The following is a 46,579-nucleotide window of genomic DNA, read 5'->3' on the forward strand; positions in this document are numbered from 1 at the left end:
CAAGCCGACGAATCCCCTAGAAGACACCACGGTCAGTCAGAGGGTGAGTCAGACCGGCCGGGTGACCCGCTCCCACATCATCACTGTCAGAGGGCGGTGCGGGTTCGGGTCACCGCGTCGGTGGCGGTGGCCAGGACCTGGTCCGGGGGCGCGGCGAGGGTCAGATCGGCGGCTACCACGCGGAGCTGGTCGGGCAGGGCCAGGTCGCTGGGGAGGCGGGGCACGTCGCGGCGCGGCTCACCGGCCGCGTCGGCGGCCAGGTTGGCGATCTCCTGGACCAGCTTGTGCACCAGGTCGGCCCGGGACACGTTCCCGCCGTCCGCCTTGGCCGACCAGCGCGGCTGCTGCCAGTGCCCGACCTGTCGGACCAGCAGGGTCACCGCCCGGTCCAGTTCCGCTGCGCTCATCGCCGCCGAGTCTACGGCGACACCCGGCCGGAGCATGTTCAGCCGGCGTCAGCGTCGTACGTAGCTGAGCAGGCGGAGGATCTGCCAGTACAGGAAGATCAGCCCGACCAGCAGACCGAAGGCGCAGTACCACGCGTAGCGGCGGGGCAGCCGGTTCGCGGCCGACCGCTCGACCAGGTCGAAGTCGAGGATGAAGCTGAGCGCACCCGCGATGATCGCCACCACCGAGAACAGGTACGGCAACCAGCCCACCCGGTCACTGAGGCTGTAGACCACCACCCCCTGCCGCCCGGTGAACAGGTACGCGAACAGGTTGACCAGGCCGATCGCCACGATCCCGACGAGCATGCCGATGACCAGCCGGGCCAGGCGCGGGGTGGCGCGGACCAGCCGGGCCCGGTAGAGCACGGCCATGCCGAGGAAGACGCCGAACGTGCCGACCACCGCCTGCGCCACGATGCCCGGATAGACCAGTTCGAAGGCGCGGCTGGCCACCCCGAGAAGCAGCCCTTGCAGAACGGCGTACCCGACGATGACCGGCGGGCTGGTGATCTGCTTCAGCGAGATGACGAGCACCAGGGCCAGGCTGGCCAGCGCGCTCCCGGCGAGCGCGGCGGAGATCCACGCGGCCTGCGGCACCACCACCCAGGACACCGCCGCCGTGACACCGGTGACCAGCAGCAGACCCACGGTCCGGCTGACCACGTCGGCCACCGTCATCGTGTCGGCGGTACCGACCCCGAGCACCTGCCGCTCGGCGCGGCCGACGTCGTCCAGCCGGTCCAGCACCGGGTTGGCACTGCGCACCGTGACCACCTCCCGCCCACGTACCCGGATCCCACTCTGCCCCGGGCGGCCCGGCGGGGACGGGGAAACGGCGACGCCCGCCGCCGCGGATGCGGCAGGCGGGCGTCGTCGGGGAGGGCGTGATGTCAGTCGTCGCCCTGGAAGTAGCTGAGCAGCCGCAGGATCTCGATGTAGAGCCAGACCAGGCCGACCACGATGCCGAAGGCGGCGGTCCAGGAGTAGCGCTGCGGGAGGCCCATCCGGACCCCCTCCTCGATGTCGGCGAAGTTGAGCACGAAGCTCAGCGACGCCACCACGATGCAGACCAGGCTGAAGCCGATCGCGAGCGGGCTGCCGTCACGCAGGCCGGTGTTGACGCCGAACAGCGCCAGCACCAGGTTGACCAGCATCACGCCGAACAGGCCGGCCATGATCGCCACCATGATCCGGGCGAACTTCGGCGTGGCCCGGATGATCCGCGCCTTGTAGATCATCGCCATCAGGAAGAAGACGCCGAACGTGGCCACGACCGCCTGGAGCACGATGCCGTCGTAGAGCGACTCGAACGCCTTGCTGACCATGCCGACGAAGACGCCCTCGATGACCGAGTACGCCACGACGAGCGCCGGGTTGGCCATCCGCGAGAACGAGATGATCAGGCCGAGCACCAGGCCGACGACCGCGGCGCCGATCCACGCGACGCCGACGAGCGAGTCCGGCACGAGTACCCAGGCCGCCGCGGCCGAGGCGCCGAGGATGGCGAGCATGAGGACCGTCTTGACGACCACGTCGTCGAGGGTCATCGGGGTCACGGTGGGCGGGGCCACCGGCTGGCCGTAGCCGCCCGGGTAGGGCTGGGCGTAGGGCTGCTGGGGGTACTGCTGCTGCGGGTACTGCTGGGGGTATCCGGGCTGACCGTACGGCCCGGGCTGGGCGTACCCGGCCGCCCGCTCACGCTCTGCCGCCTGGCCGAGCCGGGCGAGCACCGGGTTCGAGGTCTTCACTTCTCAGGCCTCCCTCAGGGGGTCGATCGCACGAAAGACGTGCTACTCCAGGGTAGACGTGGGCGCAATCGCGCGCGCTACGGCTAGCTGTGGGAAAGCTGAGAGTTGACGTGCCCGGGGCGGGGGTCGAACCCGCACGCCTTGCGGCAGCCGCTTTTAAGGCGGCCGTGTCTGCCGTTCCACCACCCGGGCGGGTGACACCGGCGCGTCGACACGCGGCGGTGCAGATCTCACCGTAGCGGCTCGGCCGCGACGCGGCGTACCCCGGCGGGTGCGGCCGTTATGGTCGAGGCCGTGACCAGCGCCGCCCGCCCGGCCCTCCGGCCCGATCACCGCCGGGCGGCCGGTCCGGCGGGGGTCGCGCGGCGGGTGACGGCCGCCGTCCGCCGGCACCGCGCGGACCTGCTCGTGGGGCTGGCGTTCGTCGCGCTCGCCGCCTGGCTCACCCACGGCCTCTGGCCGGCGCCGGGCACGCGCGCACTCGCCCTCAACCCGGCGGACCAGACGCTGTACGAGTGGTTCCTGGCGCTGGACGCGCGTGCCCTGCGCGGCGAGCTGAGCCTGGTCACCGGCCGGTTGAACGCGCCGGACGGGGTCAACCTGATGGCGAACACCTCGGTCGTGGCGCTCGGCGTGCTGCTCGCCCCGGTCACGCTGGCGTTCGGGGCGCCTGTCACGTTCGCGCTGCTCGTCGCCGTGAACATGGCCGGTACGGCGCTCGCCTGGTACCTGCTGTTCACCCGCGTCCTGCGGGCCCGCCGGCTCGCTGCCGCGCTCGGCGCGGCGCTCTGCGGCTTCGGGCCGGGCATGGTCTCGCAGAGCAACGGCCACCTGCACATGACCGCGCAGTGGCTGGTCCCGGTGCTGGTCTGGCTCGTGGTCCGGCTGCTGCGCGCCGCCGACCCGGCCGGTCGCCCGGACGGTCCGAACCGCCGCCGCATGGCCTCCTCCGCGGCCGGGCTCGCCGCGGTCGTCACCGTGCAGGTCTTCGTCGGCGAGGAGGTGCTGTTCCTCGCCGCGCTCACCCTGGCGGTGACCGCCGTCGCGTACGGGCTGGCCGACCGGGATCTGCTGCGCCGGGCCGGCTCCGGGTTCGCCGGTGGTCTGCTCGTCGCCGCCGGGCTGGCGCTGCCGGTGCTGGCGTATCCGCTGTGGGTGCAGTTCGCCGGCCCGCAGGGCGTCGCGGACGGCATGTTCCCGCCCGCCTACTTCTCCGCCGACCTGATCGGCTGGACCCGCCTGTCCGCGCTGACGGTGTTCGGCAGCCCGGAGGCGGTACGGCTCACCACCGGCCCGGCCGAGTTCACCACGTTCCTGGGCTGGCCGTTGCTGCTGGTCGCCGCCGCCTGCGCGGTCTGGCTGGGGCGGCGGGCCCCGGTGGTGGCGCTCGTGGCCGGGGCGCTGACGATGGCCGCGCTCGCGCTCGGCCCGGAGGTGGTGGCGGGCGGCGAGCGGACCGGGATTCCCGGCCCGTACGCGCTGCTGGCCGAGCTGCCGGTGGTGGACGGCGCGCTGCCGATGCGTTTCGCGCTGGCGGTGCTGCCGCTCGCCGGCACCGTGCTCACCCTCGCCGTGCACCGGGCACTCGGCGAATCCGGGCGGGCCCGCCGGGTCGTCCCGTTCGCGGTCGGCGCGGCGCTGCTCAGTGTCCTTCCCACGCCGCTGCCCACGATGGACCGGCCGCCGCTGCCCGAGTTCGTCACCGGCGGCCACTGGCGGAAGTGCGTACACCCCGGCGGGGTGCTGGTGCCGGTGCCCACCGCCACCCCGCAGGATCCCTGGCCGATGCGCTGGGCCACCGCCACCGGCGTCGCGTTCGCCATGCCGGAGGGCTTCTTCATCGGCCCGTACGGCCCGCACGGCTCGGCCACCATGGGCACCTGGCAGCGTCCCACCTCGGCGCTGCTCGCCGACGTGGCCCGCCGGGGCGTGGTGCCCGCGATCGGTGACCGGCAACGCCGCCAGGCCGCGCGGGACGTCGAGTTCTGGCACGCCTCGTGCGTCGCGGTGACGGACGACACGCCGCACGCGGAGATGCTGCGCCGAAGCGTGGAGCAGCTGTTCGGGCGGCCGGGTACGCGGCTCGCCGACGCCTGGACCTGGCGCTTCTGAACCCGGACACGGCGAAGGGCCCCTCCCGTACGGAAAGGGCCCTTACCCGAAACGCGTCAGACGCGCGCGGCGACCGGCGGGGCGGACGCCTCGGCGAACTCCTCGCGCGGGTCGTGCAGCTGGCCCAGCGCGACCACCTCACGCTTGAGGAAGAACGCCAGCGTCCAGTCGACCACCACGCGCACCTTGCGGTTGAACGAGGGGATCCGCGACATGTGGTACGTCCGGTGCATGAACCACGCCGGCCAGCCGGTCATCTTGATGCCGTAGACCTGCGCCACGCCCTTGTGCAGGCCGAGGCTCGCCACGCTGCCGGCGTGCTTGTGCTTGTAGTCGACCGGCTCGCGCCCGCGGATCACGTTCGCGATGTTGTCGGCCATCCGCGCCGCCTGCCGCACCGCGTGCTGGGCGCTCGGGGAGCAGAAGTTGCCCGGCTCCTTGGTCAGGTCCGGTACGGCGGCGCAGTCACCGGCGCTCCACGCGCCCTCGACCACCCGGTCGCCGTCCACGATCTGCAGCGTCGGCCGGCAGGTGACCCGGCGGCGCTCGTCACGCGGGAAGTCCGTCGCGTCCAGCATCGGCGACGGCTTCACACCGGCGGTCCAGACGATGGTGTCGGACGGGAAGCTGTCGCCGTCGGAGAGCTTCACCACACCGTCGACGCAGGACTCCAGCCGGGTGTCCAGGCGGATGTCCATGTCCCGCTTCATCAGCTGCTGCACCGTGTAGGCGCCCATGTCCCGGTCGACCTCGGGCAGCACCCGCTGGGTCGCCTCGACGAGCACCCAGCGCATGTCCTCCGGCTTCAGCTCCGGGTAGTAGCGCAGCGCGTCCCGGGCCATGTCCTCCATCTCGGCGAGCGCCTCGATGCCGGCGTAGCCGCCGCCCACGAAGACGAACGTCAGCGCACGGCTGCGGACCGCCGGGTCGGTGGTGGAGGCCGCCACGTCGAGCCGGTCCAGCACGTGGTTGCGCAGGAAGATGGCCTCGCCGATGGTCTTGAACCCGATGCCGTTCTCGTGCAGGCCGGGGATCGGCAGGGTGCGGGAGACCGAGCCGGGGGCGACGACCACGTGGTCGTACTGGATCTCCCGGGCCGGGCCGCTGATCGGCTGCACCACGGCGGTCATGCGGTCGTGGTCGATCCGGGTGACGGTGCCCGCCACCACGGTGCACTTGCGCAACTCCCGCCGCAGCGGCACCACGGCGTGCCGAGGGGAGATGTTGCCCGCCGATGCCTCCGGGAGGAACGGCTGGTACGTCATGTGCGGCTGCGGGTCGACGACGATGACCTCCGCCTCACGCCTGCTCAGCTTCTTGGACAGGCGCAGAGCGGCGTACAGGCCCACGTGACCGGCACCCACGACAAGGATCCGCTTCGGGTTCACGTCATCTATCTTTCCCCGGGTGCTTCGGGTAATCCCGCGCGAGACCCCCTTCTGTGACGGAGCACAACCGGTGTGACCTGCGCAACGTCCCCGGAACGCTGGGTCATCTGCGCCGGAGCAGCCAGCCCAGCAAGCCGCTCAGTCCCACCGCCACCAGCAGTCCCGCCACTGTCGCGGCCTGGGAGCCGTCCGTGCCGCCCACTCCCCCGAGCCACGCCAGCACCACGCCGAGCACGGCGCTGGCGAGCACCACGCCGCCCACCCGGCCCAGCCACCGCAGCACCACGTCCGGATCGATCAGCCCGTCGTAGGGCAGCAGCGCGGCCAGCGCGCAGAGCGAGTGCGCCAGGTAGAGCAGCGTCGCCACGGCGAGCAGCCGCCACAGCGCCGGTGGCCGGTCGAAGCCGAGCGTGGCCAGCAGCCAGCCGCCGACTGTCACCAGCGCGGTGAACGTCGGCCAGATCCGGCGCGGCCCGGCCGCCGGGAGCACCGCGGCCACCGTCATGGCCAGCAGCGAGCGCGGGGTGAGGGCCTGCACCGGGTACGCGAGCAGGAAGCCGGCCAGCACGGTGAGGAAGATGCCGCCGCGTACGAGCAGCGGCAGCGGACTGACCCGGGCGGCCGCGTACCGCAGCGCCCGCACCCGCTCGACCAGGGCGTCCGTCACTGAGCCGGCCTTTCGTTCGCGACTGCGGGACTCCGCTTCGCTGCGTTCCTCGCGCTCACCGCAGTCCCGCCTTCGGGGCGGTCGCCAGCCGGGCCACGTCGCGCAGCACCTCGTCCAGGCTGCCCGCGCCCGCCCAGCGCACCACCGGCACGCCGTGCTCGCGGAGCTGGCCGATCATCGTGTCCCGGTCCAGCCGCCACAGCCGGTACGCCACCTCGGCCCAGCCCCGTTCCTTCGGCATCGGCAGCTCGGCCGGCAGCGTGTCCACCGCCACCACGAACCGGCCACCCCGGGCCAGCCGGGCCAGCATCTGCGCGGACCGCTCGTCGAGCAGCGGCGTGAGGACCACCACGAGCGCGTCCGAGGAGAGCACCTGCGGGCCGAAGACCTGGTCGTACGGCTCGTGCGGGGACGTGGTGGCCTGCACGTCGAGCAGCCACTCCAGCACGGTGAGGTACTGCCGCCGCCCGGTGGCCGGACGCAGTCGGCGGGCGGCCGGGCCGTACTCCAGCATCGACACCCGGTCACCGCGGTGCAGGTAGTGCTCGGCGATCGCGGCGGCGGCCCGCACGGTGGTGTCCAGCACCGACGCGGTGCCGTTCACGCCACCGGAACGCCCGGCCTCGGCCAGCACGTCCAGCAGCACCACCACCTCGGCGTCCCGGTCCGAGAGCGTGGCGGCGACGTGCAGTTGGCGGGCCCGCAGCGACACCCGCCAGTCGATCCGGCGCAGCCGGTCGCCGGGTGCGAACACGCGTACCCCGGCCAGTTCGCCGCCCTCGCCCGGCCGCCGCGACCGGTGCCCGCCGACCAGCCCGGCGGCCCGGGGCATCGCCTCGACCGCGTCGAACGGCTCGGTACGCGGATAGACCCGCGCCCGGATCGGGTCGGTGATCACCGCGCGGGAGACCAGCAGCCCGTCGGCGGCGGCGACCCGCACCCCGGCCGGGCCGATCGGGTGCCGCCCCCACCGCAGGGCGGTGCCGGTCAGCTCCAGGTCGACGGCGCTGCCCCGCGGCACGGAGGTGACGAACGGGCGGTCCGCCCCGCCGGAGCGGCTCACGTCCAGCCCGGTGCCGCCGAAGCCGACCTGCTCCACCCGAAGCCAGCGTGACATCCGGGTCCGGACCACAGCCAGGTCGTACCCGATCAGGTCGGGGTTGGCCACGGCGACGGTGGCGGCCAGCGGCGCGCCCTCGACCAGGTGGGTGTCCCCCACGCCGAGTTCCAGCTCGGGCAGCCCGGCGGGGCGGCGACGCAGCGCGTACGCGGTCCCGAGCGCGAACGGCGTGGCGAGCACCACCAGGTCGATGCGGCCGAGCAGGACTGCCGCCACGAGCAGTACGCCGGTGAGCAGCACGGCCCGGCCGAGCGCCCAGGTGGGCGCCCAGCCGCTCGCCGCGTCGGCCCGGTCCATCAGCGTCCGGCGGCGTAGCTGGGCAGCGCGCCGCTGGCCGGGGCGGGCGTCGACTCCAGCACCTCGCCGACCACGAACGACGGGTCGACGCGGCGCAGCCACATCTCCGGCCGCAGCGTGATCCGGTGCGCCAGCGCGGGCGCCGCCACCGCCTTGACGTCCTCCGGCACCACGTAGTCCCGGTTGGCGAGCACCGCCCGGACGCGGGACAGCAGCAGCAGCGCCAGCGAGCCGCGCGGGGACGCGCCGACGAGCACCGACGGGTGCTCCCGGGTGGCGGCGGTCAGCGCCACGATGTAGCGGCCGACCGAGTCCTCGACCACCACGTCCTCCAGCGCTGCCTGCATGGCGCGCAGCGTGGCGGCGTCCACCACCGGCTTGATCTCCGCCTCCTCGCGGCGGCGGGCGATCCGGCGGCGCAGCACGTCCCACTCCTCGTCGTGGCTGGGGTAGCCGAACGAGACCCGCAGCAGGAACCGGTCGAGCTGCGCCTCCGGCAGCGGGTACGTGCCCTCGTACTCGATGGGGTTTGCGGTGGCGAGCACGTGGAACGGCTCGTCGAGGCGGTAGGTCACGCCCTCCACCGAGACCTGCTTCTCCTGCATCGCCTCCAGCAGCGCCGACTGCGTCTTCGGCGGCGTCCGGTTGATCTCGTCGGCGAGCAGCAGGTTGGTGAACACCGGCCCGGCCCGGAAGGCGAAGTCGCCGCTGCTCTGGTCGTAGAGGAACGAGCCGGTCACGTCGGCGGGCAGCAGGTCCGGGGTGAACTGGAGGCGCCGGAAGTCCAGCCCGAGCGCCTGCGCGAAACAGCGCGCGGTCAGCGTCTTGCCCAGGCCGGGCAGATCCTCCAGCAGCACGTGACCACCGGCGAGGATGCCGGCCAGCACCAGCTCCAGCGCGTCCCGCTTGCCGACCACGACGGTGCCGACCGCCTCCAGCACGGCCCGGGCGAGCCGGCCCACCTCGGCGGGAGCCATGCTCCGGTCCACGTCGTTCATCAGATCTTCTCCAGTTCGGCGACGATCGCCGCGAGGTCGCGCGGCGACGGAGTGCGGCGGACGGGGGTGGCGAGGAACGTCCACAGTGGCTCGCCCAGCAGGGCTCGGGCGCGGGCCGGGTCGGACTCACGGGTGACGCCGTGCCGTTGACGCAGCCGTTCGTCGGCCAGCTCGCCGAGGCGCGGCAGGATGCGTTCGGTGAACCGCTCCCGGTTGTCGGCGGACCAGTCCAGCGGGCGCTCCCAGCCGTTGATCGCGGTACGCAGCGCGTCCCGGGCGGACCAGTTCCAGGTGCCGGGCTCCTCGCCGGCGGGCGCCCGGGCACCCGCGCGGGGCGGCGGCGGGGGTGAGAGCGCGGTGGTGACCCGGCGTACGGCGAGCACGGCGAGCACCCCGGCCACGATGATCCAGATCGGCACCTTCAGGCCGACCGCGCGCAGCCCGACCACGATCACCACGACGACGGCCGCGGTGACCGCGGCGGTCCGCAGCAGCGCGCGCGCCCGGCCGCCACCGGACGGACGCTCGGCCTCCCCGGCGGGCTCCTCGCCGAACGACATCAGGTCGTCGATGCTGGTGCTCACGACGCCTCCCCCGCCAGGCTGGTCAACTCGCCGCGCAACCGGCGCAGCGCGGCGCGGGCCTGGTCCCGGGTGTGCTCGTCGACCGGGTGCGTGGCGTAGCGGGCCTCCCGGTAGACGTGCGCGAAACCGTCGAGCACGTCGGCACTGGCGATCGCCGGGATCCCGGCCGCCGGGTCGCCGCGCAGCAGCCGGCCGACCAGGTCGGTCGGGGTGTCACCGGTGTGCCGGGGCACACCCGCGTCCTCGGCGGCCTCCTCCAGGCGTACCCAGCAGGCGATCACAGCGGTCCGCGGGTCGGTGGAGCGGTCGTCCAGTTCGACGAGTCCGGCGTCGAGCGCGGCCACCACCTCACGGGCGGTCCCCTCCGCGGTACGCCGCGAGCGCCGCACCGGCACCGCGCGAGTCGTGCGCCGCAGCGCGCCCCGGAGCACGTTCCACAGGACGTACCCGACGGCGCCCAGCACCGCCGCGAACAGCAACGCCACGGCGGTGGTGGCCAGCCAGTCGGGCACACCGCCCGACGTGGACTCGCCCACGTCGCGGGGTTCGACCGGGATCGACGGCACCGCCTCGGGCGAGGGGTAGTCCGGCACGTACGGGATGGTGTCGGCGGCGGGCGGGATCCGGCTGGCCCCGATGGCGGAGTGACCGGCGGCGAACGCGGCGAGCGCGAGCAGCACCGTCACCGCGGCGACCGGCCACCACCTGCGCAGTACGCCGAAATCCATCCCACCGCCTCAGGTGTTCCTCAGTCCACCCCGGCCAGGTCCTTCGCCCGGGTGAACACGTCGTCCAGCATCGCCGGTGTGAGCCGGCCGGTGAACGTGTTCTGCTGGCTGACGTGATAGCAGCCCAGCAACGCCGGCACCGACTCGCCGGACCAGTGTGCCCCATGGCCGAACACCGGTCGCGGAGTGGGCGGTCGCTGGCCGTACACCTGGCGTAGCACCGGCCACCACGCGGCCCACGCGAACGCGCCGAGCGCGACCACGACGCGCAGCGTGGGCCGGATCAACCCGACCTCGCGGTGCAGCCACGGCGCGCAGGTGTCCCGCTCGTCCGGGGTGGGTTTGTTGTCCGGCGGCGCGCACCGCACGGCGGCGAAGATGCGGGTGTCGCGCAGCGTCAGGCCGTCGTCGGCGGACACGCTCGTCGGCTGGTTGGCCAGCCCGGCGCGGTGCAGCGCGGCGAACAGCACGTCACCGGACCGGTCCCCGGTGAAGATCCGGCCGGTGCGGTTGCCGCCGTGCGCGGCCGGCGCCAGGCCGAGGATCGCGATCCGGGCGTCCGCCGGCCCGAGGCCGGGCACCGGCCGTCCCCAGTAGTCCTGGTCGCGGAAGGCCGCCCGCTTGACCCGGGCGACCTCCTCCCGCCACGTCACTAGGCGTGGGCAGGCGAAGCAGTCGCTGACCGCGCCGTCGAGGTCGGCCAGGTCGGCCGCCCGCGCGGCGCGGGCGACCACGTCCTGCGGGGTACGCGACTCAGCCAAGCTTCGCCCGGAACAGTTCCAGCGTGCGGGCCCAGGCGGTGGCGGCCGCCCGCTGGTCGAAGTGCTCCGGCCGGTCCTCGTTGAAGAAGGCGTGCGCGGTGCCGGGGTAGTCGAACGTCTGGCAGGTGCCACCGGCGGACTCGATGGACCGGCGTACGCTCTGCACCCCGTCGGCGGCGGACAGGCCGTCCGCCTCGGAGCAGTGGATGAGCGCTGCCTTCCCGGCGTAGTCGGCCCAGTCGGTGGCCATGCCCTCCCAGGGCAGGCGCGGGTAGAACCCGGCGGTCGCGACGATGCGCTCGGAGAACGTGGCGGACCACAGGGCCAGGCTGGCGCCCGCGCAGAACCCGGCGCAGCCCACCTTGCCGGCGACCTCGGACCGGCTCGCCAGGTATTCGGCTGCGGCGGCGATGTCGCTGGCCGCCTCGTCCATCTGGGAGCTGTTCAGCATCAGTCGCGGCTCGGTCGGCTTCACGGCCGGGCCGCCGTGCCGGAAGTCGGGCGCGAGGGCGACGAAGCCGGCCTCGGCGAAGCGATCCACCACGGCCCGGACGTGGGGCACCAGTCCCCACCAGTCCTGGATGACGATGACCGCCGGGCTGGCCGCACCGCCGGAGGGTATCGCGAGATACCCCTCGCTCGTCCCCCCGTTGCCGGTGAAGCTCACCATCTCGCCCATGGGCCCGTCCTCCTAGCGGTCAGTCATCATTGGCTGGTCGCCCAGTTGGCTGCTACGTGCCGGTAGCGTGCCACGCCGTCACCGGCGCGGGGAAGACGGAACAACAGTGGCATTCACCTCCTGTCGAACCGCCGGACAGGCACACACGCCGGGTATAGCGATTGCTAAACTAGCCGCGTGGTGGCTGGAGACTGGGACGTCTACCTGGTCGACGAGGTGCGGCAGTGGCTCGACACTCTCGACGGGTCCACCCATGCGCGGGTGGTACAGGCGATCGACCTCCTGGCCGAGCACGGACCAGGACTCGGACGGCCCCTCGTCGAGCATCCTCCTGGTCGCCGGCGACAAGTCCGGCCGATGGAAGACGTGGTATCAGGAGGCCATTCCCGTCGCCGAGCACCGCTACGAGCTCTACCTCAAGGACCGGGCACGAGAGGAGGGAAAGGCATGAGCGACTACTCCCGGTGGCAGGACATCCGCGCCGACCACGTCGCCCGGGCCGGCGGGGAAGAGGCAGTCGATGCGGGTAAGCAGGAACTCCTCGCCGAGGTCGTCGGCCATCGCCTCGCGGAGGTACGGCGAGCGCGCGGCTTGACCCAGCAGCAGGTCGCCGACCGGATGGGCGTCACCAAGGGACGGGTCTCCCAGATCGAGCAGGGGAAGATCTCCGGCCAGGACGTGGTGGCCCGGTTCGCCGCCGCCCTGGGTGGCCGACTCCATCAGGCGATCTACTTCGACGACGGTGACATCGCCGCCATCGCCTGACAGCGGCTCCGCGCGAGATCTTGGAAGATTGCGGCCCTTATGAGGGCCGTTTCCTTCCAAGATCTCGCGCGGTCGAGCGCACTCAGGGGGTTGACGTGGGTTCCGGGGAAGCGCTGGGGGTGGACGGGGCGGGCGGCGGGGCCGCGGATGGGGTGATGCTGTCGGTGGGCGCGGGTGCGGGTGGGGCGATCGACGGCGAGACCGGCGGGCCGAACGGCGCCAACTCCGGGCAGTACGGGTAGGTGTTACGCATCTCCGGCACCGCGCCCGTGTCGGCCATGCAGCTCGGCCAGCCGAGCGTGATCGGCACGCCGTTCTGGTCGAAGAGCCGTGCGTCGCGGATCAGCCGCCCCTGCTGGTCGTAGACGAAGACGTCCTCGATCCGCTCGTACCGGTGGTCCACCGACGTCTGCTCGTAACTGCCGTAGCTGTCGGTGTCGGCGCGCTCGTCCACCTGAGCCAGCACGGCGAAGGAGAACAACAGCAGCGCGGCGGTGCCGATCTGGTGCAGTTGCCGCCGCCACCCGGTGATCCCGGCCGAGCGACGGCCCCACCACATGGACGCGACGATCGCGCCGATGAGCAGCAGCATCCCCATCGAGCTGTTGCCGTCCAGCCGGGGCACCAGGCCGGACCGGCCGTCCACCATCCACGCCACGATCAGCGCGGCCAGCCAGCCGCGCACCAGCCACCAGGCCGGGCGCAGCGGACGGAGGAAGTCGCTCACCGTCTCGTGCCCGAGCACCGGGCCGAGCTGGCGGTCGAGCAGACGCAGCTGGGTGGCCGCCTCCCGCCGGGCCTCGGCGAGGCGGTGGAAACGCGCCGGCCGCCGGCTCGGCAGGGCACCGGCGGCGGCGCGCAGCTCGGCCGCGTACGCCTCGGGGGTGCCCAGCCGGTCCACGAGCGCGCCGTCGCCCTCGGCTGCCACCTCGGCGAGGTGTTCCGGCAGGTCCTCGGTCAGCTCGTCGCGGACCGCCGGCGGCAGGTCGGCGAGCGCCGCGCGTACCCGGTCGACGTAGTCCGTGATCTCCTGCCCCATGACGGTCATGCCGCCATCCCCCGATCGTCGAGCAGTGCGTCCATGGTGGTGGCGAACGAGCGCCAGGTCTTGCCGGAGCGGGTGAGCTGATCACGCCCGGCCGCGTTCAGCGAGTAGTACTTGCGGTGCGGCCCGGATTCGCTCGGCACCACGTACGTGGTGAGCAGGCCTGCCGCGAACAGCCGGCGCAGCGTGCCGTAGACCGAGGCGTCGCCGACCTCGGTCAGGCCGGCCTCGCGCAGCCGCCGCAGGATGTCGTAGCCGTATCCGTCCTCGTCCTTGAGCACGGCGAGCACCGCCAGGTCGAGCACGCCCTTGAGGAGCTGCGTGGTATCCACGCTCAGCACACTAGTGCGCAATGCGCACTACCGTCAACGACACAACACCTACCGGCGAGCGGTCCACCCGATGAAACGGTCGAACAGGTCGGCCGGGTTCGGGTTGGCGGCCATCAGGTCGGCGGTGGCGTCGAACAGGCAGCCCGCCATGTGGATGGACAGGGCGACGCGGTCGCGCCGGTAGTCCAGCAGCAGCAACAGGCGGGCCGGCGGGCACGGCCAGGGGGCCGCGCACACCCGGCACAACCACAGGGGCCGCATCGGTACGTGCGGCCGCACGACACGGCGACTGCGATCGGGTACGGGAGAACAGTTCCTCACGGTCATCCCCCGATCGTGCTCGCGCTGTTATCGATCGTCAACCCCTATCGCTGTTACCGATCGCGAGACAATCGCTGCTACCTACCGTCAAGGGGTGGTCGAGTTCGTGGGAATCGCTGAGATCCGAGACATGCTCGGCGGCGTCTCGCGTGCCCGCGCGTCAGTGGTCGCTTCGCGACGCGACTTCCCCGCGCCCTATCAGGTGCTCCGGATGGGCCAGATCTGGCGGAAGTCCGACGTCGAGAAGTGGATCAGGGAACACCGCCCCGACCTGGCGACGGACTAACCCCGCCCGTCCCGTTGACCAAGGACTTTGCGCACCCGGAGGCGTCCGGATCTGACACAAACTCCTTGATCACCGCCGATGGGGCGGGCGAGAAGATGAGGGCTAGGCCAGGCTCCAGGCGATGCCGTCGAGGATGTCGTGCTCGGAGGCGACCACCGACGGCATCCCGGCCCGCTCCATGATCACTCGCAGCACCAGCGCGCCCGCGCCGATCACGTCGGCCCGCCCCGGGTGCATCACCGGGTACGCCAGCCGCTGCTCGCTGCTCTTGCCGAGCAGGTCGGCGGTCACCTCGGCCACCTGCTCGTACGAGACGCGGGCGTGGTGGATGCGGCTCGGGTCGTACTCCTGGAGCCCTTCGGCCAGGGCGACCACAGTGGTGACCGAACCGGCGAGCCCGACCAGCGTGGCGGCCTCGCGGCCGGGGACGGCGGCGAGCGCGCGGTCGACGGCCGCGGCGATGTCGGCCTCGGCGGCGGCGATCTGCGCCGCTGTCGGCGGGTCGTCGTGCAGGTGCCGTTCGGTCATCCGGACGCAGCCGATGTCCACCGAGATCGCGCCGCGCACGCCGTCGGCGCGGGTGCCGACGACGAACTCGGTCGAGCCGCCGCCGATGTCGACCACCAGGTACGGCGGCTCGGCGTCGCCGGGCAGGCCGCGCACCGCGCCGGTGAACGACAGGCGCGCCTCCTCGTCGCCGGTCACCACCTCGGGCGGTACGCCGAGCGTGCGCTCGACCATCGCGCGGAAGTCGGCGGCGTTGGAGGCGTCACGGGAGGCCGAGGTGGCGCACATGCGTACCCGGTCGGCGCCGGACTTCTCGATCTCCGCCGCGTAGTCGGCGAGCGCGACCCGGGTCCGCTCGATGGCCTCCGGGGCGAGCATGCCGGTCTGGTCGACGCCCTGCCCCAGCCGCACGATCTCCATCCGCCGCGAGACGTCCACCAGTGGCGCCGCCTCCCCGGCCGACGCCTCGGGCAGGTCGGCGATCAGCAGTCGGATCGAGTTGGTCCCGCAGTCGATGGCGGCCACACGCGCACTCACGGCGCCCACCCTACGGCAGCCCGCCCCCACCCCGGCTCAGAGGCGCAGCAGCATTCGGGTGTTGCCCAAGGTGTTGGGCTTGACCCGTTCCAGGTCCAGGAACTCCGCGACACCCTCGTCGTACGAGCGCAGGAGTTGCTCGTACACCGGTTGCGGGACGGGTGCGCCGTCGATCTCGCGGAAACCGAACGAGCCGAAGAAGCCGGTCTCGAACGTGAGCACGAAGATCCGGGCGATGCCCAGCTCCCGCGCCGCGTCGATCAGCCCGCCGACGATCCGATGCCCGATCTTGTGGCCCCGGCAGGACGGGTCGACCGCCACCGTCCGGATCTCGGCCAGGTCCTCCCACATGACGTGCAGCGCGCCGCAGCCGACCACCGTGCCGTCCGAGGTCACCGCGACCCGGAACTCCTGCACGTCCTCGTACAGCGTCACAGTCGCCTTGCTGAGTAGCCGCCGGTCGTCGGTGTAGGTGTCCACCAGCCGGCGGATGCCACGCACGTCGGTGGTGCGGGCCCGGCGCACAGTGATCTCGTCGGCGCTCATCTCACTCCGCCGGCGGCACGTCCACGCAGGGGCCGGCCGCCCACCACTTCTCCACCAGCGCCAGCGTCTCGTCGCCGAACGGGTTTACCCCCGGCCCGGCGGCGAGCGCGTGCCCGAGGTGCACGTGCAGGCACTTCACCCTCCCCGGCATGCCGCCGGCCGAGATGCCGGCGATCTCCGGCACCTCGCCGATCGCCTCCCGGCGGGTCAGGTAGTCCTCGTGCGCCGCCCGGTACCGCGCCGCCAACTCCGGATCCTCGGCGAGCCGCTCGGCCATCTCCTTCATCAGCCCGGCCGACTCCAGCCGGCTGCACGCCGCGGTGGCGCGCGGGCAGGTCAGGTAGTACAGCGTCGGGAACGGCGTGCCGTCGGCCAGCCGGGGTGTCGTCTCCACCACGTCGGGCAGACCACACGGACACCTGTGGGCCACCGCGCGGGTGCCGCGCGGCGGGCGTCCGAGCTGCGCGGCCACCGCGGCCAGGTCGGCCTCGGTGGCCGGCTGGCGTTCCGGCGGGGGTACGGAGTCCGCCGCCGGCTCCTGCGGTGGTACGACGCTCAAGGAAGTGCCTTTCGAATCAAAGCTCACTTGTCGGGGCGGTCGGCGTTGGCCGCCCGCACGCTCGACCACAGGGTGTCGTACCAGGGCTCGGGCGGCTTCGGCGCCCCCGGCTTCGCGCCCTTGCCGGCGTCCTTCGCGGCGCCCTCCGGGTCGGAGAGCACCACGAGCAGCGTCTCGCCCGGCTTGCCCATGAAGAACCGCTCCCGGGCCTGCGTCTTGACGTACTCCGGGTCCTGCCACTTGGCCGCCTCGGCGGTGAGCCGGTCGATCTCGGCCCGCTGGGCGGCCTGCGCCGCCTCCATCCGCTCGATGTCGGCCTGCTGGTCCAGGTAGACCCGGACCGGATAGGTGTACGCCAGGGCGAGCGCGATCAGCACCGCGAACAGCACTGTGGCGCGCCCGGTGAAGCGCCGGGGTTGGGGTGCGGTGAGCCGCTTGACCGGACCACCGGCGGCGGTACGCCGGGCCGCGGCGGGGCGGCTCGCGGAGCGTACGCCGTCGGTGGCACGGGACGCGCCGGGTGACCGGCCGGCGGCGCGCGCCTCCGCGCGGACGCCGTTGTCGCGTGCCGTGGACCGGACCCGGGCGCCGCCCGTCCGGCCGGGCTGACCCGGCCGACGGGCGGGCCGCTGGCCACCCGGTGTGCGGCGCTGCTGCATCGTCACACCCCTCCCCCGGAGCGCTCGCTCAGGCCGAACGGTAGCGCGGGAACGCGCCGGCACCGGCGTACCGCGCCGCGTCGGCCAGCTCCTCCTCGATCCGCAGGAGCTGGTTGTACTTGGCCACCCGGTCCGAGCGGGCCGGCGCGCCGGTCTTGATCTGCCCGCAGCCGGTGGCGACGGCCAGGTCGGCGATGGTGGTGTCCTCGGTCTCGCCGGAACGGTGGCTCATCATGCACTTGAAGCCGGCCCGGTGGGCCAGGTCGACGGCGTCGAGCGTCTCGGTGAGCGAGCCGATCTGGTTGACCTTCACCAGCACCGCGTTTGCGGCCTGCTCGGCGATGCCCCGGGCGATGCGCTGCGGGTTGGTCACGAACAGGTCGTCGCCGACGATCTGGATGCGGTCGCCGAGCGCGGCGGTTAGCGTGGCCCAGCCGCTCCAGTCGTCCTCGGCCAGCGGGTCCTCGATCGACACGATCGGGTAGTCGCCGGCGAGCTTGGTGTAGTAGTTGCTCATCTCCTCGGCGCTCTTGGCGCTGCCCTCGAACGTGTAGGTGCCGTTGTCGAAGAACTCGGTGGCGGCCACGTCGAGCGCGAAGACGATGTCGGTGCCCAGCCGGTAGCCGGCCTTCTCCACGGCCTCGGCGATCAGGTCCAGCGCGGCGGCGTTGGTGGGCAGGTTCGGGGCGAAGCCGCCCTCGTCGCCCAGGCCGGTCGACAGGTCCTTCTTCTTCAGCACCGACTTCAGCGCGTGGTAGACCTCGGCGCCCGAGCGCAGCGCGTCCCGGAACGTCGGCGCGCCGATCGGCGCGATCATGAACTCCTGGATGTCGACGTTCGAGTCGGCGTGCGCGCCACCGTTGAGGATGTTCATCATCGGCACCGGGAGCAGGTGCGCGTTCGGGCCGCCCAGGTAGCGGAACAGGCTCAGCTCGGCGCTGCCGGCGGCGGCCTTCGCCACGGCCAGGGAGACGCCGAGGATGGCGTTCGCGCCCAGCTCGCCCTTGTTGTCCGAGCCGTCGATGTCGATCATCTTCTGGTCGATCAGCCGCTGCTCGCTGGCCTCGTAGCCGATGAGCTGGTCGACGATGCGGTCCTCGATGTTGGCGACCGCCTTCTCGACACCCTTGCCCAGGTAGCGATCCTTGTCACCGTCGCGCAGCTCGACCGCCTCGAAGGCGCCGGTGGAGGCGCCGGACGGCACCGCGGCGCGGGCGATCGTGCCGTCGTCGAGCCCGACCTCGACCTCGACCGTCGGGTTGCCCCGCGAGTCCAGGATCTCCCGGGCGACGATTCCCTCGATGGTTGCCACTGAGTCGCTCCTCGTTTGTGTGGTTCCGGTCCGTATGGGCCGCGACGGTGCGGCTGAGGCAGGTGTTGAACGCAGCGTATCGGTCCCCGCCCTGCCGTACCCCGCTCGGGGCGGCCCCCGAGGCGCTTGCTGAGACGGACATTCCCGGATTACCGGTCGTCAACCGGCAACCGGTTTGCGAGACGTTGCGTCGATCGACAAGGCTGGGCATCATGCCTGCCGCCTCGACGACTCTCCGCGTGCTCGCCGCCTCGGTCATCGCGTCGCTCTCGGTCACCGGCTGTCAGGCCCTGGACGACGCGAACGTCGCACTCGGTCGCGCCGACCTGGTCAACGACCTCGCCGCGCGGATGGACCGGGCGCTGGAGCAGACCTGGGCCGCCGACTACCAGCTCGACGGCGGCCGGACCGCCTCGATCGCGCAGACCAAGAAGCCGCTGCGGTCCACGTACACCTGGCCCGGTGGCAAGATCACCGTGACCCAGGAGTCGGTGACCCGGTGCGCCAGCACCGCCGCCCGTACCTCCTGCACCGTCTCGCCACCGGTGCTCACCGCCGGCAAGCCGTCGGTGATCGTCTACGACGAGGCGCGCAAGCAGGGCCTGGTCACGCCACCCGCGGTGATCCGGCTGCTCACCGACGCGGCGCTGGCGCCGGAGGCGGTCATCGAGCAGAGCGACACCACGCTCGCCGGCCACCACGCCACCTGCGTCGACGTCACCCACGACGGGGAACGCTTCACCGCCTGCGTGACGAACGAGGGCGTCCTCGGCAGCTTCTCCGGCACGCTCGACGGCAAGCCCGCCGAGGTGACGCTGAGCCGCTACACCGAGAGCGTCGAGGCCGCCGCGTTCGCGGTTCCGGCCGGCGCCGGTGTGGTGGACCGCCGCCCGTCCACGTCGTGACCACGCCCGGGTTCCGGCCCGCGGCGGATCACGGGCGGCCGCCGCGACCGGACGACCTGGCGCTGCCGGTGGCCGGCCGGAAGCTGCTGACCGGCCCGGACGAGCAGCCACTGCGCATCGGCGGACTGCCCGGCGACCTCGCCTGGATCCCGGTCGGCACGCTCGACGGCGTCCCGGCGTGGGCGGCCGAGGTGACCGATCCGGAGTCGCTGCCCGGCCGGTGGCGCGGCTGGCGCGGCCTCGCCGCCGAACTGCCCGCACCCCGGGCGGATCTCGCCGGGCGGGCGCTCGCCGTGGTCACCTGGCGGCGTACCCACAGGTGGTGCGGGGCGTGCCGGGCCGAGCTGACCGACGTGCCGGGCGAGACCGCGCGGCGCTGCCCGGACTGCGGGCTCACCTCGTTCCTGCCCCTGTCCGTCGCGGTGCTGACCGCGATCACCCGCCCCGGCGAACTGCTGCTGGTCCGCCACACGCAGGGGCCGAGCGAGTTGTGGGCGCTCGTCGCCGGGTTCGTCGAGGCGGGCGAGTCGCTGGAGGCGGCGGTACACCGCGAGGTCGCCGAGGAGGTCGGCCTGACGCTGCGGCGACCGGTCTACGTGGACAGCCAGCCGTGGGCGCTGTCCGGGCCCGGCACGCTGCTCGCCGGGTTCACCGCCGAGGTGACCGACCCGGCCGCCGAACCCGTCGTCGACGGCACCGAGCTGACCGAGGCGCGCTGGTTCCCGGTGGATGCGCTGCCCGCCGAGCTGCCGCCCGCGTACTCCCTGTCGCGCTGGCTGATCGACGCGGTCGCCGCCCGGCGGTGACCGCAGGCGGGTCGCCACCGGCGGTGAGCCTCACACCCCCAGCAGCGTGCGCAGGTGGCGCGGCGGCGGGCAGTCGTGCGCCAGCATCGCGTCGTGCCAGTCGCGCAGCGGCACACCGTCCGGCCGGGCGGCGGCGATGTCGGCCATCTCGCTGTAACCGACGAAGTACGTGGAGAGCTGCGTCGAGGTGAGCAGCGCCCGCCGCCACTTGCCGGCCGCCTCGCCCTCCTCCTGGAAACCGCGCCCGGTCATCAGCGCCATCGCCTCCGACTCGGGCAGGTCGTCGCAGTGCACGAGCTGGTCCAGCAGCGCGTTGATGGTCATCCGGAGCTGCATCTTGAGCTGCTGCAACCGCACCGGCAGCCCGCCGAAGCCGAGCCCGGCCATCAGCTCCTCCGCGTAGACCGCCCAGCCCTCGACGAACACACCCGACTCGGTGAGCGCGCGTACCCGGGTCGGACCGTCGTAGCGGCGGGCGTGCGCGAGCTGGAGGAAGTGACCGGGCATCGCCTCGTGCACGGTCAGGTTGCGGATCATGTGGTCGTTGTACTCGCGGTAGAACGACTCGACCCGCTGCGCCGGCCAGTCCGACGGGGTGGGCGAGATGCAGTAGAACGTCGGTACGTCGGCCGTCTCCAGCGGGCCCGGCGAGTCGCAGTAGGCCACCGCCACGCCGCGCGCGAACTCCGGCATCTCCTGGATCACGCACGGGTCGCCGACCATGCTGACCAGGTCGTGGTGGCGGACGAAGTCACTCGCCTCGTCGAGCGTGACCGAGGCGAGATCGACGATCGTGGCGTCGTCCGGATGCTCGGCGGCGAGCAGGTCCAGCGCCCGGCGTACCGTCTCGTCGTCGGCCGGACCACCGACCAGCTCGACCGACGCCGCGCGGATCTCCTCGGTGACCCGGTCGAGGTTCGCCCAGGCGCGGCGCTGCACCTCGGCGGCGCTCAGCTCGGTGTCGAGCGTGTGCCACAGCCGCGCCTCCCACCGCCGCCGGCCCAGCCGCGGGTCACGCCCCGGGCCGGCGTCGGCGGCCAGGCCCTGCCGCAGCCAGGCGACGAACTCCTCCAGCGCGGCGATCGCCTCGGTGGCCGCCGGGCCGACCCGGTCGCGCATCGCCGGCGCCTCCGCCAGCAGGCCGGGTACCTCGTCGCGGATCAGCGCCGCCGTACCGGCGAACTGCCCGACCGCCGTCTCCGCGTGGACCCGCGGCATGTCCCGCAACGTCGCGCGCGCCGTCGACAGCGCGTCGGGTACGGCCGACAGACGCCCGGCGAGACTGGTCAGGCGCTCCTCGGCCGGGGCGAAGGGACGGGCCAGCAGGGCGTGCAGCAGCGGCCCCGGATTGTGGCGCAGCGGATCCCACTCGTGGCCGCGGATCTCGGTGGCCTCGAACAGACCCCGGTCGACGAGGCTGGTGAGCAGCGCGTGGTCGACGCTCTCCGCCGGGTCGAGCGCGTCCGGGTCGATCTCGGCGAGCGCGTCGGCCGCGTCCTTGAGCATCGCCTGGTCCGCGGCAAGGGCGTCGGCGGAGAGGTCGGGCAGCCGATCGTCGTAGCGGTGGTCTCCGACGGAGGTGGCCAGCCCGGGCCGGCTCTCCAGCAACGCCTCCACGATCCGCTCTGCCAGCGGCACGAACGACTCCATCCCCCGACCCTACCGATCACCCCGCCCACCCTCCCGCCTCACCGCCCCCGTTGATCAAGGAGTTCGGTCCCCGCAAGAGCCCCGCGACCCAAACCCCGTTGATCACCGCCGCAGGTCCGCCCGGAAGGCCGGCGCTTGGGTGCCGGCCGCGTGCGCGCCTCACCCCGAGGCCCGCGTAGATCTTGGACGGAAACGGCCCCCATAGGGGCACTTTCGTACCAAGATCTACGGCGATCCCGGGATGCAGACGGCGAATCTCGACTGCCGGGAGAGCCGCGGCCAAGCAAGGCCGACCAGTCGACTCGGCGATCTTGCACTTTGCGCCCGGGCAGATGGGGCATTTACGGCACAGCCTGGGCCGAAAGTGCAAGATCGCCGTGAGAGGGGAGGGGGGAGGGGGCGTCAGGCGGGGTTGGTGGGGGTGGGGCGTTCGGCGGCTCTGACTGCTTCGGCGTACGCCAAGGTGGCCCGCCGCAGGGCGGCCTCGGGGTCGATACCGGCCTGACGGGCCGCGGCGACTGTGGCCAGCAGGCTCGCGCCGAGCCGGGCCTCCGGGTCCACCTGCGACTCGGCCAGCGGGGGCGGTACGGCGAGGCCGACCCGGCCGGCCCGGTCCAGGATCTTCGCGGCCAGCGACAGCGCGGGCTGGCTCAGCGCGATGCCGTCGAGCACCGACTCACGGGTCTTCTCGGCCCGCTTGATCCGCTCCCAGTTCGCCTCGATCTCCTCGATCGAACCGGCCGGCTCACCGGAGAACACGTGCGGGTTGCGTCGCACCATCTTGTCGACCAGGGTGCCCGCGACGTCGTCGACGGTCCAGCTCTCGCCCTCCGGCAGGTTCTCCGCCAGCCGGGCGTGCAGCAGCACCTGAAGCAGCACGTCGCCCAGTTCCTCGCGGAGCGCGTCGGTGTCGTCGGCGCTGATCGCGTCGTACGCCTCGTAGCACTCCTCCAGCAGGAAACCGGCCAGGCTGCGGTGGGTCTGCGCCCGCTTCCACGGGTCGCCACCAGGGGAGGCCAGCCGGTCCATCACCTCGACCGCGTCGAGCAGCCGGGCGCCGGGCGGATCCCACGAGCCGTACATCAGCTCCAGCTCGGCCAGCCCGGGCTCGCGGGCAAGCCGCAGCCCCAGCTCACGGGCCAGCGCCTCGTCGCCGGCCGGGCCGGCCAGCCACACCGCCCCGCCGTGCGCGGCGACGGCGTCGAGCAGGGCCTGGGTCGCACCCTCGGTCACCACGCTCACCTCGGCGCCGGCCGTCCGGACCGCGCGGGTCAGCTCGCTCTCCGCACCGGCGAGGACCGGCGCGGAGCGTACGGCGTCCCAGGCGGCCGAGGTCAGCAGGCCGGCGGGCAGCCGTGGTGAGGTGACGAGCAGGACGATCCGCGCGGTCATGCGGCTCCGGGAGCCGGGGAGCCGGAGGCCGGCGCCTCGGGCGTGGAGATGTCGGTGACCGGGCCGTCCTTGCCGACGTACGGCAGGGAGTAGAAGACGAACGACTGGCCGGTGTTCACGAGCGACGGCACGCCGGTCACGCCGAACCGGGGGTTGACGCGGACATCCGACTTGTCGGCCTGCTCCTGCAGCGCGCTGCTGAGCGCGGTGGCGGTGCGGACGAAGCCGGCCTCGCCGAACGCCTGCCGGACCTGGTCGACGCTCAGGCCCGGCTGGATCGCCCCGGTCTTCTCAAGGGCGTGGTAGACGGCCATCAGGGACTCGTCGCTGAGGTCGGCCGGGGGCAGGCTCTGCTGGAGCGTGCCGGAGAGGTCGACCCACTCGCCCCACAGCTTCGTGTACTCGGTGGTCGCCGGCATGCGGAGCGCCTGCTGGATCTGCTCCGGGGAGATCTGGTCGGTGACCTGGAGGCCCTTCTCGGCCGCCACACGCTTGCCCAGGTCGATCGCGACCAGCAGGTTCAGCACGTCCTGCCGGGTCACCGAGGACCGCAGCTCCGCCGGCGACGGCGTCTGCGGGGCCTGGCTACGGACGGCGTCCGCGTACTGCCGCTGCGCGTCCTCGTAGATCGCGTCGACCCGGTCGACGGAGTAGCGGGTGTCGCCGACGTACGCGGCGACGTCCGGGGCGGAGCGGCCACAGGCGGCGAGGGAGAGCGCGGCGAGGGCCGCGACGCTGACAGCGACGAGGGAACGGCGAGCACGCATGAGGGTCACTCTCTCACGCCGAGTACCGGCCTGTGACTCCGCCCACCTCATCGCGCACCCGCCCCGGACCGGGCGACACCGGCGAACTCCTCGGGCTTGCCGAGGACGTCGGCCAGGAGCTGACCGCACCACTCCAGCAGCGCCTGGTCGCGCAACGGCTCGCCGCCGATCCGCCGGGTGCTCGGCCGGGGCACGCTGACCTGGTCGAGCGCCTGCTTGTAGACCGAGTCCGGGTGGTAACGCTTGAGCCGCATCTGCTTCGAGTCGGGCAGCGGCAGCGGGCCGAACCGGATGTGCTTGCCCTGCATCGACACGTCGGTGAGCCCGTAGCGGCGGGCCAGCAGCCGGAACCGCGCCACCGCGACCAGGTTCTGCACCGGCGCGGGCGGCTCGCCGTACCGGTCGGTCATCTCGGCCACGACCTCGCGCAGACGTTCGGAGTCGCGGGCCTCGGCGAGCTTGCGGTACATCTCCAGACGCAGTCGCTCCACCGCGACGTAGTCGTGCGGCAGGTGCGCGTCGATCGGCAGGTCGACCTTGACCTCGGCCTCCTCCTCCGTGCTCTCGCCCTTGAAGGCGGAGACCGCCTCGCCGACCATCCGGACGTACAGGTCGAAGCCGACGCCCTCGATGTGGCCGGACTGCTCGCCGCCGAGCAGGTTGCCGGCGCCGCGGATCTCCAGGTCCTTCATCGCCACGTACATGCCCGCGCCGAGTTCGGTGTGCTGGGCGATGGTCGCCAGACGCTCGTGGGCGTTCTCGGTGAGCGGCTTCTCCGGTGGGTAGAGGAAGTACGCGTACGCCCGCTCCCGGCCCCGGCCGACCCGGCCGCGGATCTGGTGCAGCTGGGCCAGGCCGAGCAGGTCGGCCCGCTCGACGATGAGCGTGTTGGCGTTCGGGATGTCGATGCCGGACTCGACGATCGTGGTGCAGACCAGGACGTCGAACTCCTTCTCCCAGAAGCCGACCATCACCTTCTCCAGCGCCTCCTCGCCCATCTGGCCGTGCGCCACCGCGACCCGGGCCTCCGGCACCAACTCCCGGAGCTTGCGGGCCGTCTTCTCGATCGACTCGACCCGGTTGTGCAGGTAGAAGACCTGACCGTCGCGCAGCAGCTCACGGTGGATGGAGGCGGCCACCTGCCGGTCGTCGTACGCCCCGACGAACGTGAGGACCGGGTGCCGCTCCTCCGGCGGGGTGGCGATGGTGGACATCTCCCGGATGCCGGTGATCGCCATCTCCAGCGTGCGCGGGATCGGGGTGGCCGACATGGCGAGCACGTCGACCGAGGCGCGCAGCGTCTTCAGGTGCTCCTTGTGCTCGACGCCGAACCGCTGCTCCTCGTCGATGATCACCAGCCCGAGCTGCTTGAACCGGGTGGACGCCTGCAGCAGCCGGTGGGTGCCGATGACGATGTCGACGGTGCCGGCGGCGACCATCTCCAGCGTCTGCTCGGTCTCCTTCGGCGTCTGGAACCGGGACAGCTGCCGGATCGACACCGGGAACTGGCTCATCCGCTCGGCGAACGTGTTGTAGTGCTGCTGCACCAGCAGCGTGGTCGGCACCAGCACCGCCACCTGCTTGCCGTCCTGCACCGCCTTGAACGCCGCCCGTACCGCGATCTCGGTCTTGCCGTAGCCGACGTCGCCGCAGATCAGCCGGTCCATCGGGACGGTCTGTTCCATGTCCCGCTTGACCTCCTCGATGGCGGCCAGCTGGTCGGGCGTCTCCTGCCAGGGGAACGCGTCCTCCAGCTCCCGCTGCCACGGGGTGTCGGGGCCGAAGTTGTGCCCCTTGGACGCCTTGCGCGCGGCGTACAGCTGGATGAGCTGCGCGGCGATCTCACGGACCGCCTTGCGCGCCCGCGCCTTGGACTTCTGCCAGTCCGAGCCGCCCATCTTGTGCAGCGTGGGCTGCTCACCGCCGACGTAACGGGAGAGCTGGTCGAGCTGGTCGGTCGGCACGAACAGGCGGTCGCCGGGCTGGCCGCGCTTGCTCGGCGCGTACTCGATGACCAGGTATTCGCGGCTGGCGCCGTTGACGGTGCGCTGCACCAGCTCGACGTACCGGCCGATGCCGTGCTGCTCGTGCACCACGAAGTCGCCGGCCTTCAGCTCCAGCGGGTCGATGGTGTTACGCCGCCGGCTGGGCATCTTCCGCATGTCGCGGGTGGAGGTGCCCCGGCCGCCGGTGACGTCGTTGCCGGTGAGCAGGACGAACTTCGACGCCTCGTCGACGAACCCGGCGGTCAGGCAGCCGCACGACACGAGCAGCTCGCCCGGCGCGGGCGCGGCGGGCACCTCCTCGGTGAGCCGGGCGCCGAGACCGGCGTCGCGGAGCACCTCGACGGCCCGCTGGGCGGGGCCGTGCCCCTCGAAGACGAGCGCGATCGACCAGCCCTCGCCGGCCCAGCGCTTGAGGTCGTCTACCACCCGGGCGGTCTCGCCGTGGTAGAGCGGCGCCGGCTGGGCGGCCAGGCTCACCGCGATGGCGTCGTCGGGGGTGACGTCGACCTCGGCGGGCTCGTCCTCCCAGGGCTGCCGGGCCGGTGCCGCGTCTGTCTCGACCAGGCCGAACGGCGCGAGCGTCCACCAGGGCTGGCGCAGGGCGCGGGCTGCCGTGCGTACCTCGGCCAGGGTCTTGAAGGCGGCGGCGCCGAGGTCGACCGGGGCCTGGCCGCCGACGGCGGCCGCGGCCCAGCTGGCCTGGAGGAACTCCTCCGAGGTACGGACCAGGTCGTGCGCGCGGGTGCGGATGCGCTCGGGGTCGCAGAGGAGTACGTGGGTGCCGGCCGGCATGCAGTCGACGAGCAGTTCCAGCGCGTCGGCGCCGATCAGCGCGGGAGCGAGCGACTCCATGCCCTCGACCGGGATGCCCTCGGCCAGCTTGTCCAGGATCTCGGCCAGCTCGGGGTGCTCGGCGGCGAGCGCGGCGGCCCGCTCCCGCACCGCCGGGGTCAGCAGCAGCTCCCGGCACGGCGGCGCCCAGAGCTGCGCGACGCCCTCGATGGTGCGCTGGTCGGCGACCGCGAAGGTGCGGATCTCCTCCACCTCGTCGCCCCAGAACTCGACCCGGGACGGGTGCTCGTCGGTGGGCGGGAAGACGTCCAGGATGCCGCCGCGGACGGCGAACTCGCCGCGCTTGGTGACCAGGTCGACCCGGGCGTACGCCATGTCGGTGAGCCGGCGGGCCACCTCCTCCAGGTCGGCCTCGTCCCCGGCGGCGAGCTGGACGGGCTCCAGGTCGCCGAGGCCCTTGAGCTGCGGCTGGAGCAGTGACCGGACCGGCGCGACGACGACCCGCAGCGGCCCGGTGCGGCCGTGCGCGTCGGCGGCGTCCGGGTGGGCGAGGCGGCGCAGCACGGCGAGGCGCCGCCCGACCGTGTCGGATCGGGGCGACAGGCGCTCGTGCGGCAGCGTCTCCCAGGACGGGAAGACCGCCACCTGCTCCGGCGGCAGCAGGCTGCCCAGCGCGGAGGCCAGGTCGTCGGCCTCGCGGGTGGTGGCGGTGACCGCTAGTACGGGGCGGCCCGCGCCGCCGGCCGGCTCGTCGGCGGCGACCGCTGCCACAGCGAACGGGCGCAGCGCGGCCGGGGCGGTGAGGTCGAGCCCGTCGACCTGCGCGGCACCGGAGCGCGCCAGGTCACGCGCCCGGGCCAGCCCCGGGTCGGCCAGGGCGGCGGAGAAGAGTCCGGTGAGCATCAGTGATCACTTCCAGCGGATCGACACACGACGACGACCCCGCGTCCAGCCGGACGGGGGGTGCACCGTTCGAGCCTATCCCTCTCCACCGACGATCCGGGTCCGCCCGATCTTCGATCTTGACCGGCGGCGACCGGGCGTGGTGCGGTGGGCGGATGGTCGAGTATCGGACGGTCTTCGACGCCGAGGTGCTTTTCTCCAACGGCGGTGGTCTGCGCACCGACGGGTTCCGGCTGGACGTGCCGCACCCGGACGTCACCGACGACGAGGTGGCCGCGCTGCTGGTCCGGCACCTGGGGCTGCTCATGGTCGGCGAGGTACGGATCACCGACCGGACCGTCGTCGAGGAGCCGCACAAGGGCGGGCGTGGGGTGGCCGCACCGGCCGGCGGCGGGCGGAAGCTCGTCGAACTGAGTCACGTGGTCACCGACGGCATGGTCACGCTGCCCGGCTGGCCCGCCCCGAAGGTCACCGACTGGCTGACCCGGGAGGAGTCCCGTGGCCGGTACGCGCCCGGTGTCGAGTTCCACGTCGCGCGGATCGACATGATCGCCAACACCGGCACGTACGTGGACACGCCGTCGCACCGCTTCGCCGACGGCCCGGACCTGACCGGAATGCCGCTGGACCGCCTCGCCGACCTGCCCGGCCTGGTGGTACGCGTGCCGGCCGGCACCCGGGCGGTGGACCGGCTGATGCTCGCCCCGTACGACGTGGCCGGGTGCGCGGTGCTGCTGCACACCGGCTGGGACGCGCACTTCGGCACCGACGCGTACGCCGCTCCGGAGGCGCCCTACCTGACCGGTGACGGCGCGCAGTGGCTGGCCGAGGCGGGCGCGGCGCTCGTCGGCATCGACTCGATCAACATCGACGACATGACTCCGGCGGCAGCGGGTCAGCGCCCGGCGCACACCGGTCTGCTGGCCGCCGGCATCCCGATCGTGGAGCACCTGACCGGCCTGGACGCCCTGCCGCCGACCGGCTTCCGGTTCACCGCCGCACCGCCGCGGGTGGCCGGGATGGGCACGTTCCCGGTCCGCGCCTTCGCGATCGTCTGATCCTCGCGTGCAAGATCCACTCCACTTCCCCGAAATGGCGGGGTTCAACGCCCTCCAATGCCGCCACCTCGGCGAAACGGAGTGGATCTTGCCTGCGTCGCCCACGCCGCCAACCGAGGGGTGAGGGCGGCGGGTGAAGGCGGGTCAGTAGCGCACGGCGATGCGGCGCTCCACCGCGTCCACCCGGATCTCGCCGCCGTACGGGATGATCACCTGCGGGTCGGTGTGGCCCAGGTCGACGTCGAAGACCACCACCGGGTCGCCGGCGTAGGGCGCGAGTGCCGACAGGATCGCCGCCCGCTGGTCGGCGGCCCAGGCCAGCCGCTGCGCGACCGTGTGCGGCCGGTCGAAGTCCCACGCCTTGGGGCGGCCCACCACGATCGCCGGTACGGCGGCGAGCAGACCCCGCTCGCCCATGTTGCGCACGATCCGGAAGACCTCCTGCGCGGGCGGCATCTCCTCCGACGTCTCCAGCACCAGTACCGAGCCGGCCAGGTCGGCCGCGCGCGGAACGCGGTCGGTCGCCATCAGCCAGTGCAGGATCTCCAGATTGCCGCCCCACGTCCGGCCCTGCACCACCCGGGCCGGGCCGTGCCAGCGCCAGCCCTCGGACGGGTACATCGGCGGTTCCTCGGCCAGCGTGGCCGGGTCGCGCCAGTCGCGCGGCTCGTCGCCCCACTCAGTCGCGGCGGTCAGCTCGTACCAGCCGGTGGTGAACAGCGCGGCGCGCAGCGAGTCGAGCGTGAGCGGGTGCGGCTTTCCGGAGCGCCCGAGGTGCACCAGCACCGAGCCGCCGTGGTAGCCGACGACACCCAGCCGGTACAGGTGGTTGAGCACGTTGGTGTTGTCCGAGTAGCCGAAGTACGGCTTCGGGTTCGCCCGCAACACCTCGTCGTCCAGGTACGGGGTGACGGTGATCAGGTCGTCCCCGCCGACCGTCGCCAGCACGGCGGTGATCGTCGGGTCGGCGAACGCGGCGGTCAGGTCACGCGCCCGGTCACGCGGGTCGGCGCCCATGACGCGGGTGGTCGGGTACTCCACCGGTTCCAGACCCATCTCGTCGCGGAGCCGGCGCAGGCCCAGCTCGTACACATGGGGGAAGAGACCCGGCAGGCCGGCGGAGGGTGACACGACCGCGACCCGGTCGCCGGGCTGCGGTTTGGCGGGATAGACAGGCACCGTCATGGCCCGACGCTATCGGCCCGGACCAGCGGTTTTCGCCCGACGAAACCCCATGAGCCGGGCATATGCCCGCAATAGGCTGTGGCCGTGGACGACGAGCCGGAGCTGCGTACCCGGGACTGGCTGCCCCGCACGGCGGCGCTGATCCTCGGCACCCTGGCGCTGGCGAGCGCGTTCATCGCCGCCTACGTCGGCGCGCTGCACAAGCCCGATCCGCGCGACGTGCCGGTCGCCGTGGTCACGAGCGACCAGCAGGCCCAGGCCGTGATGTCCGCCGTCCGCGCCCGCACCGACACGATCAAACCCGTCGGGTACGACAGCCGCGGCGCCGCCCAGGACGGCCTCACCGACAGATCGGTGTACGCGGTGCTCAGCTCCGCCCCGGACGGCGGCCTGACGCTCGCCACCGCCAGCGCGGGCGCGCCCGCCGCCACCGAACTCGTCACCGACGTGTTCACCGAGGCGGCCCGGCAGGCCGGGGTGCCACTGGAGGTCACCGACGACGTGCCGGTCTCCGCCGACGACCCGCGCGGCCTGGTCCCGTTCTACCTGGCCGTCGGCGTGGTACTCGGCGGCTACCTGGCGTCCACGGCGCTCGGCATCTCACTCGGCACCAGCCCGCGCGACCTGCGCCGGGCCGGGCTGCGGATCGCCACGCTCGCGGTGCACGCGATCCTGCTCGGCGTCATCGGGGCGATCCTCGTCGGGCCGGTGCTCGGCGTGTTCCCCGATCAGGTGGCGACGGTGGCGGCGGTCGGCGCGCTCGCCGCGTTCGCGGCCGGGATGGTCGCCGCCGCCGTCCAGGGCTGGTTCGGGCTGCTCGGCACCGGCATCGTGATCCTGCTGCTCGTGGTGCTCGGCAACCCCGGCTCCGGCGGCATCTACGCGCCCGAGTTCCTGCCGCCGTTCCTGCGCGGGATGCACCGCTGGAACGTGCCAGGCCTCGCCACCGACCTGTTCAAGTCGGCGATCTACTTCGACTGGCGTGGCGGCGGCTGGGCACTGGCCGGGCTGCTGATCTGGGTGGCCGCCGGCCTGGCCGGTCTGCTCACCGCGACGATGTTCCGCGCCCGCCGGCGACCTGCGCCGGGACGGCACGCCGTCGAGCGGGGCTGACCGGCGGGCCGTCCCAGAGTGCAGATCATCACGCCGTCCCCCTCCTGTCCGCCGGGGCCGCGCGGATACCATCCAGAGGAGTCGGACAGCGCTGTCCTTCGTCCTCGCGTAAGGAGCGCAACCGTGACCGACCAGCACGACCACGACGGCCCCGACGCCGCTCTCCGGGCCGACATCCGCCGCCTCGGCACGCTGCTCGGGCAGACCCTCGCCCGGCAGGAGGGCCGCCCGCTGCTCGACCTGGTCGAGGAGATCCGCGCCCAGGTCCGCTCCGACGCGCCGGCCGCCGCCCAGCGCCTCGCCGGGCTCGACGTCACCACCGGCACGAAGCTGGCCCGCGCCTTCTCCACCTACTTCCACCTGGCGAACATCACCGAGCAGGTGCACCGCGCCCGGGACCTGCGCCGCCGCCGCGCCACCCACGGCGGCTGGCTGGACCAGGCGGCCAAGATGATCGCCGAGCGCGGCGTACCGGCCGAGGAGATCGCCGCCGCGGCCCGCCGGCTGGCCGTACGCCCGGTCTTCACCGCCCACCCGACCGAGGCGGCCCGCCGGTCCATCCTGTCCAAGCTGCGCGCGGTGGCCGACGAGCTGGACACCGAGACCGCGAACGCGATCCTCTACGGCGCCAGCGACGAGGGCCCGGCGAACCGCCGCCTGGCCGAACTGCTCGATCTCATGTGGCAGACCGACGAGCTGCGGCTGGACCGGCCGGATCCGACCGACGAGGCGCGCAACGCGATCTACTACCTGCGCGACCTGTACGCCGAGGCCGCGCCGCAGGTCCTCGACGACCTCGCCGACACGCTGCGCACGCTCGGCGTGGAGACGTCGCCGACGTCCCGCCCGCTGAGCTTCGGCACCTGGATCGGCGGCGACCGCGACGGCAACCCGTTCGTCACCCCGGTGGTCACCCGCGAGGTGCTGCGCATCCAGCACGAGCACGGCATCGCCGCCACCGAGAAGGCGATGGACGAGTTGATCACCGAGGTCAGCGTGTCCCGGCGGCTGCGTGCGGTGTCGCTCGACCTGTCCGCCAGCCTGGCCAAGGACCTGGACGCGCTACCAGAGGTGGCGCCCCGGTTCCGCCGGGTCAACGCGGAGGAGCCGTACCGGCTCAAGGCGCGGTGCGTGAAGGCGAAGCTCGCCAACACCCGGGAGCGGCTGCGCGCCGACACCCCGCACGTGCCGGGGCGCGACTACCGGGGCTCGTCCGAGCTGATCGCCGACCTGGAACTGCTGCGCGCGTCGCTGGCCCGCAACTCCGGCCAGCTCACCGCCGTCGGGCGGCTGGCCTCGACCATCCGTACGGTGTCCGCGTTCGGCCTGCACCTGGCCACCATGGACATCCGGGAGCATGCGGAGAAGCACCACGAGGTGCTGGCCCAGCTCTACGAGGCGGTCGGCGAGGTGTCCGACTACCCGGCGCTGTCCCGGCTGGAACGCACCAAGCTGCTCGCCGACGAGCTGACCGGCCGCCGGCCGCTCTCCACCCAGGACAGCCCGCTCACCGAGTCGGCCCGCAAGACGTTCGACGTGTTCGCGGCGATCCGCGAGGCGCAGGACCGGTTCGGCCCCGAGGTGATCGAGTCGTACATCATCTCGATGACTCTCGGCGTGGACGACGTGCTCGCCGCCGTGGTGCTGGCCCGCGAGGCCGGCCTGGTGGACGTGCATTCCGGGCGGGCCCGCGTCGGCATCGTGCCGCTGCTGGAGACCCCGGCCGAACTGAACGCCGGCGGTGAGCTGCTGGACGAGCTGCTGTCGCTGCCCGCGTACCGGGCGCTCGTGGCGGCCCGGGGCGATGTGCAGGAGGTGATGCTCGGCTACTCCGACTCCAACAAGGAGGCGGGCATCACCACCAGCCAGTGGTCCATCCACCGGGCGCAGCGCGCGCTGCGGGACGTGGCCGCGCGGCACGGCGTACACCTGCGGTTGTTCCACGGCCGGGGCGGCACCGTCGGCCGTGGGGGCGGCCCCACGCACGACGCGATCCTGGCCCAGCCGTACGGCACGCTCGACGGCGCGATCAAGGTGACCGAGCAGGGCGAGGTCATCTCCGACAAGTACACGCTGCCGGCGCTGGCCCGGGAGAACCTGGAACTGACAGTGGCGGCGGTGCTCCAGGCCACGCTGCTGCACACCGCTCCCCGCCAGCCGGCCGAGATGCTGGAGCGCTGGGACGCGGCGATGGACGTGGTGTCGGAGTCCGCGTTCCGGTCGTACCGGTCGCTGGTCGAGGACCCGGACCTGGCCGCGTACTTCTGGGCCTCCACACCGACCGAGCTGCTCGGCGCGCTGAACATCGGTTCCCGGCCGGCGAAGCGCCCGAACACCGGCGCCGGCCTGTCCGGCCTGCGGGCCATCCCGTGGGTGTTCGGCTGGACGCAGACCCGGCAGATCGTGCCGGGCTGGTTCGGTGTGGGCTCCGGGCTGGCCGCCGCGCGGGCGGCCGGGCTGGCCGACGTGCTCGCCGAGATGAACCGGAACTGGCACTTCTTCCGCACGTTCCTGTCGAACGTCGAGATGATGCTGACCAAGACCGACCTGACGATCGCCCGGCGGTACGTCGAGACGCTGGTGCCGAAGAAGCTGCACCCGATCTTCGACAAGATCGAGCAGGAGTACGAGCTGACCAAGCAGGAGGTGCTCGCGGTCACCGCCGCACCGGCGCTGCTGGACAACTCGCCGGTGCTCCAGCGCACGCTCGCCGTGCGGGACACCTACCTGGAGCCGCTGCACCACCTCCAGGTGGCGTTGCTGCGGCAGTACCGCGAATCCGGCGCCGCCGGGCGAGCGGTGGCGACCGCGCCGGGTGGGCGGCGGGCCCCGAACGACGGTACGGCGCTGGAGCGGGCGCTGCTGACCACCGTCAACGGCATCGCGGCCGGCATGCGCAACACCGGCTGACGTGTAAGGAAGGGCCCCCTCTTAACGCCTCGTGCATAAGAGGGGGCCCTTCTTAACGCCTGCGCGGCCGGCGGCGTCGGCTAGAAGTCGCCGCCGCCGAAGTCACCACCGAAATCCCCGCCGCCGAAGCCACCGAAGTCGCCGCCGCCGCCGAAGTCGCCACCGGCGTAGTCACCACCGGCGCCCGCGTCGCCGCCGCCCATGTCGCCGCCCTGGTCGCCGAAGTCCTGGCCGTCGCCGAAGCCCTCCTGGTAGCCGGCGTCGTACCCGGGATCGGCGAACGCGGGTGAGAACAGCGCGTCCGCGATCAGGAGACCGCCGACCACACCGACGCCCGCGCCGAGCGCGGTCTTCCACCAGGGCGTGGAGTACCAGCCGGCCGGCACCGGCCGCCCCTGGAACCGGCCACCCGGGTAGTAGTAGGGCGTCGCGTTCCCCGGCTGCGGGCCGGCGCGGAACGTCTGCCCCTGCACGTCGACCTGGCGCTCCTTGGTGAGCGCGCCGGCACCCTGGGCGGCGGCGAGCGGCGGCAGCTCCGGGCCCGGGTCGATGCCCATCGCGGTCCGCGCCGCCCGGATGTACGCCAGCCCCTCCAGCGCGGTCTCCCGGGCCAGCCCGAACTGGCGCGGCGTGGTGGCCTGCTCCAGCTGCGAACCGGCCGCGTTGTAGCGCTCACCGGCGTCGGCGAGCGCCTGCCGGACCGCCGGGGCGTCGCCGTGCAGGTTCATCAGCTGGCCGCCGAGCCGCTCGTACCAGCGCTGCGCCTCGGCGCGGGCGTCGGCCAGCTCGTTCGACCGACGCGATCTGCTCCCCCTCCGCCAGAACACGAACGCACCTCCGAGCAGCAGAATCAGGACCAGCCACAACGCGAACTCCATGACTCGAACGTACCCACCGGGCGCTCGTCGTACCCGTTTGGCAAGCTCTTGGCCATGAGCTTTGCGACGCTGGCCGTGGTGGTGCTCTGCCTCGCCGCGGGCGGCGCGGTGGGCTGGCTGGCCGCGCGGGCGCGCGCGGCGGCCGACATCGCCCGCCTGGAGGCGACGCTCGCCGCCACCCAGGCCGGCGAGGGCCGGCTGGAGCAGTCCATGCGGGCGCTCAGCTACGAGGCGACGGCGCAGTCCCAGGAGGCGGTGGCCCGCGCGGTCGCGCCGCTGCACGACACGCTGCGCCGCTACGAGCAGCGGGTGGCGGAGCTGGAGCGGGACCGGGTCGACGCGTACGCCGAACTGCGCGAGCAGGTGCGGTCCATGAGCGCGGTCTCCGGCGAGCTGCGCACCGAGACCAAGCAGTTGGTCGCCGCGCTGCGCGCGCCACAGGTGCGGGGTCGCTGGGGCGAGCACCAGCTCCGCCGGATCGTCGAGGCCGCCGGCATGCTCGAACACTGCGACTTCAGCGAGCAGGTCACCGCCGCGACCGACCACCAGGGGGTACGCCCCGACCTGGTGGTACGGCTGCACGGCGGCCGGACGGTGGTGGTGGACGCAAAGGCGCCGTTCGACGCGTACCTGACCGCGATGGAGGCGCGCGACGAGCGGGGGCGCGACACCCACCTGGACGCGCACGCCCGGCACCTGCGCGCGCACGTGGACGGCCTGGCGGCCAAGTCCTACTGGTCGGCGTTCGACCAGACGCCCGACTTCGTGGTGCTGTTCGTGCCGGCGGACCCGTTCCTCGACGTGGCGCTGCAACGCGATCCGTCCCTGCTGGAGCACGCGTTCGCCCGCAACGTGGTGCTCGCCACGCCGGCCACGCTGGTGGCGCTGTTGCGCACCGTGGCCTACTCGTGGCGGCAGGAGGCGCTGGCGCGTAACGCCGCGACCGTCCACTCGCTGGCCCGCGAGCTGTACGGGCGGCTGTCCACTCTGGGCGACCACGTGGGCAAGCTCGGCAGTTCGCTGAGCGGGGCGGTGACGGCGTACAACAGGGCGGTGGGGTCGCTGGAGGCGCGCGTGCTGGTCAGCGCCCGCAAGCTGGCCGAGCTGGGCGTCTCCGACGACGAGCTGGCCGCGCCGGCGCAGGTCGAGCTGGCGCCGAGGCAGCCGCAGGCACCCGAGCTGCTGGGCGCGCCGTCCACATCGGCCGAGAGGTCGACGGACGTCGACGCCTAACACGGCGCACGCGATGACGTAGACCGATTCGTGTCACGGACTGATCACAAACCCAGGCCGGGTAGTGACACCTGCCGTCGTGACACGCAGGATCACCGTCACACGTGCCCTGCCCCTCGAGGGCCCTGTTCTCTGGAGGAAGAGAACGTTGAGTAAACCCCGCACGCGCAGCCGGCGACCGTCCGCCGCGCTCCTGGCCTCGGTCCTCGCGGCCGGCGCCCTGACCGTGGGAGGTGGCGCCGGTACCGCGAGCGCCGCCCCCGCCACCCCACCCTCGCAGCCGACCGCCGCGAAGGCACTGGGCGCCCACGACGCCAAGCTGCTCGACGAGGCCGAGGCGAAGAACGCGCCGACCGTCACGATGATCATCGCGGCCAAGAAGGGCTCGGCCAAGAAGGTCGTCGACGGCCTGACCGGCCTCGGCGCCACCGTCAGCCAGCGGTACGACCAGATCGGCTACGTGCTGGCGAAGGTCCCGACCGCGAAGGCGCTCAAGGCCGCCACGCTGCCGGGTGTCGCCGCCGTCGACCTGGACGAGACCATCAAGCTCCCCGACCCGGCGCCCGAGGCGGCGCCGAAGGGCGCCAAGACCGCCTCGCAGGCCCAGACGCTCGCCGGGCCGGGCGGCGACACCGGCGCGGTGAACCCGTACATGCCGACGAACGAGACCGGCGCGGAGGCCTTCAAGGCCGCCAACCCGGCGTGGGACGGCCGCGGCGTCACCATCGGCATCATGGACTCCGGTGTGGACCTCGACCACCCGGCGCTCCAGACGACCACCACCGGCGAGCGCAAGATCGTCGACTGGGTCACCGCCACCGACCCGCTGGAGGACGCCTCCTGGCGCCCCATGCTGACCGAGGTCAGCGGCCCGTCGTTCACCACCTCGCTGGGCACCTGGACCGCGCCGGCCGGCAACTACCGGTTCAACGTGTTCCGCGAGAACATCACCGCGAACAGCGACGCGCGCGGCGACCTCAACCGCGACGGCGACACCACCGACTTCTGGGGCGTGCTCTACAACCCCACCACCGGTGACGTCCGCGTCGACGCGAACCAGAACAACGACTTCACCGACGACGAGGTGATGCGGCCGTACAAGGAGCGGTTCCAGGTCGGCCACTTCGGCACCGACAACCCGGCCACCGCGGTACGCGAGCAGATCCCGTTCGTGGTCGAGTACCGGCGCAACGTGGACACCGCCCCGGTCGGCGGCCCCGGCCTGGTCGACTACGTCAACATCGGCATCGTCGAGAGCACCCACGGCACCCACGTCGCCGGCATCACCGCCGCCAACGACATGCTGGGTAACAGCGCCTTCGACGGCGCCGCCCCGGGCGCCAAGCTGGTCTCCGCCCGCGCCTGCTCCTGGGGCGGCGGCTGCACCGCGGCGGCGCTCACCACCGGCATGGCCGACCTGGTGATCAACCGCAGGGTCGACGTGGTGAACATGTCGATCGGCGGTCTGCCCGCGCTCAACGACGGCTCGAACGCCCGCGCGGTCCTCTACAACGACCTGATCAACACCTACGGCGTGCAGCTGTTCATCTCGGCCGGCAACTCCGGTCCGGGCGTGAACACCGTCGGCGACCCGTCCGTCGCCACCGACGTGGTGAGCGTGGCCGCGAGCGTCAGCAAGGACACCTGGCTGGCCAACTACGGCTCGGTGGTCCGCAAGGACAACGCGCTGTTCAACTTCTCGTCGCGCGGCCCGCGTGAGGACGGCGGCTTCAAGCCGAACATCGCCGCCCCCGGCTCGGCCATCTCCACCGCGCCGACCTGGCAGCCGGGCAACCCGGTGCCGGAGGCGGGCTACTCGCTGCCCCCGGGCTACCAGATGCTCAACGGCACCTCGATGGCGTCCCCGCAGGCCGCCGGTGCCGCCGCGCTGCTGCTGTCGGCCGCCAAGGCGACCGGCAAGGGCGTCACCCCGGCCGCGCTGCGCCGGGCCGTCTACACCTCGGCCAAGCCGATCACCGGCGTCCCGACGTACGCGCAGGGCTACGGCATGTTCGACGTGCCGGGCGCGTGGAGCCTGCTCGCCAAGGGCGTGCAGACCCGCACCTACACCTCCGAGGCGCCGGTCTGCACCGAGCTGTCGCCGAACCTGACCCGCTACGACCGGGCCTCCGGTACGTTCGTGCCGAACCCGAACGTCGGCACCGGCCTCTACAACCGCTGCGCCGCCGACCGGGGTGGCCAGAAGGTCAAGGAGAGCCGCCACTACGAGGTCAAGCTGACCCGCACCAGCGGCCCGAACAAGGGCGTCAAGCACGAGGTCGCCTTCCGCGGCAACGACGGCACCTACAGCGCCCCCAAGGTCGTGTGGCTGCCGCTGAACAAGACCGTCACGGTCAAGGTGAAGGCCAAGCCGATGACCGCCGGCGCGCACGGCGCCATCATGACCGTCGACGACCCGGCCACCTCGGTTGTCGACTTCGAGGTCGCCACCGTCGTGATCGCCTCGAACCCGGTCGCCGCGCCGGCCTACTCGTTCTCGGCCGACGGCTCGGTCGAGCGCAACGGCTTCCGGTCGTACTTCGTGACCGTCCCGCCGGGTGCGGGCGCGCTGCAGGTCAACCTGTCCGGCATCGCGACCGGCTCTCAGACCCGGTTCATCGCCATCAACCCGTACGGCGTGCCGGTCGAGAGCACCGCCAGCACCGCCTGCTACACCAACTTCTCCGACGCCGCGGTCTGCAAGCCGCAGGAGCGGGACTACCAGAACCCGCTGCCGGGCGTGTGGGAGATCGAGGTGGAGGCGCGTCGCACCTCGCCGGCACTGGACAACCCGTTCCGGCTCCAGGCCCGCGTGCAGGGCGTGAAGGTGGAGCCGGCCGTGGTCCAGCTCCCGTCGGTCACCGCCGGCACCCCGGCGCCGGTGAGCTGGAGCCTGACCAACACGTTCGGCCCGGTCCAGGTGACCGGCGTCGGCGGTCCGCTGGCGAGCGTCCGGGCCGAGCGGCCCAGCATCACCGAGGGCGCGACCCAGGAGTACACGGTGGAGGTGCCCGCCGGCGCCACCTCGTTCACCGCCCGGATCGGCAACCCGTCCGACCTGAGCGCCGACCTGGACCTGACCGTCTTCCGCGGCACCACCCAGGTGGGCCAGTCGGCCGACGGTGACTCGGAGGAGGCGGTCACGCTGACCAACCCGACGCCCGGCACCTACCGGGTCGTGGTCGACGGTTACTCGATGAGCGACCCGAGCACCGCGTACGACTACCGGGACTCGTTCGCCTCCCCGGCCCTGGGCACGCTCTCCGCGCCGTCCACGCCGCTGTCCCTGGCCAACGGCGCCACCGCCACCCTCAACGGCACGGTGACCGCCCTGTCCACCCCGGCCGCCGGCCGGGAGCTGTACGGCGACATGGCCGTGACCACCACCGAGGGCGCGGTCGTCGGCCGTGGTTCGGTCGAGGTCCTCGCGGTCGACTGAGCCGCTGAACGACGGAGCCCCGTCCCCTCTCGCAGGGGGCGGGGCTCCTTCGTGTTCGGCGTCAGGCGGGGCGGGCGGACTCGACCACGAACGGGGTGCCCTGCTGGCAGGTGGTCATCATGCCCGGCTCGGGACGGCCGGTGACCTCGACCCGGGCGCCGGCCTTGAGCACGTCGCGCGGGCCACCGACGAGCAGGTGGCCGTCGAGCAGCAGGCAGTTCGGCTCGACGCCGGCCTGCACGGTGCCGCTGATGACGGTGCCGCCGACCCCCGGCGGCGTGGACGGACCGCCCTTCCAGGAGGGGCCGGGACGCTTCGGGCTCGTGCCGGGGTCGGGCTGGCTGGTCACCGGGGCGGCTCCCGTCGTACTCGGGCTCGGGCTCGGGCTGGAATCGGCGGACCCGTCGCCGGGTGCGGCGCAGGCGGTCAGCGCGAGGCCGGCGAGCAGTGCGACGAGCACCGTACGAGGAGTCTTCATGGTCGGTTGGACGCGGCGGCCGGCCGATCCGTTCCCGGTCAGCCGCGGGCCGCGGCGGCGGCCTTCATGTCGCGCTTGAGCTCCTGCGGCAGCGAGAACGTCAGCCGCTCGTCGGCGGTGGTGATCTCCTCGACGTCGCCGAAGCCGCGCTCGGCCAGGTGCGCGAGCACCTGCTGGACCAGCTCGTCGGGCACGCTCGCGCCGGAGGTCACACCCACCGTGCTCGCGCCGGTCAGCCAGGCGTCCTCGATCTCGTGCGCGAAGTCGACCAGGTAGCCGGCGCGGGCTCCGGCGTCGAGCGCCACCTCGACCAGCCGGACCGAGTTCGAGGAGTTGCGCGAGCCGACGACGATCACCACGTCGCACTCGGGGGCGATCTCCTTGACCACGTGCTGGCGGTTGGAGGTGGCGTAGCAGATGTCGTCGCTGGGCGGCGACTGGAGCAGCGGCAGCCGCTTCTTGAGCCGGGCCACGGTCTCCAGCGTCTCGTCCACCGACAGCGTGGTCTGGGACAGCCAGACCACCTTCTCCGGGTCGCGCACGGTGACCTTGTCGACGCCGTCCGGGCCGTCGACGAGCTGGATGTGGGCGGGAGCCTCACCGGCGGTGCCGATGACCTCCTCGTGCCCCTCGTGCCCGATGAGCAGGATGTCGTAGTCCTGCGCGGCGAACCGCCGGGCCTCGTGGTGCACCTTCGTGACCAGCGGGCAGGTGGCGTCGATCGCCCGCAGCGAGCGCTGCTTGGCCTGCTCGTAGACCTCGGGCGCCACGCCGTGGGCGGAGAAGATGACCGTGGCGCCCTCCGGCACCTCCTCGTTCTCCTCCACGAAGATCGCACCCTGGGCCTCCAGCGTGCGCACCACGTGCTTGTTGTGCACGATCTGCTTACGCACGTAGATCGGCGCGCCGTAGAGCTTCAGCGCCTCCTCGACGGTCTGCACCGCCCGGTCCACGCCCGCGCAGTAGCCGCGAGGGTTGGCCAGGAGCACGCGCTTGCCGGTCCGGGGAGTCGTCTCAGCGTCAGTCACCCGCCCATCGTACGTGCCGTCCTCCCGCACGGCAGCGGCCGCGAGGCGCGCGCGGGCGCTGTCGGTCCCGGGCCGTAGGGTGGGCGGGTGAGCGCGGGAGAGGACGGCCGGGGGGCGCCGGACGGGCGGAGCAGCCCGGACGGACGGAGCACGGCCGAGGAGCCCTGGCCGGTCCGGGTGGTCAGCCAGAAGGTCGGCGCCTGGATCGCCCGCCTGGGCTGGGTGTGGGTCGACGGCCAGGTGGCGCAGATCAGCCGCCGCCCCGGCGCGAGCACCGTCTTCCTCACGCTGCGCGACCCGTCGGCCGATCTCAGCCTCACCGTCACCACCAACCGCGACGTGCTGGACGCGGGCGCGCCGGAGCTGCGCGAGGGCGCCCGGGTGGTGCTGCACGCCAAGCCGGAGTTCTACGCCGCACGCGGCACGCTCAGTCTGCGCGCCGACGAGATCCGCCAGGTCGGCCTCGGTGAGCTGCTGGCCCGGCTGGAGAAGCTCAAGAAGCTGCTCGCCGCCGAGGGCCTGTTCGACCGGTCCCGCAAACGGCGGCTGCCGTTCCTGCCGGGCCGGGTCGGCCTGATCACCGGCCGCGCCTCGGCGGCCGAGCGGGACGTGCTGACGAACGCCCGCCGCCGCTGGCCCGCCGTCGACTTCCGCACGATCAACGTGGCGGTGCAGGGGCCGAGCGCGGTGCCCGACATCGTCGGCGCGCTCAAGGTGCTCGACGCCGACCCGGCCGTCGACGTGATCGTCATCGCCCGGGGCGGTGGCGGCATCGAGGATCTGCTGCCCTTCTCCGACGAGGCGCTGTGCCGGGCGGTCTTCGCCTGCCGCACGCCGGTGGTCAGCGCGATCGGCCACGAGACGGACGCGCCACTGCTCGACTACGTGGCCGACGTGCGCGCCTCCACCCCGACCGACGCGGCGAAGCGCATCGTGCCGGACCTGACCGAGGAGACCCGGCTGATCGGCCAGGCCCGGTCCCGGCTCGAACGGGCCGTGCGTCACCTGGTCGACCGGGAGCAGCACCGGATCGACCTGCTGCGCTCCCGCCCGGTGCTGGCCCGGCCGCAGGTGATGGTCGAGCAGCGGGCGGTGGAGGTGTCTGCGCTGCGCGACCGCGCCGGCCGGTCCCTGGAGCACCGGCTGCGGGGCGCCACCGACGACCTGCGGCACACGCTGGCCCGGCTGCGCGCGCTGTCCCCGGCGGCGACGCTGGAGCGCGGCTACGCGATCGTGCAGCGCGCCGACGGCCACGTCGTCCGCGCGGCCTCCGAGGTCGCCAAGGGCGATCCACTGCGGGTACGCCTCGCCGAGGGCGAGCTGACCGCGACCGTCGACGGCTGAGGGAAGAGAGACGATGACCGGCACGAAGCAGGACGAACAGCTCAGCTACGAGCAGGCCCGCGCCGAGCTGGCCTCGGTGGTGGAGAAGCTGGAGGCGGGCGGCACCTCGCTGGAGGAGTCGCTGGCCCTCTGGGAGCGCGGCGAGCAGCTCGCCGGGGTGTGCCAGCGGTGGCTGGACGGCGCGCGCGCCCGCATCGACGCCGCCCGCCAGCGCGCCGAGGACTGACGGTGGGGTCCGGCCGGTCGCCGAACCCCACCGCGGACCTCAGTTGAACAGGTTGTACAACTCGGCGGGCGCCTCGACGACCTGGTCGGCCGAGGGCTTCTGGGCCGGGGCCGCGTTGCCGTAGTCGGTGTAGGTGATCTTCAGGTCCTGCGCGGCGTTCTGGCCGGCGGCCGGAATCTTGAGCACCATCTCGCTGAGCCGGCCCTGCGTGTCGACCTTGGCGGTGAACGGCACCGACTGGGCCTGCGCCCCGAGCGCGGTGATCACGGCCGGGTCGAGCGAACCCGCCTCGGCGGCCTTCGACACGTCGACGGTGCCCTCGTACGCGCCCTCGCCGGTCTGCCGCACCTCGGTGACGCCCTGGGTGAGGACGGCGCTGCCGGCCGGGTCGAGCTTCTCGAAGTCGAAGCCCAGCGCCCGGTTGCCCTTGATCCGGTTCTGGTCGAGGTGGTGGTACTTGCCGGTGTTGAGGTTCTTCACGCCGGGGATCTGCGCGGCGGCGGTGCCGCCGAGTTCCAGCTTGACCCAGCTGTCCGGCTTCGCGTGGATGAGGTCCAGCTTCATCATCAGGTCCGACGACGGGTCGCCGATGGTCATCCGCATGTCGGCGCTCTGGCTCGGCTCGTGCACCTGCCCTTCGGCGGTGGAGCCCGCGCCGGTCATGGAGAACTTGAAGTTCCCCTCGCGGATCGCGTTCGTGGAGTCGAGCAGGGCCTGCTTGGCCGCGCTGCTGGACGCCGTGGCGCTCGGTGCGACGCTGCCGGAGGCGCTCGGGGTCGCGGAGGCGTCGGACGTCGTCCCGTTGCCGTTGCAGGCCGCCAGGCCGGGAATGAGCAGCGCCGCGGCGAACGCGGTGGCGCTGAAGCGTCGTATCTTCACGTCAACCTCTCCAGGTGGGTCGTCCGGGCTCGATGTCCCTTCTGTTCCCGGAAGCGGGGATCCGCAATCCCGCCTCACCCGGAGGGAGGACGTCAGCGCAGCGACGTGGCGAGCTTGCGCAGCTCCGTCTCGCCCGCGTCACCGACCACGATCACCGTGCGGTTCGGCTCCAGCAGGACGAGCGCCTGCTCGTTGCCGCGTGCGGTGTAACGCTGCCAGCTCAGCCCGCCGGGCAGGTCGGCAGCGCCCTGCGGCTGCCCCTCGGTCAGCTCGGCCGGGAGCAGCTTCTCCGCCGGGACGTTGCTCTCCACGAGCTGCGCGCCCCGGCCCTCCGGGGTCACGTACCCGATCCGCAGCGTCGAACCGTCCGGCTCGGTCCGGAAGCGGGCGTTCACCGTACGCCAGTCGTCGCCCAGCCCGGTCGGCTCGCTGACCGGGAAGACGTTCGCGGAGCGGGCCTGCTCCAGCGCGGGCGCCGGGTCGACTGTCACCGGCGAGTCGCCGCCGAGGAAGCCCCGGTAGAAGGCGAGCAGCAGCGCGATCGGGACCAGCAGGATCAGCAGGGACAGCGCCATGTCCTTCGGCGACCGCTCGGACCGGGCCTTGCCCGCCGCCGGGGCGGCCACGGGCTCGGCGGGCGCGGGCTCGCCGGCCGCGGCAGCCGGCTCGACCAGCGCGGGTTGCCCCTCGGACGGGGCCGGGCCGCCGTCCGGTCGGACCGGCGGCTGGCCCTCCGGCGGGGTGGCGTCGGTCGGTGTGCGGTCGGCAGGCTGTGCGGCTTCCACAGGGCCATTGTCGCAGCCCACCGGGTGACGTGATCCTGGCCTCCTCCGCCCCGCCGGGACGGCGAACCTGAGATCGTGTGAGGATCAGCGACAAAACCGGCGGCGGTGGCCGCCGGTCCCACCCCGCAACGTCGCGAGGAGGCCGCCATGACAACCACCAGGACGCGGACGCCCCAGGATCTCGACCGCAACCTCGCCCTCGATCTGGTCCGGGTCACCGAGGCCGCGGCGATGGCCGCCGGCCGCTGGGTCGGCCGGGGCGACAAGGAGGGCGGCGACGGCGCAGCTGTCGACGCCATGCGAAAGCTGATCAACTCGATCCCGATGCGCGGCGTCGTGGTGATCGGCGAGGGCGAGAAGGACAACGCCCCGATGCTGTTCAACGGCGAGGAGGTCGGCGACGGGACCGGCCCCGAGGTGGACGTGGCGGTCGACCCGATCGACGGCACCACGCTGATGAGCAAGGGCATGCCGAACGCGCTGGCGGTGCTCGCGGTGGCCGAGCGCGGCGCGATGTTCGATCCGAGCGCTGTCTTCTACATGGAGAAGCTGGCGGTCGGCCCGATGTACGCCGACGTGGTGGACATCAACGCCGGGGTGGCCGAGAACATCAACCGGATCGCCAAGGTCAAGGGCACCGACGCCGCCGAGGTGACCGTGTGCGTGCTGGACCGGTCGCGCCACGACGACCTGGTCAAGCAGATCCGGCGTACCGGCGCGGGGATCCGGTTCATCTCCGACGGCGACATCGCGGGCGCCATCGCGGCGGCCCGCGGCGAGTCGGACGTGGACGTGCTGATGGGCATCGGCGGCACCCCGGAGGGCATCACCGCCGCGTGCGCGCTCAAGTGCATGGGCGGCATGTTGCAGGCCAAGCTCTGGCCGAAGGACGACGACGAGCGCCGCAAGGCGCTGGACGCCGGGCACGACCTGGACCGGGTGCTGTTCACCGACGACCTGGTCACCGGCGACAACTGCTTCTTCGTGGCGACCGGTGTCACCTCCGGTGACCTGCTGCGCGGCGTGCGGTACCGCTCCGGCGGGGCGTACACCCAGTCGATCGTGATGCGCTCCAAGAGCGGCACGATCCGGGTGATCGACTCGTACCACCGCCTGGAGAAGCTCGCGCTCTACTCGGCTGTCGACTTCGACGGCCGCCCGCTGGCCGAGCAGGAGTGAGCAGGGCCGGGACGGCGGCACCATCGGCACCCCCGACGCTGTCGGCCGGGCGACGTGTCGCCGGTGTCGGGTTGGCCACCGCCTCGGGCGTGATGGTCGCCGTCCAGTCCCGGATCAACGGCGAGCTGGGCGTACGCCTGGCCGACGGGATCGCCGCGGCGGTGGTCTCGTTCGGTGTGGGTCTGCTGATCCTGCTGGTGCTGGTCCCCGCCACCCCCGGTGGCCGGCGGGGACTGTCCGCCCTGCGCGGCGCGCTGCGCGCGGGCACGCTGCGGCCGTGGCAGTGCCTGGGCGGTGTGTGCGGCGCGTTCCTGGTGGCGACGCAGGGGCTGACCATCGGCGCGCTCGGCGTGGCGGTCTTCACCGTCGCGGTGGTGGCCGGGCAGTCCGGCAGCAGCCTGTTCGTCGACCGGGCCGGCATCGGTCCGACCGGCCCGCAGCCGGTCACCCCGAACCGGCTGATCGGCGCGGTGCTCACCGTGCTCGCCGTCCTGCTGGCGGTGGGCGACCGGCTCGGTGACCCGGACGCGCTGGCGCTGGCCCTGCTGCCGCTGGCGGCCGGGGTGGGCATCGCCTGGCAGCAGGCGGTCAACGGGCGGGTCCGGGCGGCGGCGGGCAGCGCCATGACCGCCACGCTCGTCAACTTCACCGTCGGCACGGCGGCGCTGCTCGTCACTCTCGCGGTGGACCTGGCGGTACGCGGCCGGCCGGCGGGCGCGTTCCCGAGCGAGCCGTGGCTCTATCTCGGCGGTCCGATCGGCATCGTGTTCATCGCGCTGGCCGCCGCCCTCGTCCGGTTCACCGGGGTGCTGCTGCTCGGTCTGGCCACGATCGCCGGGCAGATCGTCGGCGCGGTACTGCTGGACCTCGTGCTGCCGACCGCCGCCTCGCACCCCGGGCTGGACACGCTGCTCGGTGCGGCGCTGACCATGGTCGCCGTGCTCGTCGCCGCCCTCGGCCCGGCCCGCCGCCCCTAGCGGGCGGCGGCGGGCGCGGCGGCACGCAGGCCGGTGACCATCTCGTCGACGACCCGGTCCAGCGGCGTCCCGTCGATCCCGAACGTCTCGCTCGCGGCGGTGGAGTCCATCACGAACGGCCCGGCGAACTGGTGCGCGGTCTCCCGCATCTCCCGGGCGAACGGGTCGGCCAGGCCACCGAGCCAGAGCACCGGGTAGGGCATCCGGGTCAGCCGCGGCGGCGGCCCCCCGGCCCGCTCCCGCGCC

General features: G+C 73.0%; 43 protein-coding genes, 1 tRNA gene and 2 pseudogenes. 15 read left to right on the forward strand and 31 right to left on the reverse strand.

Annotated elements, in window-relative coordinates; translation table 11 throughout:
- Nucleotides 1-86: 86 nt before the first annotated feature.
- The 4 genes from AC2CHG_RS08365 to AC2CHG_RS08380 form a co-directional block, all read right to left on the reverse strand.
- Nucleotides 87-407: a hypothetical protein gene (locus AC2CHG_RS08365; RefSeq protein ID WP_355506617.1), complete on the reverse strand. Its 321-nt coding sequence runs from the start codon at nt 405-407 to the stop codon at nt 87-89.
- Nucleotides 408-455: 48 nt separating this feature from the next.
- Nucleotides 456-1,214, reverse strand: a complete 759-nt coding sequence (locus AC2CHG_RS08370; RefSeq protein ID WP_262012505.1) for a Bax inhibitor-1/YccA family protein — start codon at nt 1,212-1,214, stop codon at nt 456-458.
- A 125-nt stretch (nt 1,215-1,339) separates the two neighbouring features.
- On the reverse strand, nt 1,340-2,197 hold the full coding sequence (locus AC2CHG_RS08375) for a Bax inhibitor-1/YccA family protein (RefSeq protein WP_194798542.1): 858 nt from the start codon (nt 2,195-2,197) through the stop codon (nt 1,340-1,342).
- A gap of 111 nt (nt 2,198-2,308) precedes the next feature.
- Nucleotides 2,309-2,389 (reverse strand) — tRNA-Leu (locus AC2CHG_RS08380).
- 90 nt (nt 2,390-2,479) lie between these two features.
- Here AC2CHG_RS08380 and AC2CHG_RS08385 point away from each other — a divergent pair.
- Nucleotides 2,480-4,309 carry a DUF6311 domain-containing protein gene (locus AC2CHG_RS08385; RefSeq protein WP_484524484.1) on the forward strand — a complete coding sequence of 610 codons (1,830 nt, stop codon included), beginning with the start codon at nt 2,480-2,482 and terminating at the stop codon, nt 4,307-4,309.
- Between the two features lie 56 nt (nt 4,310-4,365).
- On the opposite strand, the gene AC2CHG_RS08390 is transcribed toward AC2CHG_RS08385, so the two are convergent.
- The 8 genes from AC2CHG_RS08390 to AC2CHG_RS08425 all read right to left on the reverse strand — a co-directional run bounded on the left by AC2CHG_RS08390 (nt 4,366) and on the right by AC2CHG_RS08425 (nt 11,531).
- Nucleotides 4,366-5,697 (reverse strand): NAD(P)/FAD-dependent oxidoreductase, encoded by a 1,332-nt coding sequence (locus tag AC2CHG_RS08390; RefSeq protein WP_013284111.1) that lies wholly within the window; start codon nt 5,695-5,697, stop codon nt 4,366-4,368.
- Between the two features lie 103 nt (nt 5,698-5,800).
- Entirely contained in the window at nt 5,801-6,364 is a 564-nt protein-coding gene (locus AC2CHG_RS08395; RefSeq protein WP_262012507.1) for a hypothetical protein, read from the reverse strand.
- Between the two features lie 55 nt (nt 6,365-6,419).
- A complete protein-coding gene (locus AC2CHG_RS08400; RefSeq protein ID WP_262012508.1) occupies nt 6,420-7,781 on the reverse strand; it encodes a DUF58 domain-containing protein in 1,362 nt (453 codons plus the stop codon).
- Nucleotides 7,781-8,779, reverse strand: a complete 999-nt coding sequence (locus AC2CHG_RS08405) for an AAA family ATPase (protein ID WP_194798551.1) — start codon at nt 8,777-8,779, stop codon at nt 7,781-7,783. Before AC2CHG_RS08405 ends, AC2CHG_RS08400 begins: the two co-directional genes overlap by 1 nt.
- A complete protein-coding gene (locus AC2CHG_RS08410; RefSeq protein WP_402815138.1) occupies nt 8,779-9,339 on the reverse strand; it encodes a hypothetical protein in 561 nt (186 codons plus the stop codon). The genes AC2CHG_RS08405 and AC2CHG_RS08410 overlap by 1 nt, the downstream gene beginning before the upstream one ends.
- 20 nt (nt 9,340-9,359) lie before the next feature.
- The gene (locus AC2CHG_RS08415; RefSeq protein WP_484524485.1) at nt 9,360-10,091 is read right to left on the reverse strand and encodes a DUF4129 domain-containing protein; all 732 of its coding nucleotides are present in this window, start codon (nt 10,089-10,091) and stop codon (nt 9,360-9,362) included.
- A 20-nt stretch (nt 10,092-10,111) separates the two neighbouring features.
- Nucleotides 10,112-10,825 (reverse strand): uracil-DNA glycosylase, encoded by a 714-nt coding sequence (locus AC2CHG_RS08420; RefSeq protein WP_262012748.1) that lies wholly within the window; start codon nt 10,823-10,825, stop codon nt 10,112-10,114.
- A gap of 19 nt (nt 10,826-10,844) precedes the next feature.
- Entirely contained in the window at nt 10,845-11,531 is a 687-nt protein-coding gene (locus AC2CHG_RS08425; RefSeq protein WP_135243364.1) for a dienelactone hydrolase family protein, read from the reverse strand.
- 177 nt (nt 11,532-11,708) lie between these two features.
- Between AC2CHG_RS08425 and AC2CHG_RS08430 the strand changes: the two are divergent.
- Nucleotides 11,709-11,982: pseudogene (locus AC2CHG_RS08430) on the forward strand (type II toxin-antitoxin system RelE/ParE family toxin).
- Nucleotides 11,979-12,296, forward strand: coding sequence for a helix-turn-helix domain-containing protein (locus tag AC2CHG_RS08435; RefSeq protein ID WP_484524486.1), 318 nt, complete (start codon nt 11,979-11,981; stop codon nt 12,294-12,296). Before AC2CHG_RS08430 ends, AC2CHG_RS08435 begins: the two are co-directional and overlap by 4 nt.
- A gap of 82 nt (nt 12,297-12,378) precedes the next feature.
- Here AC2CHG_RS08435 and AC2CHG_RS08440 read toward each other — a convergent pair whose 3' ends face one another.
- From AC2CHG_RS08440 to AC2CHG_RS08450, 3 genes are read right to left on the reverse strand one after another with little or no spacing between them, the layout of a single operon-like run.
- The gene (locus tag AC2CHG_RS08440; protein ID WP_484524487.1) at nt 12,379-13,344 is read right to left on the reverse strand and encodes an HAAS signaling domain-containing protein; all 966 of its coding nucleotides are present in this window, start codon (nt 13,342-13,344) and stop codon (nt 12,379-12,381) included.
- Complete coding sequence (locus AC2CHG_RS08445; protein ID WP_030271259.1) at nt 13,341-13,673, reverse strand: PadR family transcriptional regulator; 333 nt, start codon at nt 13,671-13,673, stop codon at nt 13,341-13,343. Before AC2CHG_RS08445 ends, AC2CHG_RS08440 begins: the two co-directional genes overlap by 4 nt.
- Before the next feature lie 48 nt (nt 13,674-13,721).
- Nucleotides 13,722-13,910 carry a hypothetical protein gene (locus tag AC2CHG_RS08450; RefSeq protein ID WP_262012513.1) on the reverse strand — a complete coding sequence of 63 codons (189 nt, stop codon included), beginning with the start codon at nt 13,908-13,910 and terminating at the stop codon, nt 13,722-13,724.
- A gap of 178 nt (nt 13,911-14,088) precedes the next feature.
- On the opposite strand from AC2CHG_RS08450, the gene AC2CHG_RS08455 reads away from it, so the two are divergent.
- Nucleotides 14,089-14,280 (forward strand): hypothetical protein, encoded by a 192-nt coding sequence (locus tag AC2CHG_RS08455; protein WP_222947856.1) that lies wholly within the window; start codon nt 14,089-14,091, stop codon nt 14,278-14,280.
- A 102-nt stretch (nt 14,281-14,382) separates the two neighbouring features.
- Here the strand turns inward: AC2CHG_RS08455 and AC2CHG_RS08460 are convergent, their stop codons facing one another.
- Genes AC2CHG_RS08460 through eno form a run of 5 tightly spaced genes read right to left on the reverse strand, consistent with a single transcriptional unit; the run spans nt 14,383 to nt 18,400 of the window.
- Complete coding sequence (locus AC2CHG_RS08460; RefSeq protein ID WP_484524498.1) at nt 14,383-15,312, reverse strand: Ppx/GppA phosphatase family protein; 930 nt, start codon at nt 15,310-15,312, stop codon at nt 14,383-14,385.
- Nucleotides 15,313-15,360: 48 nt separating this feature from the next.
- Complete coding sequence (locus AC2CHG_RS08465; protein ID WP_013284096.1) at nt 15,361-15,870, reverse strand: amino-acid N-acetyltransferase; 510 nt, start codon at nt 15,868-15,870, stop codon at nt 15,361-15,363.
- Nucleotide 15,871: 1 nt separating this feature from the next.
- A complete protein-coding gene (locus tag AC2CHG_RS08470; protein WP_484524488.1) occupies nt 15,872-16,429 on the reverse strand; it encodes a DUF501 domain-containing protein in 558 nt (185 codons plus the stop codon).
- 23 nt (nt 16,430-16,452) lie between these two features.
- Nucleotides 16,453-17,088, reverse strand: a complete 636-nt coding sequence (locus AC2CHG_RS08475) for an FtsB family cell division protein (protein ID WP_484524489.1) — start codon at nt 17,086-17,088, stop codon at nt 16,453-16,455.
- 28 nt (nt 17,089-17,116) lie between these two features.
- Complete coding sequence (eno, locus tag AC2CHG_RS08480) at nt 17,117-18,400, reverse strand: phosphopyruvate hydratase (RefSeq protein WP_013284093.1); 1,284 nt, start codon at nt 18,398-18,400, stop codon at nt 17,117-17,119.
- 212 nt (nt 18,401-18,612) lie between these two features.
- Between eno and AC2CHG_RS08485 the strand changes: the two genes are divergently transcribed.
- Together AC2CHG_RS08485 and nudC are read left to right on the forward strand one after the other, a co-directional pair.
- The gene (locus AC2CHG_RS08485; protein WP_262012515.1) at nt 18,613-19,305 is read left to right on the forward strand and encodes a hypothetical protein; all 693 of its coding nucleotides are present in this window, start codon (nt 18,613-18,615) and stop codon (nt 19,303-19,305) included.
- Entirely contained in the window at nt 19,302-20,111 is an 810-nt protein-coding gene (nudC, locus tag AC2CHG_RS08490; protein WP_484524490.1) for an NAD(+) diphosphatase, read from the forward strand. Before AC2CHG_RS08485 ends, nudC begins: the two co-directional genes overlap by 4 nt.
- Nucleotides 20,112-20,141: 30 nt before the next feature.
- Here the strand turns inward: nudC and AC2CHG_RS08495 are convergent, their stop codons facing one another.
- The 4 genes from AC2CHG_RS08495 to mfd form a co-directional block, all read right to left on the reverse strand.
- The gene (locus AC2CHG_RS08495; RefSeq protein WP_484524491.1) at nt 20,142-21,761 is read right to left on the reverse strand and encodes a DUF885 domain-containing protein; all 1,620 of its coding nucleotides are present in this window, start codon (nt 21,759-21,761) and stop codon (nt 20,142-20,144) included.
- A 402-nt stretch (nt 21,762-22,163) separates the two neighbouring features.
- Nucleotides 22,164-23,153 (reverse strand): nucleoside triphosphate pyrophosphohydrolase, encoded by a 990-nt coding sequence (locus AC2CHG_RS08500; protein ID WP_262012518.1) that lies wholly within the window; start codon nt 23,151-23,153, stop codon nt 22,164-22,166.
- Complete coding sequence (locus AC2CHG_RS08505; protein WP_262012519.1) at nt 23,150-23,920, reverse strand: SurA N-terminal domain-containing protein; 771 nt, start codon at nt 23,918-23,920, stop codon at nt 23,150-23,152. Before AC2CHG_RS08505 ends, AC2CHG_RS08500 begins: the two co-directional genes overlap by 4 nt.
- A gap of 47 nt (nt 23,921-23,967) precedes the next feature.
- Complete coding sequence (mfd, locus tag AC2CHG_RS08510) at nt 23,968-27,621, reverse strand: transcription-repair coupling factor (protein WP_484524492.1); 3,654 nt, start codon at nt 27,619-27,621, stop codon at nt 23,968-23,970.
- Nucleotides 27,622-27,776: 155 nt separating this feature from the next.
- Here mfd and AC2CHG_RS08515 point away from each other — a divergent pair, with 155 nt between their 5' ends.
- Entirely contained in the window at nt 27,777-28,679 is a 903-nt protein-coding gene (locus AC2CHG_RS08515; protein ID WP_484524493.1) for a cyclase family protein, read from the forward strand.
- A 144-nt stretch (nt 28,680-28,823) separates the two neighbouring features.
- Here the strand turns inward: AC2CHG_RS08515 and AC2CHG_RS08520 are convergent, their stop codons facing one another.
- Nucleotides 28,824-29,864: a S66 family peptidase gene (locus AC2CHG_RS08520; protein WP_262012523.1), complete on the reverse strand. Its 1,041-nt coding sequence runs from the start codon at nt 29,862-29,864 to the stop codon at nt 28,824-28,826.
- A gap of 84 nt (nt 29,865-29,948) precedes the next feature.
- Between AC2CHG_RS08520 and AC2CHG_RS08525 the strand changes: the two genes are divergently transcribed.
- The gene (locus AC2CHG_RS08525) at nt 29,949-30,977 is read left to right on the forward strand and encodes an ABC-2 transporter permease (RefSeq protein ID WP_484524494.1); all 1,029 of its coding nucleotides are present in this window, start codon (nt 29,949-29,951) and stop codon (nt 30,975-30,977) included.
- A 123-nt stretch (nt 30,978-31,100) separates the two neighbouring features.
- Complete coding sequence (ppc, locus tag AC2CHG_RS08530) at nt 31,101-33,887, forward strand: phosphoenolpyruvate carboxylase (RefSeq protein ID WP_484524495.1); 2,787 nt, start codon at nt 31,101-31,103, stop codon at nt 33,885-33,887.
- 80 nt (nt 33,888-33,967) lie between these two features.
- Here the strand turns inward: ppc and AC2CHG_RS08535 are convergent, their stop codons facing one another.
- Nucleotides 33,968-34,765, reverse strand: coding sequence for a hypothetical protein (locus tag AC2CHG_RS08535; protein ID WP_484524496.1), 798 nt, complete (start codon nt 34,763-34,765; stop codon nt 33,968-33,970).
- 54 nt (nt 34,766-34,819) lie between these two features.
- Between AC2CHG_RS08535 and AC2CHG_RS08540 the strand changes: the two genes are divergently transcribed.
- Nucleotides 34,820-35,998, forward strand: a complete 1,179-nt coding sequence (locus AC2CHG_RS08540; RefSeq protein ID WP_262012527.1) for a DNA recombination protein RmuC — start codon at nt 34,820-34,822, stop codon at nt 35,996-35,998.
- Between the two features lie 148 nt (nt 35,999-36,146).
- Nucleotides 36,147-39,437, forward strand: coding sequence for a S8 family serine peptidase (locus AC2CHG_RS08545; protein ID WP_484524497.1), 3,291 nt, complete (start codon nt 36,147-36,149; stop codon nt 39,435-39,437).
- A gap of 61 nt (nt 39,438-39,498) precedes the next feature.
- On the opposite strand, the gene AC2CHG_RS08550 is transcribed toward AC2CHG_RS08545, so the two are convergent.
- Entirely contained in the window at nt 39,499-39,915 is a 417-nt protein-coding gene (locus AC2CHG_RS08550; RefSeq protein ID WP_262012529.1) for a hypothetical protein, read from the reverse strand.
- Nucleotides 39,916-39,953: 38 nt separating this feature from the next.
- Entirely contained in the window at nt 39,954-40,943 is a 990-nt protein-coding gene (locus AC2CHG_RS08555; RefSeq protein ID WP_262012530.1) for a 4-hydroxy-3-methylbut-2-enyl diphosphate reductase, read from the reverse strand.
- 87 nt (nt 40,944-41,030) lie between these two features.
- Between AC2CHG_RS08555 and xseA the strand changes: the two genes are divergently transcribed.
- Both xseA and AC2CHG_RS08565 read left to right on the forward strand, forming a co-directional pair.
- Complete coding sequence (xseA, locus tag AC2CHG_RS08560) at nt 41,031-42,287, forward strand: exodeoxyribonuclease VII large subunit (RefSeq protein WP_355506655.1); 1,257 nt, start codon at nt 41,031-41,033, stop codon at nt 42,285-42,287.
- 13 nt (nt 42,288-42,300) lie between these two features.
- Nucleotides 42,301-42,513: an exodeoxyribonuclease VII small subunit gene (locus AC2CHG_RS08565; RefSeq protein WP_120571616.1), complete on the forward strand. Its 213-nt coding sequence runs from the start codon at nt 42,301-42,303 to the stop codon at nt 42,511-42,513.
- Nucleotides 42,514-42,552: 39 nt separating this feature from the next.
- On the opposite strand, the gene AC2CHG_RS08570 is transcribed toward AC2CHG_RS08565, so the two are convergent.
- Together AC2CHG_RS08570 and AC2CHG_RS08575 are read right to left on the reverse strand one after the other, a co-directional pair.
- The gene (locus AC2CHG_RS08570) at nt 42,553-43,392 is read right to left on the reverse strand and encodes a hypothetical protein (protein ID WP_355506658.1); all 840 of its coding nucleotides are present in this window, start codon (nt 43,390-43,392) and stop codon (nt 42,553-42,555) included.
- A gap of 92 nt (nt 43,393-43,484) precedes the next feature.
- Nucleotides 43,485-44,177: a DUF4245 domain-containing protein gene (locus AC2CHG_RS08575; RefSeq protein WP_262012533.1), complete on the reverse strand. Its 693-nt coding sequence runs from the start codon at nt 44,175-44,177 to the stop codon at nt 43,485-43,487.
- A gap of 147 nt (nt 44,178-44,324) precedes the next feature.
- On the opposite strand from AC2CHG_RS08575, the gene glpX reads away from it, so the two are divergent.
- Entirely contained in the window at nt 44,325-45,356 is a 1,032-nt protein-coding gene (glpX, locus tag AC2CHG_RS08580; RefSeq protein ID WP_262012534.1) for a class II fructose-bisphosphatase, read from the forward strand.
- A 92-nt stretch (nt 45,357-45,448) separates the two neighbouring features.
- Nucleotides 45,449-46,333, forward strand: a complete 885-nt coding sequence (locus AC2CHG_RS08585) for a DMT family transporter (protein ID WP_436798865.1) — start codon at nt 45,449-45,451, stop codon at nt 46,331-46,333.
- On the opposite strand, the pseudogene AC2CHG_RS08590 reads toward AC2CHG_RS08585, so the two are convergent.
- Nucleotides 46,330-46,579, reverse strand: a pseudogene (locus tag AC2CHG_RS08590) (NAD-dependent epimerase); the annotation flags it as partial. The gene AC2CHG_RS08585 and the pseudogene AC2CHG_RS08590 sit on opposite strands and share 4 nt — an antisense overlap.

It is taken from the genome of Micromonospora sp. ATLC20 (genome assembly GCF_057196585.1).

Excerpts from the sequence above, each read along its gene's own strand:
- AC2CHG_RS08425 (WP_135243364.1), bottom strand. The coding sequence starts at position 11,531 with ATGGGCGAGATGGTGAGCTTCACCGGCAACGGGGGGACGAGCGAGGGG.
- AC2CHG_RS08505 (WP_262012519.1), bottom strand. The coding sequence starts at position 23,920 with ATGCGTGCTCGCCGTTCCCTCGTCGCTGTCAGCGTCGCGGCCCTCGCC.
- AC2CHG_RS08410 (WP_402815138.1), bottom strand. The coding sequence starts at position 9,339 with ATGTCGTTCGGCGAGGAGCCCGCCGGGGAGGCCGAGCGTCCGTCCGGT.
- AC2CHG_RS08365 (WP_355506617.1), bottom strand. The coding sequence starts at position 407 with ATGAGCGCAGCGGAACTGGACCGGGCGGTGACCCTGCTGGTCCGACAG.
- mfd (WP_484524492.1), bottom strand. The coding sequence starts at position 27,621 with ATGCTCACCGGACTCTTCTCCGCCGCCCTGGCCGACCCGGGGCTGGCC.
- AC2CHG_RS08400 (WP_262012508.1), bottom strand. The coding sequence starts at position 7,781 with ATGGACCGGGCCGACGCGGCGAGCGGCTGGGCGCCCACCTGGGCGCTC.
- AC2CHG_RS08500 (WP_262012518.1), bottom strand. The coding sequence starts at position 23,153 with ATGACCGCGCGGATCGTCCTGCTCGTCACCTCACCACGGCTGCCCGCC.
- AC2CHG_RS08440 (WP_484524487.1), bottom strand. The coding sequence starts at position 13,344 with ATGACCGTCATGGGGCAGGAGATCACGGACTACGTCGACCGGGTACGC.
- AC2CHG_RS08585 (WP_436798865.1), top strand. The coding sequence starts at position 45,449 with ATGGTCGCCGTCCAGTCCCGGATCAACGGCGAGCTGGGCGTACGCCTG.
- AC2CHG_RS08515 (WP_484524493.1), top strand. The coding sequence starts at position 27,777 with ATGGTCGAGTATCGGACGGTCTTCGACGCCGAGGTGCTTTTCTCCAAC.
- AC2CHG_RS08475 (WP_484524489.1), bottom strand. The coding sequence starts at position 17,088 with ATGCAGCAGCGCCGCACACCGGGTGGCCAGCGGCCCGCCCGTCGGCCG.
- AC2CHG_RS08385 (WP_484524484.1), top strand. The coding sequence starts at position 2,480 with ATGGTCGAGGCCGTGACCAGCGCCGCCCGCCCGGCCCTCCGGCCCGAT.
- AC2CHG_RS08535 (WP_484524496.1), bottom strand. The coding sequence starts at position 34,765 with ATGGAGTTCGCGTTGTGGCTGGTCCTGATTCTGCTGCTCGGAGGTGCG.
- glpX (WP_262012534.1), top strand. The coding sequence starts at position 44,325 with ATGACAACCACCAGGACGCGGACGCCCCAGGATCTCGACCGCAACCTC.
- AC2CHG_RS08520 (WP_262012523.1), bottom strand. The coding sequence starts at position 29,864 with ATGACGGTGCCTGTCTATCCCGCCAAACCGCAGCCCGGCGACCGGGTC.
- AC2CHG_RS08485 (WP_262012515.1), top strand. The coding sequence starts at position 18,613 with ATGCCTGCCGCCTCGACGACTCTCCGCGTGCTCGCCGCCTCGGTCATC.
- AC2CHG_RS08495 (WP_484524491.1), bottom strand. The coding sequence starts at position 21,761 with ATGGAGTCGTTCGTGCCGCTGGCAGAGCGGATCGTGGAGGCGTTGCTG.
- AC2CHG_RS08405 (WP_194798551.1), bottom strand. The coding sequence starts at position 8,779 with ATGAACGACGTGGACCGGAGCATGGCTCCCGCCGAGGTGGGCCGGCTC.
- AC2CHG_RS08550 (WP_262012529.1), bottom strand. The coding sequence starts at position 39,915 with ATGAAGACTCCTCGTACGGTGCTCGTCGCACTGCTCGCCGGCCTCGCG.
- AC2CHG_RS08540 (WP_262012527.1), top strand. The coding sequence starts at position 34,820 with ATGAGCTTTGCGACGCTGGCCGTGGTGGTGCTCTGCCTCGCCGCGGGC.
- AC2CHG_RS08435 (WP_484524486.1), top strand. The coding sequence starts at position 11,979 with ATGAGCGACTACTCCCGGTGGCAGGACATCCGCGCCGACCACGTCGCC.
- AC2CHG_RS08465 (WP_013284096.1), bottom strand. The coding sequence starts at position 15,870 with ATGAGCGCCGACGAGATCACTGTGCGCCGGGCCCGCACCACCGACGTG.
- AC2CHG_RS08565 (WP_120571616.1), top strand. The coding sequence starts at position 42,301 with ATGACCGGCACGAAGCAGGACGAACAGCTCAGCTACGAGCAGGCCCGC.
- AC2CHG_RS08415 (WP_484524485.1), bottom strand. The coding sequence starts at position 10,091 with ATGGATTTCGGCGTACTGCGCAGGTGGTGGCCGGTCGCCGCGGTGACG.